Source organism: Microcoleus sp. FACHB-SPT15, assembly GCF_014849525.1.
GTDB classification, from domain to species: Bacteria; Cyanobacteriota; Cyanobacteriia; order Cyanobacteriales; family Coleofasciculaceae; genus Symplocastrum; species Symplocastrum torsivum.
This window is the reverse complement of the sequence record NZ_JACJNU010000062.1, coordinates 230,686-288,356: the sequence shown is the minus strand read 5'-3', so window position 1 is coordinate 288,356 and position 57,671 is coordinate 230,686. Positions and strand designations below refer to the sequence as shown.

Here is a 57,671-nt window from a genome sequence, read left to right as displayed (position 1 = left end):
TCGCAAACGAAATTGAAAGCTATTTCCGTGATGGACAGCGATTTGGTGTCCAGATCGCTTATTCGTTTGAAGGTCGAATCGTTGATGGTCAACTCGTCGGGGAAGCACTCGGATCGGCGGGTGGGATGCGGCGCATCCAAGACTTTTACCCATTTTTTGACGATACTTTTGTCGTCCTTTGCGGTGATGCTCTCATTGACCTCGATTTGTCGGCGGCGGTTAAATGGCATAAAGAAAAGGGATCGATCGCTACGATAGTGACGAAAACCGTGCCGCAAGAGCAGGTTCCTAGCTACGGTGTCGTTGTCACAGACGAGACGGGTCGAATTAAAGCCTTTCAGGAAAAGCCTTCAGTTGAGGAAGCTCTCAGTACTAATATCAACACAGGTATCTACATCTTTGAACCAGAAGTATTGGATTATATCCCATCTGGTCAGGAATATGACATCGGTGGTGAATTATTTCCCAAGCTTGTGGAAATGGGTGCGCCTTTTTATGCTGTACCTATGGAATTCCAGTGGGTGGATATTGGTAAAGTCCCAGACTACTGGCAAGCAATTCGGAGCGTCTTGCTGGGAGAAGTTAAAAATGTATCGGTTCCAGGACATGAAGTGGCTCCAGGTATCTACACGGGGTTAAATGTCGCCGTAAATTGGGACAAGGTTGATATCACAGGGCCTGTTTATATCGGTGGGATGACCCATATTGAAGATGGAGCCAAGATTATTGGGCCGACGATGATTGGGCCTAATTGTTGGGTATGTAGTGGTGCGACTGTTGATAATAGTGTGATTTTTGAATACTCCCGCTTGGGTGCGGGAGTTCGCTTGGTCGATAAGCTAGTGTTTGGACGCTACTGCGTTGATAAAACTGGGGCAACCATTGATGTCCAGGCAGCCGCTTTAGACTGGCTGATTACTGATACCCGCAGGAGTCTACCCTCCCAAGAGCCATTAGAGCGACAAGCGATCGCAGAACTCTTGGCAAGCGAATAGTTAGTTGTTAGTGGTTGTTAGTTGTTAGTGGGTAACCTGGGCTAAGAAATCTACCAGGCTTAAGTTTTGTGACTTAGCACTACCCATCTAACAACTACAACTGCCTTAGCCATTCAAGTATGTGTAACTACCCAAGCTCTGCTCATATTTTTGCAGGAGCAGTCGAGATTCTTCGAGGGTAATGCGTTTTTCTTGCAAGGCTTGCTCAGTGCGACGGCGGACGCTCTCCACTAAGTCCTCAGCATCGTACTGTACATAACCCAAAACTTCTTTCACCGTGTCGCCCTTAACAACATGTTCAATTTCATAGCCTCTAGGCGTTAATTGAATATGAACAGCATTTGTGTCACCAAACAAGTTGTGTAAGTTGCCCATAATCTCCTGATAAGCTCCAGCAAGGAACAAGCCTAAGTAATAGGGTTCGTGAGAGTGGGAATCAGATACTGGCGTAGGGCTAAGTACTTTGTTAATTTCCAGTCCCTGCTTCCCATTTTTGGAGTCAAGAGACTGCTGTGTACTCGTCAACGGGTGAAGTTCTAGTACCGATTTGACATCTCGCAGGTCAATAAATTGGTCGATCTTCCCGTCGCTGTCGCAAGTAAGATCAGCGAGGATAGCTCGGCGTGTGGGTTCTTCATCAAGCCGATGGATGGGCATAATTGGGAACAACTGGTCAATTGCCCAAGAATCAGGTACAGACTGAAAGACAGAGAGGTTGATGTAATAAATCGATGCCATGATTTTCTCTAAGTCTTCCAAGTCATCGGGAACGTAGTCCTGAGTTCTGGCAATTTCGAGAATTTTGTAGCAACACGCCCAGTACAACTGCTCAGCTCTTGCTCGTTGGGTGAGTGTTAGGTACCCGAAGCCAAAGAGGCTTTTGGCTTCGTCGTTGAACTGAATCGCGTCGTGGTAAGCTTCCTGGTAATTCTCCAGGTTGATATTAGAGTACGTCTCCCAAAGGTTGCGGATAATCAGATGTTCTTTTTCCTGAATCGGTGCAGGAGTCTCAGCTAGGACGTCGCTGGTGCTAAGAACATCGAAGATTAGGACAGATTGATGGGAAGCGATCGCACGACCACTCTCACTAATCAGCACTGGCGCTTGTAACTGACGACTATCACAAGCTTCCTTGACCTCGGCAACAATATCGTTGGCATAATTTTGCATATTGTAGTTTTTCGAGGCATGGAAGTTCGTTTTGGAGCCGTCATAGTCGATGCCTAAACCACCACCAACATCGAGATACTGCATATTTGCCCCTAATGCACTTAGCTCGACGTAAATCTGACTAGCTTCTCGAATTGCCTCTTTAATCACACCAATCGCAGAGATTTGGGAGCCGATGTGGAAGTGCAATAGCTGCAAGGAGTTGAGCATTCCAGCACTTCGCAGTTGCTCAACGCAGGTGAGGATTTCCGGAATCGTTAGACCAAATTTAGCGCGATCGCCTGTAGAATCTCCCCAGCGACCTGTGCCTTTGGTACTCAGCTTTGCCCGAACTCCCACAACGGGTTCAATTCCTAGCTGTCGCGTCGCATCAATCACGAGCTGCACTTCTTCTAACTGCTCAATGACGATGATCGGCTTGTGTCCGATGCGCGTCGCCAAGAGAGCCGTTTCGATGTATTCTCTGTCTTTGTAACCATTACAAATCAGCAGGGAGTTGGGAGTATTCAACGTAGCCAGGGCAATCATCAATTCTGGTTTAGAACCCGCTTCTAGACCAAATTGGACAGGTTTCCCAAACCGAACCAAATCCTCCACCAAATGCCGATGCTGGTTGCACTTGACAGGAAAGACCCCTTGGTAAGTACCAGGGTATTTGTAACGAGCGATCGCCTTTGCAAAACAAGCATTTAACCGCTCGATTCGGTCTTCCAAAATATCCGAAAAGCGAATCAATAGCGGTAGTCCTAGGTTGCGCTGCTGTAAAGCTTCTACGAGTTCTAATAAATCTAGAGAACCACCGCGATCGCCTTTGGGCGAAACCGTAACATGACCAGCGGCATTAATCGAAAAGTATGGCTCTCCCCATCCCTGAATTCGATAGAGTTTCTCGCTCTCCTCAATCGTCCAGGATTTGGTCGAGGCTGAAGGCTGCCGATGGGTTGTCAGTTGTACTTCTGGATTTGCTTCTGATTGTGTCTCATTACCGTTGGCGGACTCAGCGCGTGGCGCGTTACCGATTTTGGGTGTCAGCTCTACCCCCATTATTTTGTCTTACCTTCTAATACTGTCTGTCGATTGCCACTCTAGCGCATCTAGAGATTACCGAGAGCATAGTTAAGATCACCTGCATTCAAGTTGTATTTCGCTGTTGAACCGTTAAGGGGAAAGGAAGTCTTCTTCCTTTTGACCTAAAGTAGACAATCAATTTTGCCTTGCTATTAAATAGGTCATTAGCTTATTACAATCAGATTTTTGGAGCTTTTTTTAAAATTGGTGGGATCGGGTAGCTATGCTAAAATTCCGTCATCATGGTGACTGCTATCAAGTTTGGTCATTTTCATAACTTCGTTTATCAGCTTGGACTTAGGGTCAGCGGTAAAGATATGAGGAATTATGTCTGTACCCTTGACAACAGCTAAGGGATAAAAGCGACAACTTACTAAACGAAGTGTAAAACAGGCTTGATATCGTACCCTGTATAAGTGCAATTATTTGCATTCTTACTTTTATCCTGACCGTCAAGGGCATCAATGCTCAACCCATCTAACAATCCTTCCGAACAGCCGCAACCTCGTCTACCACTGATCGAGCGGCTAATCCACAACTATCCGCTTGTATTTTGGGGTCTGCTTTGGGCAGTGCTATTCTCGGCTGGTGGCTTCGCGGCTTTACGTCTTTTAAGCGCCGGGCCAATTGAAGAGGCATCTGCACCTGCACCAACTGCCTCTACCATTCAAGAAACTCCTGTTTTGCCACTGGTATCTACACCAACGTCACCTCTCACCACTGTTCACCAATTCACAGCTGAACCGGATTTGCCACTGTCGTTGATTGGTGCTGTTGCTCTTGGCTGTGCGGGTGGTTCTTTATTGATTACCCAAGCTCTGAGACAAACCAGCAATCGTCGCCAAGCTCCGAAACGTTTAAAATCTACCGCGAATAGGCGCAAGAAACGGCAGAATCCTTCAAAAAAACGCCGTTCTACTTCCACAACTAAGCAACCCGTTGCGTCTAAGCCCAACTTGGTATCTTTAGAAAACCAACTACCAACAATCGACAACCGTCTGGCTCAAGTAACAGTATTACCCCCGGAGGAGAGCCATCCTCTAGATGGAGGTAAGCAAAACCTTGCTGATTTGATGGATTTACGCAAGCGTCAGTCTCTCGCTTCGCTAATGCGAGGGAAGTAGTTATTGGTTATTTGTTGTTGATTATTTGTTGTTCAGCCAGTCATCAGGGTGCATCCGAGCTATGAGCCAGTATTCTTTCTAAAAACCAACAACCAACAACAAACCACTAACTTCTCACGGCTAAAAGCGATCGCCAGTCTTGAATCGCTTTTTCAGACCATAGCCAGTTCTTGCTCAAGGCATCAGATTGAAAGTTAACTGGGTCATCGATCATGACTTTTTGGCGCAGCTTGAGTGATTCATTCAACAAACGCGATCGCTGATCTGCTGGCAGTTGTTGGGCAGATTTCCACATTCCTAGGGCTAATCCGGCATAGGTTGTCAGCATTTCTTGTTTAATTGGCTCTGTTGCAGCAGTTGTTGCCCCTTGCTGGGTTTCGATCTGGTTCAGTGCCTCCCACCATGCATTATTCGCTCGCTCATATTCGCCTTCAGCATAGTAAGCAAATCCTAATGCGTTGAGGTAGGTAGAAGATTTGGGTTGTGCCTTGATTGCTGTTTCCCAATACCGTCGGGCATCACTCACCGCGTAGTCTTGGTTACCTGCTTGAATTGACTGCCAAACCAAACGTCCTCTTAAGAAACTCACGACCGGGTCTTCAAGTTTCTCATTCGGAACAACGGCAAGGGAAGCATCTGCGGCTTGCAATGCCCCTCGATCCAGTAGTGCTTCTACTGCCTTTTGCCCTGCGGCAATGTTCCCTTGACTCAGTTGTTCAATGGCAATGGCTGTAACCTTAGCGGTGTCAGCTTGTTTCAAATCGCCCGTTTGACTAAGGGGAACTGTTGGCACATTGGCTGGTGGTTGAGATAGTCTGCCTAGGCTTTGCTCTCGGTTTTGGAAGAACCAAAATCCCAATAAAGCGATCGCAATCACACCAATAGCTCCAAAAATAACCCACAGTTTTGGGAAACGGCGCCAGTTTTGCCACCAACTTTGAAAACTTGGTCGCTTACTGGAGGCTCCTCCAGGTGGGGAGTTCGGATTCTCAACTCGTTTAGATAACGGTTGTGGTGTCTCAGTCGTTGGGGTAATTGCTCCTGATTCCGTTGGTGTAGGAGACTGATTGTTGACGGGATACCCTGACGGTTCCAAATCATCTGTCTCTGAAGCGACTAGAGGCAGACTCTCAATGCCAGTGCCTGTTTGCCCTAAGTCACTGTTCGTCGGCTTTGGATCAAGCTGACGTAATAAGTCCTGAATAAAGGCACCAGGATCGTCCGCGTCTAGATCATCCTGGTCTAAATCGTCAACAAAGTCCTCATCCTCCGCTAAGTCTTCCGGCGACAGTCCATCTAACTCATCTTCAATCTCTAAGTAACTGGGAGGGATACGTCTGCCTGTTGGTGGTGTGAACAAGGCAGCTTGTGGAGACAATGAAGCATCAGGAGGCTCAGCGATCGCAAAGAGTTCAGCTATCGTTTGAGCCGCGTCATCAACTTTTGTCAAGAAGCCATCAAATTCGGGATGCAGGTAAAGAACTGGTAACGCCCAATACAACTGATTTGAGCCATAAGCAGAAATCAGCCCTTGCCGTGCCCGACTGAGACTGAGGTCAATTGGATAGCCCTGATTGAGATTGCGGTAGAGTAGCCGCGTGAGAGTCAGCGCCACCTCATCAGGAATTCGCTCTGCCATTGCCAGAACGCCAGGAATCCCCCGTGCTACTATAGCTTCGGCTAGATTACGCTCTTTCCCATTTGCCCGTTCTGATGGGGCGGTATAGGCTCCACGGCAGGAGTTAAACACAGCTAGCTGGACACCGTTATTGACCAACAATCCTGCTAAGTCAGCACCATTCAGGGTTTCCGTTAGACCCGTTTTGTTGCTAACCAAGTAGACATCACCGCCAGAGTCTCCTAGGTTGCTATGACCCGCATAGTGGAATACTTGATATTGACCCTGTTCTAACGCTTGGGTCAACTGTTCACGTCCTGGCTGCGCCAAGATGGTTAGTTGAATCGCAGGGAGTTCATTAGGGGAACGGCTACGGAGTTCTGCTTGCAGATGACTAGCTTCTTCTGCCAGCTCTAACGTCTCTTGATCGCTAGGACTAGCAATAACCATCAAAATTTTTAAGGGTTGATTTGACCCAGAAGGAAGCGCCTGTACTGGACTTATCCGCCCCGTACTTAGCTGGTAACGGGAGAAAACCACATCAGTTCCCGTTGCTAGAGGGCGATCGCCTGCATACAGAACTTCCCAAGGGAGGCGTGGTAGACGTTTTCCTTTCAATCCCAAACGTAGCCGCAAAATTGATCGCTGATTTTGGGCGATCGCTTGTGCCATCATCCAGCTATCTCGAAGACTTCCTTGAAATAAAGCATTATAAAGTTGCTGACCCAACGCCACTAGATTGAGAGACGATTGACTGACTGGTTCCTCCCATTCCGGCAAATAAAAAAGATCATTAGTAAAGGCACTATTACCCTGCAACACGCCCAAGAGCGGGTCATTCATCAGTTGCTGTGCCTGAGCTAACCAATCCTCCACAGGCCATTTAACTTGCTCTTCTGCCAACGGGACTCCCGGCGCGACTCGTTCGATCCGCACCAGATATTCGTCTTCTCCTAAGGGAGTCACAGAGATGTGGAATTCCTGTGCCACTGCTACTTGGTCAATCTTGGTTAGTTTCAAGGGCTTACGCTCACGTCTATGAAAAACGTTAAGGATTCAGTACCTCTGTCTATTCGTAGATTGATTGAACTGACTGAAAGTTTCCCATTTTTAAGTTAAATTCTCTCTCCGAGTGATAGTCAATTTCCGGGCTTCATCGGGTGACTTGTCCTGGATTTGTCCGGATAGGTAGGGTCACCTTAGGAAGAGTGGAATGGTAGATGCACCCTGATTGACATTCCCTGGCTCACCGGTTTGGGCTGGGGATTTTTTTTGAATAGAGGCGTAAGAATTAAACCTGAAGTTCTATAAAACCTCTCATTTAACACCTGTTTTAAATATTGTAAGGCGCACATTGATCTTGCGCCCTACCCATTAACACTAAGGAGAACGGGAGAGGGGCAAACTCTAGAAGTCAATGAATCAACTATCGAATGTACTTACCCTCTCCCTGCTTCTTATGTCAATCCAGCACCTTAAAGGACTTCACCTCCAGTACTGGACCAATCATGGCGAAGGTCATGACATCGTCTCGTACCTGCCCTTCGACCTTGACTTTCAGGTCTGATTTCTTTAACTCATCTGGGGCATCCTTGAGTTCATAGGTTTCCCCTGAGTCTGTAACCAGTGCCCAAGTACCGGGTCCCATTCCTTTACGTTCGATAACACCCGTAACGTTAATACTCATGCAGTTTGCTCCTCTCCTTTCGAGGATAGATAGGCAAGTCCAAAGCATAGGAGAGCGTTGGCAACTAGGTACAGGCGAGCAACAACGCCAGTACCCAGCCACATAACGCTGGGTGACACCACTGCACTCACGGCTAAACAACTAGCGACACCGAGAGCAGATCCAATTGCCACCCACTTCCATTGCTTGTGACCGAGTAGTAGCGCCACCAAGATAAACGGAATCAGTACACTGGCAAAAATCGGATTCAACATACTGCTACCTTGAACAGCGCTACCTAGTTCTGGAATGGAACTTCCCATAACTCGGAACGGCCATTGGGGAAGGTCGAAGATATAGAAGCCACGCAGGAAGAACAATCCAGAACTACCACCCACCAACCCAGTGGCAAGTGACCAACTCCAGCTAAAGGGGAAGTAATTCCGCAGGAACCAGGCAAGGAGGTAAGAACCGATAACCATGCCAATTTTTGGCAGCAGCATAATTGTTCCGCCATCAATCCAGAAGCGAGGGTTGAGATAACCGTTGTCTCGCACCCAGCGGAAGAAGTCGCGGATGGTAATTTGACCACGCAGAGCAAGTTTAACGGCTGCTGCTGCATCTAGATGACCGGAACCAAAGTGATTGAGAGGGTCTTCCTGGACAGCTCGTGACGATTGCTTTAAGACACTCAGCACTTCATCCGGTTCTGTGATGCCACTTGCTTTTACAAGAGCGGCAACCCCAGCAACGTGGGGTGCTGCCATACTGGTACCTTGATAGCCAATAAAGACACCTTCTCCAGTTTGCGGGTCGATGGTGTTTTGCAAAATTTTACCCGTTTCGCTACCACCAGGGGCTGAGATATCTACACCAGCGCCGAAGTTGGAGTAGGGAGCTTTGACACCAGCAGAATCTAGAGCTGCAACACCAATTACGTAGCGATAACGAGCGGGGTAAGAGGCGGAATTTTGGTTGGCATTACCAGCGGCAGCTACAATCACGACACCTTTTTGGTAGGCATAGGCGATCGCTTCTTCCATCAGCTTGCTTTCACCAGCACCACCCAGGCTCATGTTAATGACATCAGCCCCATTGTCAGCGGCAAAGCGAATCGCTTCAGCAATGTCCGCCACCGTACCGCCACCACTTGATGCCAGGACTTTCAAAGGCATGAGAGTAGATTCATAAGCGATTCCAGCCACACCATAGGCGTTGTTCGTGGATTGGGCGATCGTACCCGCAACATGGGTACCGTGCCCCGCGTCATCAAATGCCTCGATTCGGTCGTTAACAAAGTCGTAGCCTTTGACAAACTTAGTAGTTTTCAAATCTGGAACGGGGCTGATGCCAGTGTCAATCACGGCGACAGTGACACCACTTCCTTTGGTATCATCCCAGGCTGATTCTATATTGATGCTCCGTAAGTTCCACTGTTGGCTATATTCCGGGTCATTTGGAACATCAAAAGTTCGGTAGATGTAATTGGGTTCAATAAATTCTGTAAGCTTACCGATGCCTAATTTTTTTAGTTCGTCGATTGTGTTGCGATCGCCTTTGGCAATATATACATGGTCAGCCGCTGAAAATTCACTGTTCAGACGTGGCTCAAGGTTGTACTTCCCAGCTAGCAAATTGACCTTCGCTTCAATCTCAGCCTCCGGGACATTTTCCCGAAAGTCCAACACAATTGATTGAAACTCTCCCTGATTTGCCAAGCCTTTGAAGTTAAACAGGGCAAAACCTAGCCCTAACACAAACAAGCAAATAATGAAAAACTTTCTCATGGCAACTCGTCCGCTGTCGCGCCAGTGTAATCACTACGATAACTTATAGGTCTTAGCTTCAGTGAGAGCGAACCACACTAACTTTTAGGTAAAGCTATTTAGCTATTTAGCTATCAGCGGTCAGCCATCCGCTACTAGCACCGTGTGATGAACGGCTTACGGAACCCTTGAAAGATTCTGCTTAACTAAGGAAGCTCTGTGTTGTTACCTTAATTTAAAGAAGCGCAACTCTCTGGTACAGTTTTGACGTTTTTACATAAGTCAGGAAAAAACGCCCAAGATGGAACGTGGTTTACTCTGGTTACCTTTACTAGCTGCATTTTTTTGGCTTGCTTGGTCAGGTTGGAACGAATTCCAAAAAGTTGAAGCCTATGGTCAGTGGGCAGCTCAGTTTGAGCGGGCAAAATATGATATCTATGCGGTACTGGGTCAAAAAAATAGTGACCTAACGTGGGGAAAGCCAACACGCAAGGGTCCGATAAATCTAGATACCTTTTCTCTCAAAGAGGTGCAAGCCATTCGCCTACTAGTGGATACTCAACCCGTTGACTTGGAGAAACCACCTCGCGGAGGTCGTGCGATCGCTTTAGAATTTCTTTTTCCAGAACCCACTGCCTCAATCCAAGTTCCCTTTACAGAAATACCTCTGGCGGCTGAATGGGGAAAATTTTTACAACAGGAGTTACAGCGCTTGCGTCTAGAAGCGGCTGAGTAGGTTTTATTCACGTTGTCGCTGCTCCTGGAACTAAACAAATACGAGAAAATCAATTCTGATTCTCATCCCCTAGAGAGAGGAGTAGGATGACAGGGTTTTCACCTGAACAACGACTGTTTGAACTAAGTAGTACTCAAAAATGCTGCTAATTCAGTAAAAGGGGCAGGAATCAATGCCTGCTTTCTCCTGCTACCTGATAGCGTTGCTAGGGTAAGATAGTGTCCATTTCTCTTTATAGAATCTTTATATACCGAACAAGGAATAAAAAGATTAAGTAAAGAACTGCTGAAGAGGATAACGCAGTGACATTTCCTCAGTAGTATTACGTAGAGCGACAAACAACTCAGAGCAGAACGCTCAAAATGGCGTAGATATTGAGTAAATAGTTTCTTTAAGACTAGAGGGGTTTATCCAAAAGACGGCGCGTAAGTAGTTATACGATAGATACCTCCTCACTCCGAGCTTAGTTTCAGGCAATTCTTAATAATTGACAAAGAATGTACTATAGCTAAACAAAGAAGAGTTTTTTAGAAAAGTTAAGACATTAAAGCTATCCACTTGACTTAAAACACAAAAGGGTTACGGGTGTATGAAAAAAGTATCAGTCATCATTCCGGTCTACAAAGTCGAGAAATATATCGCCGCCACCGTCCAATCAGTCCTCGAACAAACATACAAGAACTTCGAGCTTTTGATTGTTGATGATGGCTCCCCCGATCGCAGCATCGAAATCTGTCAACAATTCACTGACCCTAGAGTTAAAATCCTTCGTCAAGAAAACCGTGGGGTTGCTGCCGCCCGTAATACTGGTATCCGTGCTGCCCAAGGTGAGTACATTGCTTTCCTAGATGCTGATGATCTGTGGGTACCCCACAAACTCGAAGCCCATGTTGAGCATCTTAACTCATCACCCCAAGTTGGTGTTAGCTTCTGTCGCTCGGCTTTTATCGATGAAGTGGGTAACCCCTTAGGTATCTACCAGCTCACTAAGCTGACCGACATTACCCCATTAGACATTCTTTGTCGTACTCCGATTGGCAATGGTTCAGTTGCGGTAATTCGACGCGAAGTCCTAGAGGAGATTAGCTTCCAAGATAATCTTTATGGAACTGTTGAGGACTTTTACTTTGATGATGACCGAGTACTACACCCCTCAGAAGACGTAGAGTGTTGGTTACGGATTGCTGTCAAGACCAATTGGCTGATTGAAGGGGTAGCCGAGGCATTGACACTGTATCGTGTTAATCCCGAAGGACATTCAGCACAATTGCTCAAAAAATTACGTTCTTGGGAACGGATGCTAGAGAAAGCCCGTGCTTATGCTCCCGAACAGGTGAAAGATTGGGAAAAACCAGCAATGGCTTATCAGTTGCGCCATTTAGCCCGCCGTGCGGTGACATTGGAAGACGGAAAGACGGCGGTAGAGCTAGCACATCAAGCAGTAGCGGTACACAGCCGTCTTCTTTTGGAGGAGCCGCATAAAACATTGTTGACGTTATCGGCGGCGTACACATTACGGTTGTTGCCGCGCTCCTTCTACAGCCAGGTGGAGAATTTGGCGTTCCAACTGGCGGGGGCGCTCCAACGTCGTCGGATTCTTCAAGACAAGCTCTGATGGAGTGACGGTTCCGTCATAGAGGAACTGAGCTTGAAGCTGAAGTCCTCTATTTTGACCGTGAGACTTGCGTAAATCTAGGACAAGTAGTAGACCTAGAACCATATAGACAGCGATCGCCATTCCGAGTGTGATGGTAACAGCCCCAGCAGTCCAAAAAACAAGAGATAGCACTAAAGACATATATTTATCCTATGACTGAGGTTTGATCGGTGAGTTGGTTGCGTCTACTTTCAGTATCGAAAGCGGATGTCTATGATGGTGTTTGTCTGGGGTTTTAGTTATGTATACGTTGCGTCGATACTAATCAAGTCAGATTCTGGTACCGCTTATGCGAAGGCAACGATTTAATTTCCTCATGCTTTGTGTAGCAACTGGTGTTAAGCCTTTCTAATAAGTCTTAATTACCAGAACTTCAAGCACAGCCTTGTTTCCAAGACTTGTATTGAGGGTTTTGAATACTTGCTCCCCTGTCATTAGCGCATCTAACAAGCGCTTAGCTTAAAAGTCATTAATCTACCTACTGAGAGTTTGGATGCATCTAAGATTGCTTCATTGTTCTTGTTGCTGGCTCTCAGGGCAATTTCCTTTCCTTTCTTTAATGTAGGGTTTATTTCAGTAAGTGTCCGTAAAGCTTCAATAGAGAAACTGAGTAACAAGTAAAATTTTTGTAAATCCTTGTCTAATAGAACTCTACTGACTAAAATCTTTTTGGTTAGACACACCAGATTGCGGATTTTACCGGGAAAGCCGCGCATGACCCAGGGGCCGAGGTAGCCCCATTCCCAAACTGTTGGAGTGTATTGGCAATATTGGGAAGAGAGTCGCTTAGCTAGCCCAACTCCAGATGAAAACTAATGCTGTTCGCATCCTTGATAAGCTAGAAATCTCCTACCAACTCCTCCACTATGAGGTTGACCCAGACGATTTGGCTGCTGAGAGTGTAGCGCAGAAGATTGGTCTTCCCCCAGAACAAGTTTTTAAAACCTTGGTCACACGGGGAGATCGAACAGGTGTTTGTCTTGCTGTTGTGCCTGGAAATGCTCAACTCGACCTTAAAGCCTTGGCACTGCTGACAGAAAACCGCAAGGTTGAGACGGTTCCCCTCAAGGATGTTCAGCCGCTAACCGGATACATCCGTGGTGGTGTAACGGCATTGGCTTGCAAAAAAGATTATCCAGTCTACGTTGACGAGACGATTGAACTATTCGAGCAGATTGCTGTCTCGGCGGGTGTGCGCGGTACGATGATCTTGATTGCTCCAGATGATTACTTGCGTTCTGTGAAGGGTACGGTAGGAGCGATCGCAAAATAACTAACCGTATGTGCCTGAATCCTTTGCCAGTAAGACGACGATGAACAGGTAATGGCGAGATTCCTGAAGAGAGACAGTCTATATATCCTTGCCTAGAAACGAATCGCGATTTTACCGAAGTGCTTACCGCTTTCCATGTAAGCTAGCGCTTCACGCACGTCTTTAAAGGGAAAAACCGAATCAACTACTGGACGGAGTTGGTGCAGAGCAATTGCACGGTTCATTGCCTCGAACATCGCCCGACTACCAACATAGATGCCTTGAACCCGAATACCCTTATGAAGAATGGAACCAGTGCTGATGTCTCCGCTTAATCCCGTTAACACGCCGATTAAACTGACAGTGCCAGCAAAGCGAACAGCACGCAAAGATTTATTCATGGTGCCAGCACCACCAACCTCGACAACGTGGTCAACACCAACTTCATCGGTTAGTTTCCACACCTGTTCATCCCAGTTTGGGGTTGTTTTGTAGTTGATGCCGCTAGACGAACCTAACTGAAGGACTCTCTCTAGTTTCTCATCACTGCTGGAGATTGCGATCGCACGCGCACCGACCAATTTCGCAAATTGAACCGCAAAGAGGGAAACACCACCTGTCCCTTGCACCAAAATCGTATCACCGGCATTCAAGTTGCCTTGAGTCATCAGCGCCTGCCAAGCGGTTACAGCAGCGCAAGGTAAGGAGGCGGCTTCTTCATCGGATAAATGTTCCGGCACATGAACAACACCGTCTTCGTGCAGTGTCACGTATTCCGCTAAAATGCCGTCAATTGCTCCTCCGAGCGCAGATTTCGACTTTTCTGCGGAAAACTCCCCCTCCAACCACGTTTGCATGAAAATCCCAGCAACGCGATCGCCTATCTTTACCCGTGTCACACCCTCCCCAACGGCGACAACTTCCCCAACACCATCGGACAAAGGGATGAGTGGCAAGCGCTGCTTCGAGTTGTAAGCTCCTTTTACAGTCAGCAAGTCGCGGTAATTTAACGATGCAGCACGCATTCTTAGCAGAACTTGTCTTGGCGTTGGCTGCGGTTCTTGGCGTTCAGTCAACGTCAACGCTTCCAAGCCTTGCTTATTTTGAATTTCCCAGACTCTCATCTGAACCTCCTAACCTTTATTCGATTGTTCGTAAATTTACGAACAATCGAAATATAAACGAGTTTGTGAGATAATGCAAGGCATGAGAAAAATGAGTTTCCCAGTCCGGGATGAAATCTCTTTAACTGGTGTGCTTTACGCTCTGAGTGACCCAATCCGGCTTCAAATCGTTAAAAGCCTAGCGACGAAAGGGGAAATAACTTGCTGCGCCTTTAACATTCCCATTGCAAAATCAACTCTGTCTCATCATTTCAAAGTGCTACGCGAGACAGGCGTTATCCGCACTCGGACGGAAGGGACACAAAGCTTTAACACGCTGCGACATGAGGATTTGGAAATTCGCTTTCCTGGGTTGCTTGATGCTGTGTTGCAAGCATCTGAGCCACTTTAGAGGTGTTAGGTTTAGGTGTTAGGTGGTAGGTTTTAGGGGAAAATCTAGCTCAAGACTTTGGAAGATTAGGACTTCGGGGAAATTCTAACTCCAAGACTCGCCGCTCACCCTACCACCTCACCACCTATTACCTGCCACCTTACCTAAGTTAAGTCTTCCCAATCTCTAGCCTCCAATCGCCGATCCCCACCCCTAACCCATAGTGCTTAATCAAGCTACCAGTAAGATTCAGAGTCCTTTCAATGGTAATCTTGAAGATAGCATTTCTAAATGTTAAGACTGTTTTCCAGTATCTGAAACATAGCTGATCACACTTATAGGCGCAGCATGGTCACCACTACAGAAAAGACAAACACTGGTCGTATCACCAGAATCATTGGTCCCGTTGTCGATATTGAGTTTCCTCGCGGTAAAATGCCGCAGATTTACAACGCCTTGAAAATCGAAGGCACAAATGAAGCAGGACAAGATGTTTCTGTGACCTGCGAAGTGCAGCAATTATTGGGCGACAACCAGGTACGAGCCGTTGCCATGAGTACCACGGACGGTCTAGTACGTGGGATGGAAGTCGTTGATACTGGTGCTGCCATTAGTGTGCCAGTAGGCACTGCTACCTTGGGTCGGATTTTCAACGTGCTGGGTGAACCTGTAGACAACAAAGGCCCCGTTAATGCCGAGGAAACTTCCCCAATTCACCGTTCTGCTCCGAAGCTGGTTGATCTAGAAACCAAGCCTTCTGTCTTTGAAACCGGGATTAAAGTGATCGACTTGCTGACACCCTATCGTCGCGGCGGCAAAATTGGTCTCTTTGGCGGTGCAGGTGTTGGTAAGACCGTAATCATGATGGAGCTGATCAACAACATTGCTACCAATCATGGTGGTGTGTCGGTGTTCGGCGGTGTGGGTGAGCGCACTCGCGAGGGAAATGACCTCTACAACGAAATGATCGAGTCAGGGGTTATCAACAAAGACAATCCCTCCGAATCCAAAATTGCGCTGGTTTATGGTCAGATGAACGAGCCACCTGGAGCCAGAATGCGGGTTGGTCTTTCTGCTCTAACGATGGCCGAGTACTTCCGGGATGTGAACAAACAGGACGTGCTACTGTTCATCGACAATATCTTCCGATTTGTGCAAGCAGGTTCGGAAGTATCGGCGCTACTCGGACGGATGCCTTCAGCGGTGGGATATCAGCCAACGTTGGGAACTGATATGGGGGATTTGCAAGAGCGGATTACCTCAACCAAGGAAGGCTCGATTACCTCGATTCAAGCTGTTTATGTACCTGCTGACGACTTAACCGACCCCGCACCTGCAACCACCTTTGCTCACTTGGATGGAACCACAGTGTTGTCTCGTGGCTTGGCAGCTAAAGGTATTTACCCTGCGGTTGACCCACTAGATTCAGCATCTACAATGTTGCAGCCTGCTATTGTTGGTGAAGAACATTACGGTACTGCTCGTGCTGTCCAGTCAACTCTACAGCGGTATAAAGAACTTCAGGACATCATCGCAATCTTAGGTCTGGATGAATTGTCTGAAGATGACCGTCTGATTGTGGCGCGGGCGCGGAAACTGGAGCGCTTCTTGTCGCAACCGTTCTTTGTAGCGGAAGTGTTTACGGGTTCTCCTGGGAAGTATGTGAAGCTGGAAGATACCCTAAAAGGCTTCGATATGATTCTGTCTGGGGAACTAGACCCTCTGCCGGAGCAAGCGTTCTACATGGTCGGCAGTATTGATGAAGCGGTCGCCAAAGCCGAGAAAATCAAGTCAGGCAGCTAATCAATCTGTCTTTACTTAAATGAGTAGAGTGGGCATTGTCTCACTCTACCAACAACAAACAACAAACAACAAACAACTAACAACAAACAACTAACTGATGACCTTAACTGTTCGTATAGTTGCTCCCGACAAAACAGTCTGGGATTCTGAGGCAGAGGAAGTTATTCTGCCTAGTACTACTGGTCAGTTGGGAATATTGACTGGTCATGCTCCTTTGTTATCGGCTTTGGATATTGGTGTCATGCGAGTTCGCCCTGGCAAAGACTGGGTTGCGATCGCGTTGATGGGTGGATTTGCCGAAGTCGAAAATGATGAAGTAACGATTCTTGTCAATGGTGCTGAACGAGGAGACACGATTGAACGTGAAGCCGCACGGGAAGCTTACACCCAAGCGCAGACTCGCCTCAATCAAGTCCAAAACAGCGACAATCGCCAAGAGAAGATTCAGGCGACTCAAGCCCTGAAAAGAGCACGCGCTCGCTTTCAAGCCTCTGGTGGGATGATTTGAACGTAAAAAACAAAAAGGCAAAAGGAAGAAAAATTTTCTCTCTTTTGCCTTTTGTATTTCACCTTTTACCTTGATTATGCACTGCCAGTAAAGGTAACTTCTGGAAACTTTGATTGAGCTTCAGACATTGGACGACGCCGACCTTCCTCTTGCCAGTAGTTAATCACTTCTGTGGCTTTGTTAAGTAGCTCAACGCGATCCGTTTCATCAATCCAGTGCTTTTTTTCCAGCTCGTCTTTTAGTTGATCCCACGCATCAGCACGAGGCCAGAAAAAGTAGGAAGTCAGCGGGCTAGTGCCTTTGCCTACTACTTGATCAACTGCTAGGGCAACGTTCTCATCCAACCAAAGAACTTTTAAAATAAATTTCGACAATCACACCTCCAAGGACACCCAAGCTTCCTTCGATTACATTACAACTCTTAATCTTAACCTACGGTTCAAGCAACTGAGAAATAATGTAGGGCAGATGTCAAAAGCCTTGGCGACAAGAGAGCAAAAAGCTTTAGCACTTGGCAAAATGTACAAGTTCGTTTGAGAACTATTCTCCTACTGCGTTTTCTAAAATATCAGCCGATTTGAGATTTGCAACGTGACGAATCCAACAGCAACAACACCTACTGCCAACTCAAGCGCGATCGTTGTTTTCGACATTGATGGTGTTGTGCGTGATGTGGGTGGTTCTTACCGACGTGCGCTCGCTGATACAGTAGAGCATTTCACGGGGGGCGCTTATCGACCATCCTCGATAGAAATTGATGACTTAAAAGCAGAGGGGATTTGGAACAACGATTGGGAAGGATCTCAGGAGCTAGTTTACCGCTACTTTGAAGCTCAGGGTCAGGAGCGATCGCAAATTGCTCTCGACTATGACACCCTTGTTGCCTTCTTTCAGTCTCGCTACCGAGGACCAAATCCGGAAAATTGGACAGGATATATCTGCACTGAACCACTGCTCTTACAGCCTCGCTACCTAGAGAACTTAACAGAGGCAGGAATCTTGTGGGGCTTTTTTAGCGGTGCGACACGAGGTTCAGCGACTTATGTATTAGAAAAACGCCTCGGTCTTCAGTCGCCAGTCCTCCTTGCAATGGAAGATGCTCCAGGTAAGCCTGACCCCACGGGTTTAGTCGCAACAATTGAGCAGATCAAACAGCGATATCCAGTTGTCGGTGAGATATCAGTTATCTACGTGGGGGACACCGTAGCAGATATGTACACCATTGAGAAAGCTAAAGCTTTATATCCTGAACGCCGTTGGATTGGTGTTGGTATCCTACCGCCTCACGTTCAGGAAACAGGAGAACGCCGCACTGCCTATGAGGAAATCCTCAAAGAAGCGGGTGCTGTTGTCGTTTTCAGCAATGTTGAACAGTTGAATGCTGACCAGATTCAGCGATTGGTCATTAACTCATCCCACGCCTAAAGGATATTGGATTTCGGGTTGGTTGTTATTAGTTGTTTATAAGCTGTTCAGCATTTAAATCACTTATTTAGATTCGCTGTCAAGATTCAGGCGTAAGGGTTTGGTGTTTTGCTAATACCCAGTTTAAATGCTTAACAGCTTATTTTTTTGTACAAACAACCAATGACTCAAATCAGCAGTTTAAAGGCTCTTTAGCTTAGGATAGTCCCCAAATCGCTTGATCAAGGGAACACTTATTCAAGTGATACTCTTCGTTGGAAATTGTCTGAGTGTCTAACAATCTCTTGTAATGGCTCAGTTCATGCTGATACTGCCACTCCCGATCTAAGTATCGCTTCCCAGCTTCTAGAGCCTCCGCAATACTGGCAAACAGGCCCCCTCCCAGTTGAATTTCTGGGCTATCTTGAGGACGAAGACATCTGTAGGTGTAACCGTTTGAGTGTTCGATTGGGCAAACAAAGAAGCTTCTGTAGCTCACCCCTTTGTTGTAAAGGTATTTCTTTTCAATCATGTCTGAATCTCCTAGTTTTCAGTGGACTTTTAGCCGTAATTTTCCTAAATTAGTTATTCGCTTGATGAATACGATGACCAATCCAGTCGGCGTTTTCTCGGAGGAGATGCAGAATACTCCCACGAATCAAAACATCAATGCGTAACCGCTGTTCCTTGGTGAGGAATAGGGAATTTGGTTTCTTCAGTTGTTTCTGTTCAATCTCCATAACCTTGCAGTCAGCAGGGATATGCTTAAGAACATGATTAACTAACTTTTGGCGTAATTCCTCAATCGAGAAGGCAGCTTGATAAGGGTGTTCTGGATAATCTGCCAAAACTTTGTCAATTTCTTGGATTACAAGATGCTTTTGAGTCAGGAACATGTGACTTTTTTACTTAACAGCAACTTTTCCTGCCTCAGACACCAGAGGTTCAGATTACTACAACCCTTTTCTCAGGCCGAGGCAGGTACAACGAAGCGAACAGATACCAGCCAAGGACACTGAAAGAGTTCACGCATATTAGTAGAAAATGCTGACTCTTCAGTCTCCTCTCAATGCCTACGAAGTTAGCTGACGGGCTAGGACTGAGAGATGTCCCTTTCTTCTTTGTCTCCTACTTTAAGAAGAGATAAGGTCAGAAATAAGCCCCAAGATTTGGTTCCTCCGCTCCAGCGATCGCATTACAGTTTAGTGAATGTTGTAAATGCAAGACTGGATTAGGCTGACTTACTGAATTTGGTTTTGCTATCTTAGCACCTTACCTGAGGGGAGAAAATCTTTCGTGAGATGTAAATTTCTCAAGAGTACAATGTTGCCCAAATTGACATTTAGGTAACAAGAACCTGTGTTTTATCACACTGACCTCGGTTTTAATGAAGTGCCTCTATCGCTGTCCTGATTATTCACTGACTTACTCACCTAGCTACATTTCCCCTAGAAGACACACGCCCTTCCTTAAGAAGCCCAGGACACCCAACGATTACTTAACCAATAGCTGAGTTTTGAACAGCCACAATTCCTTTGTTGCCAGATACCTTTGAGCGAATTGAACGATCAATGCACATTTTGCCGTAGCTTAATGCCTCATCAAGAGTATAAAAGCAGAACGGTTCACTGTAGACTTGTCCTGACGGGTCAACATAGTCAACTGCGATACGGTTCAGCTCTTTTTTGATGAGCAGACTCCATTCTTTATAAGTCATCGTCTTAGCCTTTGTTAATCTGTAGGGGTTTACAAGATGAGACAGGCAGGAGCATAAGACTGTAACTGAAAGTTACAGCCCTACACTTAGGAGACCCTTAAGACAACGGCTTAGATCAAGCTTGTGTCATAGGTACTCCTCCCAATGCCGACGGAGTTAGCTGACGGGCTAAGACTGGAAGGTGTCTCTCTCAAATTATGAGATTAGCCCCACGATTTGGTTCCTCCGCTCTAAGCTGGCTCTTACTCTACAACGATGGGTATGAGTACCAGACAAGATTAGGCTACCTAGTTCAATTAAATCAAACGTTAAAGGTTCCTGAATCTTTTTGTCAAGAGGTCAAGGCGTAAAATTTTTAGGAGCGATTAGAAGCCCCTCTCAGGAACAGACCTAACGCACGACGAACGTAGCCTTCCCACGATTCAGTAGTAGGTTGAAACATTAGTGCATAAAGCATAATCCCACTCATTACATCGAAGACTAGCCCAGGATCTAAATCTGCCTGAATTTCATGTCTCGCTTTTGCCCGTTCCAGCACAATAGCAAAGGCTTGTCGCCGAGGTTGTAGATACTTTGTCCTGTAAATTTCAGCAAACTGAGAGTTGCTTGATGCACTGCTGATAATCATTGCAACAGTCTGTCGCCCCAGAGAACTAAGCGTGGTGTGGGCAGCATTCTCGATTAACGCATCAATATCGCTCCAAAGATTACCAGTATCAGGAATTACAACATCTTGCCTTACACTCTCAATTGCATCAGCAACTAGTTCTTCTTTGCCGTTGTAGCGTCGATAGATGGTTGTCTTGCCCACGCCAGCGCGAGTTGCGATCGCATCAATACTCATCGCCTCAAAACCAACTTCCGCCAGCAATTCTAGGGTTGCTTGCAACATCGCTTGATGGGATTGAGTACTACGGGGTCTTCCCGGCAATTTTTTGGTGATATCACTCATGAGTGCTACCATTATTTACGAAACTGTTTCGTATTGAAATAGATCAGCCGATAAGACAATGTCCCGCCCTCACTACACGGACAAAAATAGCATTCAGACTCTTCGGGATGGGCTAGAGGAATACTATGCTCTAAATCCGAACGTCACCGATCCGAGAAAACTGCCTCCGGAGTTTGCAAAAATTTTGCTGGCGCATGATGTTTCACACGTTGTATACGGTTGTGATACAGGTATGTATGACGAACTCAAGATTCTCCCACTAACTTGGTGGACTAGCAACTACAAGTTTCGTGATCACCTACGCACAATCAAAGATCCAACTATCAGCCCTGCGATTCGTGTGATGTACGACGACTTGATAAAAGAGCATGGGGTGATCTGGTTATATGCCTCTATCTTCTTTGTATTGCCGCAACTGTTGCCAGAATTGATTTCAATGTGGTCAAAGTCACGTAAGCGGGAGTGCTTTGTGCCGTTTCTCGATTTTGAACCATTGCTTGATCGTTCACTTTTAGAGATTCGTCAAGAATTCGACCTTTTGCCTTTCCTAAAATAGGTTACTTTTGCTTGTGCCTTCTGCCGTTTGCCATATCAGCTGTACCAGAGGGATTCAATTTTTTTAGCAACGGCTTGTGCCTCAGTTACCTGTTGAGAGTCCAATCGAACGGTGACATGACCTAATTTGCGTCCGGGACGGGATTCAGTTTTCCCGTACCAATGTACAAAAGCCCCAGGCAGACTCGCTAACTCTTGCCGTTTGTCGAGGTAGTCACTCTGGGAGTGTTCATAACCTAAAAGATTTACCATGACGGCACCAGCACAATTCAGTGCAGGGCTTCCCAAGGGTAAACCTGTAACTGCCCGCAGTTGCTGTTCAAACTGAGACGTTTCACAAGCATCAAGGGTAAAGTGCCCGGAATTATGAGTGCGCGGCGACACTTCATTGACTAATACCTTGCCACTCGTAGTGAGAAAAAGTTCAATCCCAAAGACTCCGACAGCATCAAGACTGTTGAGAAGGGTTTGTGCGATCGCCTTAATCTCTTCTACAACACTTAAGCTAATCTCAGCCGGAACAATAACACGACGACAAACTTGTTCTTCCTGCTGAGTTTCTACCACCGGGTAAACCACCACATCCCCAGTAACAGAACGTGCAGCAATCACCGCTAACTCTCGTTCAAAAGGAATAAACTTCTCTAGGAGTACAGGCGCATATCCTAGCTTTTTCCAAATCTCCTGTAAGTCAGTGCTAGTTTTAGCAATGAACGTGCCTTGCCCATCATAGCCGTGGCGTCGCGCCTTGAGGACGAGCGGAAACTCTAACTCGCTTAGGTTCATTGGTGCAAGAGAGGATGCAGGAGACACTAATTCCTCATTGCCAACGTCTCCCGCAAGTGTCATAAACTCTGGCTGAGGTAAGCCAATATCTTCGAGGTAGCAGCGTTGATCATACTTATCCAAAAGCGGTGCTAAGGCTTCTAGGCGTGGGCGAAAGCAAACACCCTGCTGTGCCAACGGCATCAAAGCTGGCAGATTAATAAATTCGTTTTCAAACGTAATGACATCACAACGAGACGCAACTTCGCCAGTCGCAGCAGCATCATCAATTGGGGCAAAAATTGTGTCTGAAGCAATTGCCACTGCTGGATCTGTAGGATGGGGGGTTTGTATTATTAGTTCAATTCCCAAAGCCTTAGCTGCACCCGCCATCATCCAGGCAAGCTGCCCTCCACCAATCACACCCACACGCTTGATATTGCTAGGTGAACTTTCAGCGAGGCGGGTGGTTTGAATAGACTCTTGGTAAGATGGGGAGGCGTTAATCGGCGTGGATTTTGAAACCATAGTCTGTGTCTACCTTGTGCAAAGCGGCAATCTGCTACGCTCAATCATATTTACAATTATTAAACCTCAAATGAGAATTACATCTCTTTCGCTGTAGCCTGGGTTTTATTCAGCGATTTTGGCACACAGAATAAAAACTCCATGAACAGCATTTTTATAAGGGCTTATAGTCGATTATTACAAATAATTGTCAGGATATTTTGCAGATTAACAGGTAAGGGAGGAGGGAAATTTGCTAAGTTCCTCCCTAAAGACCAAAGATTTTTGATTCCTAATTATTGCGGCAATTTAAATTTTGAGGTGGATACAACCTATCCGATGGAATCCTCCGTTTGGTTAGCAGGAGTCTATGACGTTAAAACAACTAAATTTTTAAAAAAAGTTATCCATTCAGATGATGTAGTTCTTGATATTGGAGCGAATTGTGGTGCCCTCACCTTAGTCGCCGCTAGTTTAATCGATCAAGGAAAAATCTATGCCTTTGAACCAGCACCAGCAGTTCGTTCTAGGCTTCAAGGCAATGTAGAGCTAAATCCTAAACTCAAAGAGATTGTAACGGTTTTGCCCTATGGAGTTGGACGACAGCAATACAAAGGCTTTTATAACGAAGATCCAAATTATAGAGGCAACGGTTCTCTGCATGGACAACAGGGAATTGCTGTAGAAGTAGTTTCTCTAGATGAATGGGTCGCTCTTGAAAAACTAGACAAGATAGATTTGATTAAGATTGATGTTGAAGGAATGGAATATGATGTGCTACTAGGGGGTAAAGCTGTCCTAGAGAAATACCATCCGATTCTCTATTTTGAAACCCTTGAATTATTCTTTGAAACCGGTTCCCATAGCATTAAAACAACCTATGAATTCCTTTCTAGCTTAGGGTATAGGATTATCTATCCTACAACCTCGTACTCAGAAATTCCCTTCGAGGGGCCTTATCCCCCTAATTCAGTTGCAATTCATTCAAGCCAAGCCGCCAGACTAAGAAAATAGAGGGTAGTCTTTAACCGAATTGCTGTTACTGAACTAATAGACGTTAGATTATCTCATCGACATCCCAAAGAATCACGAGTCGTTACGCCTGTCTTAGAATTTACGCCAGATGCCTTAGCACAGAGTTCTTTGACTTGGGCACCATCCAGAATTGCGTCACTAAAGTCGGCACCACTGATGTCAGTACCGTTAAAGATAGAGCGCAGCAAGATGGCTTCACTCAATATGGCATCGCTTAAATCTGCGCCAGTCAAATTTACCTGATCTAACATTCCGTAAGTTAAATCCGCGCCGTGTAGATTTGCCTGAGTCATCACCGAGGCGCTAAAAATCGTTCCCCGCAAATCGGCATCAGCAAAGTTAGTTAACTCCAAATTGGCATTAGAAAACTCAGCTGTTCGTAAGCTTTGCCCTGAAAAGTCTTGGGCTTTTAGTTCTGCATTACTGTAGGACAGTGGAGGAGGATAGTCAGCCGCCTCTGCTGGAAAGGCATAGCATAGCGCAAGGAGCGTCAAGAGGAATGCAGCTAGTCGCCGAACAATCATCATTAATAAAACTTCATAAGTGGTATTTCAATCTTAATCAGAGATTTGCTACCAAATCCAATTGCCTAGTAGGGGCGCAAGGCTTTGCGCCCTTACCATATAGCGCATTTATGCGTAAGTCCGAATTAAATGCAGGGTGGACGCAAAGGACGAAAAGGTCACTCTCTAGGTAGGATACTTGTAGACGTTGTTTAACGAAAGTCATGCCACACTTCTTGTTGACTTGGCTACTTACGGCTTTAGCATTGGTAATTACAGCCAATCTGGTACAAGGATTTGCAATCACAAGTTTTTTTGCTGCCCTGGTGGCAGCAGTTGTTTTAGGCTTGCTCAATGCCATTGTCAAACCAATTTTGGTACTTCTGACCCTGCCTATCACATTTCTAACTTTAGGCTTGTTTTTGTTTGTTTTGAATGCCCTTACGATTTGGCTAGCGGGTTCTATCACGCCTGGTTTTGTGGTCAGTGGCTTCCTACCTGCTTTGTTGGGTTCGATCATTCTTACTATTGTTGCCAGCGTGCTTAATTTCGTGGTAGATCGAGTTTTCTAACTCGGTGGATTCAGTCCAGTTATATCAGCATCAAAGCCTAAATAGCCCCGTGGGGTAATCATCCAATCCTCATAGGTTCTGGTGCTTTGGTTGCCAATGAGAACTGTTGTTAGCATATCGATAGGGGCTTCTAGGAGCTTTGCCAACGTGGTGAGGGTAATCTGTTCGTCTTGTCGATAAGCAGCGCGAACGATCGCAACGGGTGTCATTGGGTCACGATACTTTAAGAAAATATCTCTAGCTGTGGCAATTTGTTGAGTGCGAGTTTGCGATCGCGGATTATACAAAGCTGTAATAAAATCCGCTTGGGCAGCAGCGGTGAGGCGCTTTTCAATCACCTCCCAAGGCGTTAACAAATCACTCAAGCTAATGGCGCAGAAGTCATGCATCAATGGCGCACCGACACGAGAAGCCGCTGATTGCAAGGCTGTGATTCCGGGAAACACCTGCACACCGGGAGTTTTACCATCCCAACCACCAGCGCGAAGTTCTTCTAGCACCAACCCCGCCATGCCATAAATTCCACAATCTCCCGATGAAACAACGGCCACACTTAAGCCCCATTGTGCTAGCTCAATGGCTCGTTCGGCTCGTTGTCGTTCCTGAGTAATGGGTAACGCTTCCACAATTTGTCCTGGACGCAACAGAGGGGTAATTAAGTCAATGTAGAGCGAGTAACCAATCACAACATCAGCTTGGGATACAGCCGTTTGAGCTGCTGGTGTCATCTGGTCGAGTTGTCCTGGGCCTGTGCCAATGAGTAATAATTGACCAGTACGACCTGTATACTCTTGTTCTGATTGTGCGATCGCAACCGTTACTGCCCCTGGTTGTCCTTCTGCTTTAAAAATTTGTTTTTTCACCTGTAAAGGCGCAACACCTTGCACCCCAAAACTATTTGCAGCTAGCTGTGCTGAGGCTTCGGCAACACTGGGGGTTCCTACTTCTTTATCGACAATAGCAGAAGGATTCGGGACATCCACTGAACGGAGAACTTCAGCCGGAAAGGTGCGTAACGGCAAATTGCGATCGCGACACAATTGGACTAATCCCACTTCATCTGCTTTGATATCAATTGTGGCAAATCCTGCGATCGCACCTTCTGCTAAATGATGACTCCGACAAGTCTGCTGAATCGCTGTTTCGATCAATTGTTTTGATGTTCCTCGCTCACAGCCGATGCCTACCCACAACACTCGTGGGTGCCACTGAACTTTGGGTAAGTCTGATTCGGGGGAAAATTGTCGTTGTGTAGCGCTAATCCAAATTCTGGCTTTAGGCGGAATTGATTCTTCCCGATTTGTCGCCGTATATTCAGGAAATCCAAAGTGAAATGGATGTCCCTGAGGAAGATGCTCCTGCCATAAAGTTGAGCCGACTTCTTGAATTACCTGCACAGGTTCGCCTCGTGCAACTGTTGCACTAACAGCCGTCCAATCTCCCTCACCCCGTTGCCAACCAAAGGGAGCGCCCAAGATATCGACACCTGGCAAACCTAACCCAGCGCTTGCCCCTGTTAATACCGGAGTTGCGCCTAATTGAAGTGCGATCGCTTTTGCTAATTGGTCAGCCTTGCCTTGATGTCCACTGCATAAACTGATAACAAACTGACCATTTTCATCAATAACTACAACGGCTGGGTCAAGAGATTTATGTTCCAATAGAGGTGCAATCAACCGCACGACTGCCCCAGTTGCCAGACAGAACACAAAGGCGCGGTGGTGATGCCACAGTTGCGCGACGTGAGCTTTGAGTGAACCCGTATAAACCTGAGCTTGTGCGATCGCGCTTAGGGACTCTGGTACCCAAAGCGTTGCCCCTGTGGTTTGACTTAGCGATTGCAGTCTATGGGCGGCATTGGGAGTTGTTGCGATCGCAGCTATGGGTTGAAATTCACGCCACACTAACGGCATTACCAGTCTTCTTCGTCGTAGTCTTCATCGTCATCATAATAGACTTGGGTTTTTATCCGTTAGGCAAAAGCAACCAATGATTCGGTAATAAAATCCTGCTACCTGCCCAAAGGGCGAACGATTGTTCTGTGTTGCCCAAGTGGCTCTCCCTTCCTGGTTATGCATTGCCCTTAGGCAGTACGTTTGGGCAATTGAGCAAAGCTTTCTGAGTAGATTTCAACTGCCATGTTTTCATCATCACGAGTAGCAAGCGATCGCTTTACCTGACCTAAAAAAAGCGGCTTGGAAACCCCAGGTTCGGGATGGAGAATGGTACGTGCTCGAATCGTGAGTTGGTTATCTACGCCACTCACTCGCCCATAGGAAAACAAATCACTAGCCGCTTGGCGGAGAGTTGCTTCCAGTTCCGTTTCTGTAATTTCTTTCGGAACAACGATGACAGTTTGAGCAGCACCAGTGTCGTAAACTACGTTAAACTTTACTGCTCCAGGAATCACCGTGCGGCTGAAAGGCACAATTGCCAGTGCAAATAAGCCAGTAGTAAGCACCCCTAAGAGTCCGGTAGCGCCCACCAGCCGAAACCGGAGACCCCATTTAAAGATAAAAGCGACTACGGTGATTACACCGCAGGCTAGGGTGAGAATACCTGCCCACTTAGTAAAGGTGAGAAAATCAGAAGTTGTTAGCATAGTTTTGATAACTTACGGCTACTTTAAGAGAAGCCACGGGTATATCTTCTTTAGAGTGTTGACTGTCTTCTATCCTATCAGTATCGCTTCTGTTGTATTGCATCAAATTGCTAACTAAAGAAGATTGCCTTATGTTTGTTTAGAATTGCTGGATCGAAGAGATAATGACTATAAGCTTAAATTATGACTCTTCATTTCTAAATTTCCTATCTCTAAAAATAGCTACATTGATTAGATAATTACTTACTTTTTTTCTAATTCCCAAAGCATATTCGCAAGCTTAGGAGAACTAGTTACTATTTTATAGTCTCCTTGCGCTGCAATTTTTTCTAGCCATTTTCTGTGCCCATCAAGATTAAAGAAGAATATATCGCTAAAATCCCCAGAAAGTTGAGGTATAAAGACTTCAGATTGTGAAGGATAACTCATACCGCAATTGGTGCATAGAGGATTGATGATAAGACTGACATTTGGCTTCAGTAAATAGCTAAGAGTTAGTAGGTCACCCGTTTGGCTATCACTAATTAATAGGGGATTTGGAGATTGATTGATGATTTCAGCTACTACAGGAAGACGATTACTATAGTATTTAGTCCACCAAATCTCGGACTCTAGACTAATTACGCATGAAACAACTCCACCGGATACGACTAAAAATAGGATGGTTTGCCATAACTTTTGCTGCCAATTGTTAATGAGGTTAGCACCTAGTTTAGTGGCAATAGTATAAGTGACAGTAAGCTGGATACCCAGAAAATACGGAAATAAATACCGACCAATAGTTGAGCGTGTTCCTCCTAAAAATACATCGGACAGAGCTAAAGGAACTCCTAGACAACCCGTTAAAATCACGACAAACAGCCAAGTTTGTTTGGATGTAGAGCGACTGAGAAAATAGAAAGAATATCCAACTAATAATAAAAGAGCTAGAGCAGAGAGATAGAATATAGCTTTAGAAACGAAGGGATTGGTTGATTCATAATTCCAATCAATAAAAATACGAGCAAGGTTACGAATCCATTCCCGAATTAAATCCTGTAGAGTCATGTTGTTAGCTGTCCAAGCCGTTGTCGTTTGGATTTTTGATAAACCCTGGACAACAACCAAAAGCCAAGGAAGAAAGAGTAGAAGAGTTGCAAGTGAAGCAAGTAGGTAGGCAATAAATATTTTACTTGCTCTGAATCTTTCAACCGCAGCTACATAGAGTCCATGTCCAACTAACACAAAACCAGAAAATAAAAACGTATAAATACTAGTTAGCGCCGTAAATGCATAAATCGCCCAACTTCCTTTAGTTTTAAGCCGCATGGCTCGCAAAAGAGCTGCACTCGACAGTAAGATTGTTACTGTCCATAAACTATATTGACGTGCTTCCTGTGCATATAGTACCTGTATCGGTGAGATAGCGATTAATCCAATAGCGATCGCGCCTGTCAGGGATGATTGAAATAGCTCTAGGCATAGCCAATAGATAGCAGGGAAGGATAGTAAACTGATGAAAGCAGAAAGGCTTCTTCTTACTGCTACAGAATCACCAAACCACTTCATCCAAAAGCTTGCCATCAAATAATAAAGTGGAGGATGTTGAGCGTCTTCAGTTGCAAAGTTCTGGACTATCTTGCTTACCCCTCGCTCAGGATTAGGACGCTGAAATCTCTGTAGAGTCTCGCTAGTAATAATCTGATTTTTGGAGAGGAATTGTACAGCTTCTGCCTCTGTATAACCTGAGACTCGTAAAGACGTGTGAGTTTCGTCGTACCAATAAATTTTTTTATCTATATTGGCAAATCTAAAAAATACACCGAGGACGAGTAAGGTGATCAAGAGAAAACTCAAGCTAGTTGGAATCACACCTAGGGTATGGGTATATTTTTTATTCACTAGAGTAAATTACCTGGTTTTAATCTGCCTCAAGTGAATTATATTTTTCCCAATTCCAATCGTCGATGATTTTAATACTAGAGACTTAAATTGGGGATTTTGTTCTGCCTTTCTTTGTGAAAAATTCGCTGGCGACTAAATAATTAGGACAAATAATCTACCAGGTGTTCCGGTAGGAATTTTGAGAAAGAGTTATAGCAGTTAGCAGTTAAATTAGATACAGTTAAAGGCTGTCAAACAAGCGCGACTAACCAGGAAAACAAAAAAGCTGATGGCTGATAGCTGACTGCTAACTGCTGTACTGGTTAAGGCGATCGCTCTAGTGTCCTCACCGTCAAAACCTGTGGTGGTGTTGAATCAGGAGGATAGAGAAAGTCTACCTCTACCGATCTGCGATCGCCTGGTAGCATATTCAGCCTTACCAAGGGTTCCCCTTGTTGTCCACGTCGCTGTACCAAATGGACATAGCGAGTTTGAGAAACACCTCGATCATCTTTGTAGGTAACTTGAACCGTTCCTCGGAAGAATACTGGCTGATCGGGGGGTTCCAGAAAACGCAGTCCCTCATCACGATTTTCTTGTTGGAGAGGTGTTTGGATTGCCAACGTCACAGTTTGAGTCCGTCTGGTTTTGTTGACGAGTGGCAAGGTGAGGTTATAGTGAACCCCATAATTCCCGTGAGCGAGATAGGCTGTATCTGGGTAGCGTACTAGCATGGGCGCACTCTGAACCTGGCTAGTACCCAACGTTGCCATATTGACGGTACTAATCGGGTAAGAAAAAGCTTCGCCCCGTTCAGGAATCCGGAGTTCCTTGTCACCGGAACTATCTACCAGTTCGGTACGCCATTCGGAACCTTGAGCAACACCAGCAACGCGACCGTAAATGATATCATCATCGGCTTGCTCCAGGGGTGTCGGTGGGAGATCGCGTGGTGCTGCCAAATTGCCGTTCTCTAGTAGTCTCTGCCATTCCTCTCGTATTGGTGGGCGATAGGGAGAAGAACGAGTAGTGCGATCGCCTTTGGTTTCAGGATTAGGACGACCATACATCGCTAGACTTGCCATGTAAACGGGGCCATTACTCCGCAACCGCATTAAGGTAGAGCGAGCATTCCCAAGTGCGATCGGTAAATTGAATAACATCTCACTTTGCTTGGGGGGAATCACAATCTGAGAGGGAAAATTGGATTGATGAATCCCACGCAAAACATCATTCATCAACCGGGAACCTGGCCCCGCGTAGACTGTACCGGAAGGATTCTCAACATAAGACGGTAAATCAATAAACGGTGCATCTGGATTCGTGACATAACTCACCGCTTGCAAGATATCCACCTTAATCGGCTTTGTGCCTGGATTATACACAATCACCCCCAGATACATCGGTTGCGTATCTCTTGGCGTTCTTGCTCTGGCTATGTGATGAGCAAACAGATCAAATCGCCCATCCAGTGGCAAATTTAAGTGAGCTGCTGGGACAGCTTTATCATTAGGGGGAAAGGTCGAAAGCAAAATTCCTTCTCGTTGTACAACTTCAGGACTATTGCTGTTAAACACAGGCACGCGATCAAGTTGCCCTGGTAAAGCACGTACTTCTTGAGGTTGCACCACTTCCTTCAATTCAATAGGAGTGGGTGGAGGGACAGGAATAGCTTGAGCAAGGGTGAAAATTGGCAATAAAGGTAACATGCACGGATAACTCGTTAACTCACACACACCAAGAAACAAAGTGAAGCGGAAGTCCGCTCACCACATCCCGGAACCAGAGGGTTCTGGGCTTTATTAGGCGGCTAGGCAATCAGCTCTAGACTGATTTCCCCAATTGCCGAAACATAATTTTACAGTCCTAGGGAAGGTGTAGGAAGTGCTAAATCGTTATGTAGTGTTTCTCTGATGTAAGCGATAGCGGCATTCAAATAGATTAAACACCAAACTTAGTACAGCCTCGCAGAAGTTTTTCAGAGGTTCCCAAACAGATGAGAAGATTGGGAGATGGGGAGGCTTTGATAAGGTTTAGGTTTTAAGAATATCGCTTCTTGTGGTCAGTCCAGCGGGTATTTTTGCTTTCATTGGAAGGCACCCGTTGGAGATCATTTAGGAAAAGCTATGCTTACGCTTGCTATCGCAGTACTTATTGTTCTGTTAGGTTCAGGGTTGTGTTCTAGTGTAGAAACAGCACTATTTTCAGTCTCTCCCATAAAAGTCCGACAGCTAGCGCAGTCAAATAAACCTTCAGCGATAGCACTCCTGGCGATTCGGGAAAAAATGAATCGACCGATTGCGACGATTGTGATTCTCAATAATCTGTTTAATATTGTTGGCAGTATTGCGATCGCAAAAATCGCCGATTCAGTATTTGGAGCTACAGGGTTAGGTTTATTTTCAGGATTCCTGACTTTCCTGATTATAATTTTTGGTGAAATTATCCCGAAAACGTTGGGTGAGCGCCATGCCGAGCGATTAGCCCTATTAGCCGCCCTCCCTGTGAAAGGGATTACCTTTCTATTTATCCCCCTCGTGTGGATTTTGGAAAAGGTTACGGCGCCCTTTACCAAAAGCATAAAACGACCGACAACGAACGAGGCGGAAATCAAGTTGTTGGTAAATATCGGGTATCAGGAAGGAATTATTGAGGACAATGAAGCGGAAATGATCCAACGGGTCTTCCGGTTGAACGATATAACAGTAGCTGACTTGATGACCCCTCGGATGGCGCTAACCTATTTACGCGGCACTCTAACTTTAGCTGAATGCCAACAAGACATTATTGCCTCGCAACACACCCGGATTATTGTGACGGAAGACTCGCTCGATCAAGTGATGGGATTCGCCTTAAAAGATGAGTTGCTAACAGCGATGGTTGAAGGGAAAAACGATCAACTTGTCGCTACTCTAACCCGTCAAGTTCGCTTTGTCCCTGAGATGGTTCGGGCAGACCAACTGCTCAAAGTCTTCCTGAGTACCCGCGAACATCTTGTCGTAGTGGTAGATGAATATGGGATTGTCTGTGGTGTCGTAACGCTGGAAGATGTACTTGAGGTGCTAACAGGTGAGATTGTTGATGAGACCGATAGGAGCATTGACCTTCGCGAGATTGCCCGGAAGAAACAAGAAAGAATGTTGCAGGGGAGGAAATTGGAGCTTTAAGGCTATTTAATTGTTCGCGATATTTCTGAGTTAAGGCGAGTCTTCCAGTGTTCTAATCGTCAAAACCTGTGGTGGTGTTGAATCTGGAGGGTAGAGAAAGTCTACCTGCACTAGACGTTGGTCAGATGGCGGCATTTTCAGCGTCACCAAAGGTTCACCCATCTGTCCTCGCCGTTGTACCAAATGCAGATACCGAGTCTGAGGCGAACCCGCATCGTCGTTGTAGCGCACTCGAACAGTACCCCGGAAGAAGACTTGTTTCGCTGGTGGCTCAAAAAAGCGTAACCCTTGCCGCAGTTGGTCTTCTTTAATGGGTGTCTGGAAGGTGAGGGCAACGGTTTGAGTCTTGCGGGTGGGATTAACTAGGGGTAACGTGAGGCTATAGTGTACGCCGTAGTTTCCATGAGCGAAGTAGGCGGTATCTGGATAACGAACTAGCATTCTTGCACTCTGGCTTTGACCCGTGCCCAAGGTACCACGAGGAAGGGTACTTAACCCGTAGGAAAAGGCTTGTCCTGATTCAGGAATTGTCAGGGTTCGGGCGGTTGGACTATCAACTAACTCGGCTTTCCACGCAGAACCTTGAGCGACACCTGCTACACGACCATAAATGATTTGTCCTGTGGTTGTTTCAGGAGGAGTGGGAACGCGATCGCGTGGAGTTGCCAACTCACCTTTCTCTAATACCTCTTGCCATTCTTCCAAGCTTGGTGCCCGTTCATTTCCAGCCGCATCAACTGGTGCATATCGGGCAAGACTAGCCGCATACACCGTACCACTACTTCGCAAACGCATCAATGTCGAACGACCATTGAGTGGTGGTTCTAAACCCCGAACGGGAATCGGTAGATTCAGCAATAGTTGACTTGAACGAGGTGGAATTACTACCTGAGAAGGAAAATCGGATTGCCGACGCGATCGCAAAATATCACTCATCACACGGCTACCTGGCCCGGCATAAACCCTACCAGAAGCATTATTCACTTGAGATGGCAACTCAATAAACGGTGCATCAGGCTGACTTAGGTAACTTGCCGCCTGTAAGACATCTACCGTTACGGGTTCAGTCCCCGGATTGTACAGAATAACCCCTAGATAAAGAGTACGCAAATCCTCCGGTGTCGGTGCTTTCGCAACATGATGAGCAAAAATATCAAAGCGTCCCCGGAACGGAAAATTTAAGTGAGCATTAGGACTGCCCTTGCCATCAGGGGGAAACGTAGACAGTAAAATCCCCTCTGTCTGCACCAGTTCAGGGCTATTGCTATTGAATACCGGGACATTATCTAGTTGGCCTGGAATTGCACGCACTTGTTGTGGCTGCACAATTTCTATTGGTGGTGTTGGAGTGGGAGTTGGTGCTGGGGTAGCTTGAGCAAGGCTAAAAACTGGCAAAAACGGCAGCATAAGGTGATGAGGCGAGATTTAATCACAGAGATACTAAGATACAACGAGTTGGCTCAACCTCAGGCTTACTCTCATCAAAGCATTCTCTGAACTTGTAAAGACGCAATTCAACAGCCCAGGTTTCAAGCTAATCCAACGGGATTCGATTTTCGAGGTAAGTAATTAGAAGAAATAGGGGAGGAGTCAGGAGTTGTAGAAGTAGTGCCTCCGGCACCGTTGCGCTAACAGAATTCCTTGTCTAGACGACGATGCTAATACCAAATTCAAACTGAACTCCTGAACTCCTGACTCCTGACTCCTGAACTCCTACGTTCTTCTATTCAACTCCACCTCAGCTTACAAGTGGTTGAACAAGCTGCCCAAGTGCTATACCTAAACTTGTATATCAATACAATTTTCATCCGTGGTGATGGGTGCTTCACCAATGACGACCATTTGGCTAATCAGGTTCAACACTTCAACTGATACTCCAGAACTAGTCCAACGATAAGGCTTTACAAATAGCTTCTCAGGAGAATTGAATAATGAGGCTGGTATTTAGTCGAACCCGCGCCCGGATTTTAGTGTGTCTAGGTGCCTTCTTACTAGCTTTGTTGAGTAGCCTACTTTTGGGTACAAAACCCAGTCCTGCTCAATCTCAAGCTATCACCAGCTCACCACCAGTAGAAATTACACAAGGCTGGGAATATCGGTGGGGAGACTCCCCTGTTGATGAAGGCGGTATTCCTCTTTGGACGAAAGAGAACCGTTCTAGTTCCGAATGGAAGCCATTAAAGTTTGGTGAAAAACTCGAAAAACCCAATCAAGAGACTAATATTGCTTGGTTGCGCGTTCGCGTACCAGAAGGTCGGTGGCAAGCTCCAACGCTATATCAAAAATCTCCTAATATTTACCAAAAAGCTAGTTCTCTATTAGAGATTTATCTAGAAAGCCAGTTAATTACTAAAATTGCCTTCTTAGACTCATCAGATTACTTAAGTCCACGGGTAAATGCGTTTGACTTTATCCCTCTAATGCCTGATGTTTCAAATAAAAACTTATTCTTTAAAATTTATGCGTCTAATCCAGATTCTGTTATCAAACAAGCAAAGAAATTACTCATAGGTTCCCACAAGGATTTAGTTCAAAGTTTTCTCAGGAAAAATATTAACACCATTGTCAACTTAACTTTAGGGGGGTTTTATACCTTAACTGGAATTGTGATAATCTTATTAAGTTCTAAGAGCTTAAATAAAATAACTTATTTGTCGTTCGGGCTTCTAGCAATTTCTACAGGATTATCCACTTTTGCTAATAGTGGCAATGTTGATTTTGTTGTTGAACAAGTTCAATGGGGTTTTTTAGGAGTAGGAGATAAAACAGGACTCTTATCTTTATTATTAATACCTGGTTTTGTCTGTGCATTTTTTGAGCAAGTTCTGGGTAGTGGCTACAAAGCTATAATCCAACGAATGTCCCAAGTTTATCTAGTCTGTACTCCTATATTTTTTGTGCTGTCTGCACTATGTATTACAGGAAACGGTAACAAGCTCATTTGGGATTTGTTTCGTTTGTCATTCTCAGGACATTTTTTGATGTTGTTGGCAACCATTCTTGTTATCCTAAGTCATAGCTTTTTCTTTATTTTTAAGGGTAACAACGAAGCCAAAGTATTCTCGATAGGATTTATAATTTTAACCTGTTGTTTTTCAGTTGACATTGTCTCGTTTACATTTCAAAAGTACCTTGCAGACCTAAGATTTTTACAGCATAACTTCTTTTATTTAGGAATGCTGATTTTTATTATCTTGCTAGGATGGATTGTGCAACGCCGATTCATTGAAGCAAGTAAGCGTTTGCAATCTTATGCGACAGAACTGGAAGCAAAAAATGCTGCCTTGCAACAAGGAAACAAGCTTAAAGATGAGTTTTTAGCCAATACCTCTCATGAACTCCGTACTCCCCTTAATGGCATCATTGGCATTGCTGAGTCACTGGTAGATGGAGCTACAGGCACTCTTCCGAAAGAAACTGTTTTCAATCTCTCCTTGATTGTCTCTAGTGGTAGAAGATTGACGCAACTAGTTAACGATTTACTAGATTTCTCGAAGCTTAAACACAAAAATATCTCTCTTCAAATCAAACCTATCGGAATGCGAGAGATTACTGATGTCGTTTTGATGCTTTCTCAACCTCTGATTGGTCAAAAATCTTTGCAGTTGGTTAATTCAATTAGCTCAGATGTTCCCTTAGTTGACGCTGATGAAAATAGAGTTCAACAAATTCTGCACAATCTTATCTGTAATGCAATTAAGTTCAGCGAGGTAGGCGTTGTTGAAGTATCAGCTTCTGTGGTAAAGGATTACCTAGAAATTACTATCTCAGATGCTGGTATCGGTATTCAAGCTGATAAACTAGACAGAATTTTTGAAGCCTTTGAACAAGCAGACGGTTCAATTGGGAGAGAATATGGTGGCACGGGTTTAGGCTTAGCCGTTACTAAGCAGCTAGTGCAATTACATGGAGGAGAAATTCGGGTTGTGTCTCAACCAGGGAAGGGTTCACAATTTACCTTCACTCTGCCACTATCCAAAGCAACGTTATCAGCAACGTCTTTTGAGGCTCCTTCAACTGTCTCAAAGCTTTTAGAGATGAACAGAGAGAAATTGATTGAGGCAGATGTCTCTCTAATGATTGATGATGAACCTTTGGTCAATTCTGAAGCTTTAACCCCAAAAGCAGCAGGATTCCACATCTTAATTGTGGATGATGAACCAATTAACCTTCAGGTGCTAGCGAATCATCTTTCTCTACAAAATTATCAGCTTACTCAAGCATCTGATGGTAGGGAAGCATTAGCGTTAATTCAACAAGGTTTCAAGCCTGATCTGGTTTTACTGGATGTGATGATGCCAAGGATGACAGGTTACGAAGTCTGTCAAAAAATCCGTGAACACTTTCCGGCTACAGAACTACCTATTGTGCTATTGACGGCACAAAATCAAGTGTCAGACTTAGTAGAAGGCTTTAGTTCTGGTGCGAATGACTATCTGACAAAACCGATATCGAAAAATGAACTGCTAGCGCGAATTAAAACTCACATTCAGCTCTCGAAAATTAACATTGCCTATAGTCGCTTTGTGCCACGCGAGTTTCTGGAGTTTCTAAAACGGGAAAGTATTGTTGATGTCCAGTTAGGCGACCAAGTACAGCAAGAAATGACGATTTTATTTTCCGATATTCGCTCGTTTACGACGCTTTCGGAAAATATGTCTCCCAAGGAAAATTTCGATTTCCTCAATGACTACTTGAAGAGAGTGGGGCCTGTTATCCGCAACAACAAGGGTTTTATTGATAAGTACATTGGGGATGCGGTGATGGCGTTATTTCCTCAAACACCGGATGATGCCCTACAAGCTGCGATCGCAATGCAACAGCAAGTCTTACTGTTTAATTTAGAACGACAAGCCGAAGACTATCCATCACTTGCGATCGGTGTTGGCTTACATACAGGCAGTTTGATGCTGGGTACGATTGGCGAAGAACAGCGAATGGAAAGCACAGTGATTGCTGATGCTGTGAATCTTGCCTCGCGTTTGGAAGGCTTGACGAAGATTTATGGTGTAGGCATCCTGATTAGCGAACAAACGTTGTCTCAACTGAATAACCCAGAACAGTATAGCCATCGCTATCTTGGACAAGTACTCGTGAAAGGGAAGAAGGCACCTGTTGCCGTCTTTGAAGTCTATGAGGGAGAGTCGGATGCGGTAAAGACACTCAAAACGCAAACCCGTAGTGAGTTTGAACGAGGTGTTGAACTCTATGAACTAGAAAAATTTGAGCAAGCCCAGGCTGTCTTTGAGTCTATCTTGGAGAAGAATGAGCAAGATAAACCAGCAAGGCTTTATATTGAGCGATCGCAAAATGCTCAAAGCGCTAGAAAAGATGGTAGTTGGGAGGAAGCTGAAACCCATCAGGAGAATCGATAGTTGCAGTATTTAGAGGGTGGATTTGCGTAAGTCCTGTACTGTGTTGAAAAGAGCGATAACTCCAAAATGAGGACTAGCTATGACTTGGAAGCGCTATTTTTTACTATTCATGGCGCTCTTACTAATTGCACTTTCCTGGTGGCGTGTAGCAGCAGCAGAGACAGGGTTGATTGTGCGATCGCTAAAACGAGATGAAGTCCCACTGTTGTACGTTGCACCACAAACCACACAAAAAGTACCGGGTGTCCTCGTAGCACATGGGTTTGCTGGTTCTAAACAGTTGATGCTCGGTTACGCGCAGGTACTAGCACACGCGGGTTATGCCGTGATGCTTTGGGATTTCGCAGGACATGGAGCGAATGCTACCCCCTTAGGGCAGCTTTCACTTGAGCAAGACCTAAATGTCGCATATGCCGCCCTCATCGAGCAATCCGAGGTTGATACTGCACGTTTAGCGCTTTTGGGTCATTCAATGGGTAGTGGTGCAGTGATGTCAGCAGGCATAAGCAATGTTGAGCGCTTTGCCGCTACCGTAGCCATCTCGCCAACAGGCGCATCCGTTACGCCTGTCGCTCCCCGCAACCTCTTACTACAAGCAGGGAGTTGGGAGGGAGGCTTTGTTGAGAATGCCCAGAGGCTATTGCTAGCAGCAGGTGGAGAGAATGAGAACTTGGCTAAAGGACGAGGGCGATCGCTCATCATTATTCCCAAGGCTGAACACATCACCATTCTCTTCCGTGATGCCAGTCACCAAGCTGCCTTGAGATGGCTTGATGCTACGTTCGGAGTATCACGCACTAGCTACTATACTGATCGTCGGATGATTTGGTATGCCTTACACCTGCTAGCTTGGCTGCTTGTGCTGGCTGCTGTTGCCCCTATCTTCGCTGAAAACGTGCTAGAAAGTCTGGTAAAAGTACACCCATTTAGACGTTGGTTTGGTCTAATTCTTTCCCCATTGCTGGCAAGCGGTGTCCTTACCTTGATTAGTCGGGTTGTGGCGATTGAGAATCTAGGTGGTGTACAAGTCGGTGGTGCCGTAGGCATCTGGTTCTTTCTCACAGGCTTGAGTTGGTTAGGTGTTCTCTGGTACCTCCCTCCTCCCACACCACGAGCAATTGGTTTAGGTGTAGTACTCTTTATCTTGCTTTGGACTGCTTTTGGAGCAATGGCACAGGTGCTTTGGTTGCAGTGGTTGTTAATTCCCCTACGCTTGAGGCTTTTCCCGTTGCTAGCACTTGCCTGTTTCCCGTGGTTTCTCGCCTCTGGCATGGCACAACAGGGTATCGGTATGGGCAAACGAGTCGTGTGGTGGCTTGGGCAAAGTTTGGCGTTGGTAGGAGGCTTTAGTTTGGTGCTTTACCTGCTGCCCCAACTGGGCTTTATCTTCCTCTTGCTACCGCTATTTCCTCTGCTAATGGCGATTTTCTCCTTCGCAGCTACTTTCTTGAACCAAGTGTGGAGCTATGCCTTGGGGTGTGCGCTCTTGTTCGGCTGGATGATTGCGGCAGCTTTCCCCCTAGGGGCTTAGGTTCAATGTCACTGACTTAAGCGACAAAGTAATCGCTCATAGAAAAACCCTGATTGGGGGGCTTCCCCCAAACCCCCTGCACAAGGTTTGATCGAGAGATGGCGAGGTTGAATTCATTCATTAAGTCAGTGCCATTCGGCTTAGGTTGTCACATCTTCAAGACTACAAAGAACCTTTGTAGAGACGTTCATGGAGCCTCTTGCAGAAGTATCTCTATTAACATTTATAGAAAGGGTGTTTTAAAGCCCGTAACTTGTCAAACTTCCTGTATTTCGCACTTGGGCAAGAGGTCTAGCCAATGGTTGAAACAATTATTGTCTTTCTCATCATTGCGCTGATTATTACTGGGATTTTGCTCAATCCTGTTTTTGTAAAACGACGACAAAGCCGCCTCAAACATCGTCCTTTTTCACCACTTTGGAGCGCTATTGTTGAAAATAATCTTCCGATTTACTCTTGTTTTACGCCTGCTGAACGTAGACGACTTCAGGGACATATTCAAGTCTTTTTAGCAGAAAAACAATTTATTGGTTGCGGAGGATTACAGGTAACAGAAGAAATGAAGCTGATTATTGCGGCTGTCGCCTGCTTGCTTCTGCTGAACGAGCGAGGGAAATACTTCCCTAAACTTCGTTCAATTCTAATTTATCCAAGCACGTATCTGGTTAATGAAACAACTTCTACAGGAAGTTATGTTGTTGAGGAAAGGCGTGTAGCAAGATTGGGAGAATCGTGGATAAATGACCAGTTGGTGTTGTCTTGGGAACAGGTAAAACAAGATACTTGCAACTGGAAGGATGGACATAATGTTGTACTTCATGAGTTTGCCCATCAGTTGGATCAAGAGGATGGTAAAGCTGAGGGCGTTCCGGTTTTGCTGAAAACCTCAGACTATCCTATTTGGGCTGATGTGATGACAGAAGAATATCAACGCCTTTGCGATGATGTTCAACGAGGTACAAAGACTGTTATGTATAGTTATGGCGCAACGAATCCCGCAGAATTTTTTGCTGTAGCGACTGAGACATTCTTTGAAAAACCGCAGCAATTGTTGAAGCAGCATCCAGCACTTTATGAGCAATTGCAACGCTACTATCAACTCGATCCTGTCCAATGGGTTTGAGGCAAGACAACCTCTCATGCAGGCGTGCCAGGTTGAATTTGATAGCGCTTACGGGTTGCGATCGCTAAAACCAATACTCCAAACGTAAGGATTCCTGCTAAATAAAGCGGATAAGTATAGGTTGCCGGATTCGATTGGCGAATCAGCATCCCAGCAATCACGGGGCCAAAGGCATTGGAAACGCTAAGATAAGATGCATTCAGCCCCAAAGCCGTTCCCTGATCTTCGGGTCGTGCATTCAATGAGATCAGCGCATTGATCATCGGTTGAACGAGTGAATTAAACAAGGAAAACAAAATACTCACACCCACGAAATAAAACACATTAGCCCAGATGGGCATTAATAAAAACGAAGTACTACGGACAAATAAGCCGAGAAACAGGATATGAACCAGATTAATTTTTTTAGTAAGAATAGAGACTCCCAAAGTCTGCATAAGAACACTGAGTACGCCAAAGGTCAAAAACATCAGGGTTAGCGATTCGTTTGTTTGATGTAATACCTGAATGAAGTAGGGTTGAAAGGCGTAGGTGAAGATAGTGAAGGTTGTACCAATCAAGAAGTTGATAATCAACAGAATTCCTACCTTCGGAAAGGCAAGACCTTTGATTAAGTTTTTTAGTCCTAAGTCAAACAAGTTGCCTGTTACAACATTTTTTGTTTGCAGACTTTCAGGTAGAAAGAAGATTGTAACCACCAGGGCAATTAGAGCGATCGCACCGGAAACCAAAAAAGCAGCACCTAAGGAGAACTGCTGGGCGAGCAAACTGAGTACAGGGCCCAGTACGAACCCTAACCCGAAGGCAGCCCCATTAATGCCAAAGCCTCTAGCTCGGTTCTCAGGCGTTGTGACATCTGAAATCACCGCTTGAGCAACCGAGGCATTGCCCCCGGTAATGCCATCCAGAAAACGAGCAAAGAACAGAACCCCTGCTGTCGAGGCAGTTCCGGCAATTAAATTCGCAACCACCGTTCCCAGGAGGCTAATCACCAGTAAGGGTTTGCGCCCAAAGCGATCGGAGAGTTTCCCAATCACCGGAGTGGCAAAGAATTGAGCAACTGAGTAAGCCGAGAACAACAAGCTCGTCTGGAAATCGTTTAGACCGAACTGCCTGCCGTATAGGTAGATAACGGGAATGAGAATGGTCAGACTGAGGGAATTAATCAGCGAAATTAGGGCAATAATCCAAAAGGTACGACTCATGCGGGCAGCGACAGACAGACTGTTCAAGAAGGCGCGTCATTCATCGTAGCCTTTTTAACTAGGTCTGGACTTACACCAAGCTTTCATCTGTAAGGCGTGTTAGCGAAGCGTAACGCCCCATTTCCCTATATCTTAGTAGCTGTCTCCATCAGCCGTTGCTTGCATTCCCAGATAGGTATTGGCACGGTGTAGGCGCTCAGCGATCACCTGCTTCCTTCGTAGGCTAATTCCTGGGTTTGCCAGTAAATCTTGAGCAAGCTCACGGGTTAGCGCACTGGTTGCGATGTCAGTTTGGTCAAGTTTTCTGAGATGGGAATAGACTTGGCGGGGAGAAATAGGCATAGTCTTATACTCCTGTTCTTTTTCTCATTGATAGTGCCTTGTTATCTCCATACTGGCTCAAATTTTGTAAAGGGGAAATAAAGCCGACTTGAAGAATCTGTGCTGGTTACTAAGTACTTGGTGAATGTTCGGTTTGGGATAAGGAGGGCTTCATGAAATTGCGCTGGCTTATTAGGGCGCTGCTGATATCATCACAGAAGATGGGAGGGAAGCGCACTTTTCCTTAAAGCTAGCTAATTACCCGGAGCGTATAGCTGTATGCTTGTACAAACTATCAGCTTAACAGTTCCCCCCAGGTGGTTCGCTCCTCTGGGGTTTTTTGCCAGCAATACAGTCAAGGATGCTCTTAGGTGCGCCCCTACAAGAACTTGAAAAACGCTTGTAAGTAGCATCTAGTCAGTTGTTTCTGCGGTTGAGCTTGAATGAGTATAGAAGGCGATGAGTTGAACTGCCCGTTGTAGGACGCGATCGCGCAACTCTAATGGCTCCACTACTTCCATCTGCACTCCAAACCCCAACACATACTCACAAGCTTGCTCTTCCACATCAAACCGGATGGAGATAGTAACCCATCCATCAGTGTCTGGTGGGTTAACCTGCTCAAGACGAGCGAATCGTCCAGCATAGCGCAACCGAGGCAGCAATTCTGGAGCAACACGTACTGTCACAACATAGCGAGGAATATTGGCTTTGAAGTCAGCCGACGATTGTTGCCAATAGTTGGCTAAGTTGAAATCGATAGGACGAGTACAGGGTTGATCCATAATCATGGCACTACGCACTCGTGAAATGCGATACGAGCGCACGTCACCCTCCACTGCCGCGACCAAGTACCATACACTTCCCTTGGCAACCAGTCCTAGTGGATCGACCAGGCGTTCAACGATTATGCGATCGGTGCGCTCATAGCTTAGGTGTAGCTGACGTTCTTGCCAAATTGCCTCGTGAAGAGTTGGGAACGCCGACATCTCTTCCTCCCATAGATGCCAGCCTGTTGGATCGAGATGAATGCGTTGGCGAACTGCTTCTGCCTGCTGGCGATACATCGCAGGCAGGGCTGCCATAAGTTTGATCAAGGCTCCTTCAAAGGCTTGGTGCCACCCTAAATCGGCTAACAGGTGGCTCGGTTTGGGTAAAAACAGCGCCTGAATCTCCGCTAAATTCAGTCCGGTCAGCGTCGTCTGGTAAGCTTCCAATAAACTCCAACCACCCCCTTTCCCGCGTTCTGCCACAACAGGAACTCCGGCACTGCTGAGTGCTTCCATATCCCGGTGAATCGTGCGCTCAGATACCTCCAATCGCTCTGCCAATTCCCGTGCCGTCAGACGACGATGAACCTGCAACAGCAACAGGATAGAGAGAAGGCGATCGGCACGCATGGCTTTAGAGCATTCTGGTAGATTGAGGAGTGGTTGGGGCTGACAACATCAGGTAAATCTGTACCCTTAAGTGTTGAGATCGTCTAAAGGTGTCAGTCGATAGAATTTAGCATCACACAAGTAGTTGTTCCTGGTTCGCCACGTTTTCAGCAAAATACTTTCCCCAGTTCGGCTGTCGTCCATCAATATCAGTGAAGCCGTATTCCGGGGCGAGATTCCATGTACTCAATACGCCTCCTGACTTCTTAAATACATTCGGGTCAGAGGCTAGCGCTGCCACCGCCCGACCAATGTAGAATGGCGTTTCAGAGGCAATGAAATGTGGATCTTGCTTCGCGGCATCCTGCCAATTTTCTTCAGCAACCCCAAAGTGATCTAGCATGGCTTCGGAGCGGAGAAATCCGGGGGTTAGCGCCAATGCCGTAATGTTATATGAACGAAGTTCTTGCGCCATCGCGTAAGCAATACGGATGACGGAAATCTTAGCGAGATCGTAGAAGAGATTGCCACGATACGAAAAATTATCTCCATCAGTGACTTCGATGACGAGTCCCTGCTTCTGCTCAATCATGAGTGGAACTGCATAATGGCTGGTAATCAGGTGCGAGTAAATCGCTCGTTGTTGCATCAGTAAACCCTTCTGCAACGAGTGTTCCCAGAAAGGTTTACTCTCCGTTAGCTCGTCACCACCCCAGACATCATTAACCAAGACATTGAGCCGTCCTTGCTCTAGCTTGACTCGTTCAATCAGGGTTTTGACTTGCTCTACCACCGTATGATCGACTTGTACAGGAATTCCTACTCCTCCATGAGCGTTGACCATTTCCGCTGTCTCTTCAATTGTTTCAGGACGGTTGCCCGTTGCTGGATTTCCTCGAACGCTCCGTCCTGTGCAATAGACTGTTGCGCCTAACTCGCCCAACATACAAGCAATGCCACGCCCTGCTCCACGAGTGGCTCCTGTGACGATCGCAATCTTACCTTTCAATTGCATAACTGACCTCCTACACTTTGCCAAGACATTCGGTAAGCCCTTTGTGTGGTTCACTACCGTCTTTGTGCAGCATAAGAGCCTTTTCTTGACACCTCCTGTCATATTTCAGTAGCAGGGCTACGGGTTTTGAATGTTGTAAATTATTTAGTCCTCGTTTTTTAGATCCACGAGCCTAAGCCGTTGCTTGATCACGAAGTTGAAGCTTTTTGTCCTTTTTTCGGTGCGTCTTGAGCCGTATCCGTTGCTGAGGAAGCGGCTTCAGACTCAGGCGCTAAAGAATTGCCATTTGTCGCAGCAGGAAGTGCTGGCGCGAGAATATCCCAAGCCTCTTGAGCAGCAGGAAGAAACTTGTCGTGAGCTGCTTTGGCTTCGGCAAACTTGATTAAAGTCTTAGCAAAACTTTTATCAGTCGCTTGCTGCATCTGTTCTGGCGTTAGCGGTTGAGGAGAAAACAGCGCTTCAATCAAGGGGCGTAACTCCACAGCACCTTTGTAGGCTTCTTCTGAGGTTACCCTTAAACTCGCTAAAGTAGCGATCGCTTTTACTGCCTGGATAATCTCTGGTTCTTCACCGTCCTCTTCCAAAGCCTCTGGTGGCTCAACGACAACCAAATCTTCAGCACTTAACCCATTCGCAAAACTGTCTTCACTCAGTGTCGTATCTTCTGGGTCTTCCATCCGGCGCTGAATCTCTTCTAGTGCCTTTTTACGGGTTTTGTCATTATCTGTACGCCCTGGAACTTCTACAAAAAAACCGAGTTCTCTTAAATCCCTAGTTGTGTAACTTATTGTGGCTTTTGACATAGTTGTTGGTCTATTTTCTACATGGGTGTATTGAATTAGCGGATTTAACGACACAGAGACTTCGCTCCTCACGCCTCCACACTTGAGCCAAATCTAAATATCTTTGTAGGCTACGAGTCTCTAAATGAACAATTGAGGAAATGAAGGAAAGCCTCTGGCTCACACCGCCTAGACACCAACCTCTGACAACAACTGTTGCATGGTTTCCCAAGTCAGCCCTTGCTGGAGATAACGAGGCGCATCAGGGTTGTAGGGACTGGCGACTCGATCTATTGTGACAATCTTTGCGTCGGTTGGGAGTACCGGAATGTCTGGGTCAAAGGGGGTTGAACGCACCAAAGAGCTAGAAAAGCCTTTAAATACAGTAATCTGGTCTTCTTCCCCCGCAATCTCAGCCGTGACAATCAAAACTTCCTGCGGACGCTTGATTGTGTATTCCTCTAAACGCCGTCCAATCGAATTTGTCATTACAACCCACTACTGAATTGGTGCAACACTTACTGCTCCATTGCTGAGCGCCCTTGCTTACCAAGCCGAATCAAGACGAAATAGCTCAGGTAAAGCACATAAATTAATAACAAGCTCACGCCGATGAATGCCAAAAATCCAGGTCTGGAATTGGGATGGAAATACTGTTTGAACAGTAAAGGGGGTTCTAGCCCGACTTGACAAAACGATGTCCTGATTGCCCCTGGAGAAAAAGCACAAGACAAGAACGGCAGACTGGCTAAGGCACCTAATGTGCAATAAACACTCACAGCCCAGCGCCATGCTGTGAAAGCAAGTTTGAGAGGACGCTGTCGCTGATCATCAATATCTTCGTTGATATCAACCCAAAACCAGAGGCTAATCGGAATCAGAACACGGGCCAAAAAACCAGAGACAAACCCAATCGGCCAAGCGGCAATCAAGATGTAAATCGTGATCGCCAGTAAGCTGGAAACGCGCCAGTAGATGATCAAGAGGCGTACCATTGCGTCTGCTTTCTTGACAAATGCCCAAATCAGCAGAATTAAGGGCACGATAACCGCAAATAATACGGCTAAACGGTAATCTGTCCAGACTAATGATCGAAGGATTTCCTCTTGCATTGCTTATCGCTGAAATGACCTTTATCTATGTTATTGCAGTGATGGCGGTACACGCCCTAACCTCCTCAAAAGCAAGCAGCTAAAAACCCTCATTAAGGATTTTTAGCTGCTATGCCACTGAAGTAATGTGCCTAAACTTGGTGAATCTGACGTTGGGGCGAGTGAAGTTTATTCCTCGTATACACGGCACTCATCGGCATCAGGGTTAGCATCGCAATACAGTTCAAGAGAATTTTTCTTCTTGCCTTTTTGCCGTTGATGTGATGCTTCTGCTTGTAGTTCTTCCACTACATCCCAGGCTGCCGCACAATCACCGGATTCTGAGCCTTGTATATCACAAACAGCCCGCGCAGCTTCACGCTCTTGTTCGATTTTTTCTTGGATGTCGCTCATTGCTTTCCTTTTCCTGATTGCTGTACTTGTGTACAGAAAACTTTTAGTGAGTATTAACCGCTTCGGAAATCTCCAATTAGGTACTAGTGGGTAGTGACTCTGATTAGGAGAGTGCTACTGATTTTAGTTAACATTTCAGTGATACCGCACAACGGTATCCCTTTAACCGGATTGATCTTTATTTTTAAGATTTGTCAATCTCGGCTTACTGCTAGTTAGTCTACAAGCGACTAAACCAGTTACTAAGTATATTAACTTATATGAAGGCACTTGTGGAACCTCTCGTTAGAGCTATATCGTTGGTCACGCGATCGCGCTACTAAATTAATCACTTGTAATCGTTAGTGGGGCTTACCTCTTGAGGCGTTCCGCTTAGCGCTATGATAAAGGTTTAACTGCCAGCCAACTGCCTTAACCTGCACCGATTTCGGGAGTGAATTTGGCAAAACGAATGACTAACTCAATTCAGTGGGCAAATGCCTTATCAACCCGTCCCTCGTTGGAAGCAGCCGTGGCGGAAGTGGTAGACCGCGTGCAGCAGTCCTTGACAGCTAGCCCAGATTTGGGGCTGGTGTTCATTTCCTCTGCTTATGCCAGTGAATATTCTCGCGTGATGCCCTTGCTAAAGGAGCAACTGTCAGTGCCAGTCCTGATTGGTTGTGGTGGTGCTGGCATTGTTGGAATGAATACTCAGGGTGAAGCGCAAGAACTGGAAGGAGAACCGGCTTTGAGTCTCAGTGTGGCTCATTTACCAGGGGTTAATGTCCACGCTTTTTACATTCCTGCCAATAACTTGCCTGACATGGATAGCCCTCCCGCTGCCTGGGTGGAATTGGTTGGGGTTCCGCCGGAGGAACAACCTCAGTTTATTTTATTAGCCGACCCCTTCTCCTCTGGAGTCAATGATCTCCTCCAAGGACTAGATTTTGCTTACCCAGGCTCGAATAAGGTAGGAGGACTAGCAAGTGCTAGTGCTATGGGTGCCCAGAGTGGTTTGTTTTGTAACTATAAGCTTTACCGCGAGGGAACAGTTGGCGTTGCCCTGAGTGGCAACATCGTTCTAGAGACGATTGTGGCGCAAGGCTGTCGCCCGATTGGTCAAACGTATCAGGTGACTTCTTGTGAGCGGAACATTATCTTGGAGTTGGCAACGCAGGATGGCACTGAAATAACAGCCAGCGATCCTAATTCACGTCCCCCATTAGAAGTTCTGCGAGATGTCATTCAAGGATTGAGTGAGTCAGACCGCGAGTTGGCACAACATTCGCTGTTTGTTGGTGTTGCCAGGGATGAATTTAAGCAGCAGTTGGGCCACGGAGACTTTCTCGTCCGCAATTTGTTGGGAGTAGACCCCAGGGTTGGAGCGATCGCAATTGGCGATCGCGTCCGTCCAGGTCAGCGCATCCAGTTTCACCTCCGCGATGCCCGTACCTCAGAAGAAGATTTAGAACTGCTTCTCCAGCACTATCAAAAAGAAGACCGTCACACACCAGGTGAGGCAGGGGCTTTAATGTTCTCCTGTTTAGGACGAGGCGAACGACTCTACGGAAAGCCTGATTTTGACTCCCAACTCTTCCGCCGCTACCTAAACGACATTCAACTTGCTGGATTCTTCTGCAACGGTGAGATTGGGCCAGTAGGGGGCAGTACGTTTCTACATGGCTACACTTCAGTGTTTGGGATTTGCCGCTCAAAGGATTAAGGACAAAGTTAATTTAATCATCCTTGTTAGAGCATAATTCTTCATAGACTTCATTGATTTTCGTTAGGACTTCCTGAGCCTTCTGTCGAAGTTGAGGATTGTGAAAAAATAAATCTGGATGACATCGTTTCACTAAAGCTCTGTATGCCTGTTTTACTTCCTGCGTAGAAGCATCAGGTTTCAGCCCAAGAATCGCATAGAAACGTGTTATTTTCTTCTGCTTTATCGGTGATGTATGTCTATTACTTGGAGAGGTAGTAGGTGTTTTTCCAGTTTGGCTGTTTTGTTTTCGTAGTTCTTGCTTTAGCTTCTGTAATTCATCATCAATTTCGAGAGCGCGAAACTTATCCTCCATGTTTTCCATTAGTTTCGGTTTCCCGTGTTTTTAGTTATCAGAAGTACAGACCTACAAAAACTCTCTCCAAACGATACTCATTTCGGTTATCTAGTTTAGGTAGTTAAGTTAGCATTCACTAACTCTAACTCTTGGTTCAGATTATCTAATAAAACCTGTAATAACTGTAGATGATGACGCTGTGTTGTCATCTTTAAAGGTGCTTCAGTTACTTGAATATTAATAATTTTTTCTGCTATTTCTTCGTAGTTATGAAGTATCGAGAAGGCTTGAGTACTGAAGCGATTCAGATAGTCAGAAGCCGCTTGAGTATAAGCTTGTGAAACTTGCTCCAAATAAGTAGATGATGTATCTGTTTGCTCTGGAGTTGTTGAAGTTTGGTTAAAAAGATAGGTAGCGCCTCCCACTACAGCCGCTCCCATTGGTCCTCCTAAAATCCAACCTAACCCCGTTGCTAAAGCTACCGGAGCATTATCTCTCGGCTGTTTTGAATTACTAGGTTGCTGGGGTGGCTCTGGTAGGATGACTTCTGGTTTGTCAGGAAATAGAATCAACAGATTAGGAGGCGGAGTATGTTCAAAAAACTCACAGGCTTGATGTACCCATTTCACCACAGCCTGTTGATAGTCTTGTATGGCTTGTTTGAATGCTCCACATTCCCAGGTGTTAAATGTACCTTGTTGTAGCGCATCAGCCACTTCAGATTGATAGCGATTTAGAAGTTTGGGCAGGTACAGCCAACTTTGGAAATCTGAAACACTTGCAGAGAAACCTTTTTGAATCAGTTTCTGTGCTTTTTGTTTGATCTCAATTTTCGCATTACGTTTAGTTTCAGCTACTTCTAATTCAGAAGCGATCGCGTCCAATTTCGCTTGCATAGCAGTCTTTATCTGAGATGCGATCGCCTCTACACGAGGAAACCGGATAGCCAGCTTTTCTTGTTGAACCGCCACAATCGTTTGCAAAGCAGATTCAAACATCGCTAATCCTGTACTTTGGGCTGCTGACACATCTCCTTTGAGTCTTGCTCGTAGAGCAGGTAGCGCATCAACACGGTACAGATTACTAACATTATTCGGTAACTCTGCCCGAAAACTTTCTGCTACGAAAAGTAAGCGATTATAGACTTGTTTTTGGTCTTCAGGTTCTAGCAAATTCAGAAAGTTGACCACAAAGACTACTGTTTTGATACCTCTATCCAGCAGCCAATCTCTCAGATTTTCCCGCTCACCTAACGTCATTAACTTCCGTGCATCTAGCACCTGAACAACTAAATCTGCTGTTAGCAGTTGGTCACGTACTAACGCATCCTGCGCTTCTGCATCATTTGTTCCTGGCAAATCCAAAAATTCAACACCCGTTTGCAGGAAAGGATGAGGACAGTAAACATGAACTGAAGCAACATCATCTCGCATCCGCCGTTGGTCATCTAGGATGGCAAACTGCTTCAGAACATTAGTGCCACTTTCAGTAATTTTTCTGCCATCTGACAGGGTAATTTGGGTATATGGCTCACTCCCATATCGAACATGAATCGCCGCGCCTGTGGTTGGAATTAAATCAATCGGTAATGTACGATTGCCAAGTACTGCATTGAGCAGCGTTGACTTACCGTAATTAAAGGGAGCAAAGACAGCAATCCGAAAAATCGGGTCTTCGAGATAGTCACAGATGGCGATCGCATCTCGATAAAGCTGTGAGTTTTTATCGAGTTCAAGGATACCGATTGCCGACCTAAGATTACTGACAAGGTTCTGATAAACGTCCTGATGTTGCATAGTGTTCTATCTCTTTAAATCCGCTTGATTCAAGCAGCCGATGCGAGGAAATTTTGATACACCGTCTCAATACTTCGTGATTCAGAAGAGATATCCGCCTCCAGTTTCTTCAGACGCTCTAATTCTGCCCCCTGATTAATTTCATAAGATTGCTTTTGCTGGAGCAGATTATCTAACTCAGATTTTCGAGCTTGGATATCATCATCTACCCGCTTAGTTACTTCACGTTCATAAGTATCAAAACATTCTTTTACAGCGTCATAAACGAGGTACGATTGCTCATTCGCCACCTGTGGTAGATGTTTGACCAACTCTTTCTTTGCTGCTTTCACGACTTCTTTGCGGGCTTGATCAGCTTGAAAAGCACCAACACCTAAACCTAGCAACGCTAAACCAACTGGACCGAGGAAAACAGCCGCCGGAAAAACAGCAACAACAATCCCACTAATTCCAATGACTGTGAAATAGTTAAGTAAAATACTTTTCCAGTCGAAGCCTGCTCCCGCCATTGCAACGCCAGCAATGTTACCTGTCGATAAGGAAAACAATCCCATCGCCCAGTTCGCCCATCCAGGAGATTGTTCCTCAGCCGTTGTATTTCCCCCAGTTTGTACCTTTTTCCCAGTCAACTTCTCATTAATCAGATCAGTTACCTGACTATAAGAAGCCCCATAGTTTGCCGCACTCTTGGATAGTTGTGAAAAGGCAGCATTCATCTCTTGCTCAGCACCGCGACTCCAATCGGCAAGCTTGTCATTGACATACTGCTCGAATGCCTTTTGGAGGGATTCATTGAAAGCTTCCCGTTTTCCCTGGTTCAGGAAATCCATCAACTTTAATTCAGGCTGGTAGCGTAAGAAATCGGCTTCAAATGTATTATCCAGATTCAACACATAAGAACGGAAGGAATCAGCAACAGCTTTCGCCTTATTATCACGAGTGTTTCTAATTTCCTCTTGAAATTGATTGCGGATTTCACTCAGTTTTTTGAATTCGGGTTCAACTGAGTTAATCCTTTCTTTCAATTGGCTAGCATCCTGCTCAAGTAAAGGGATACGACGTGCGATCGCTTCATGAACATGAGTCGATGCTTGCCGTGCTAGAATTCTTGCTTGCCGTAGTTCAGAAATTCCCCGTTCTTGCGTCAAAAACGTGTTCAGTGCGCCCATAAATTCTGGAAAGCCAGTGTCTTCAAGAGATGCAGAAGCATCTTTTATCCGCCGACGCAGTGCCTTAATTGCAGAAATCTCAAACACTCGTTCATCATAAATATCATGACCCTCCACCTGACAATATTCAGCCAAATTAGTTTTAAAAACTCGCCGTAGTTTTCCCTCAGCTTCTTCGAGTTCTTCAGTATCATCAGGGTCAATTAGACTTTCTCGAACCTGATCCCAAGCATTGATCAGAAAGAAAACACTCAATCCGCGACCTTTGATGTAATTTTCTAAATAGCGACGCTCTCCAAGCGTACAAGGTTGTGAGGCTCTAAGAACAAACAGGATTGCATGGCAGTTATTGATATAACCCAGAGATAACTCGTTTCGTGCTTCTGTATCATTAAGCCCTGGACTATCAACAATTTCAATTCCCTTTTCCAGCAAAGGTAAGGGATACTCCACCACAGCATAATCAACGTCAGGAAAGGCTTGCTTTTTCTCTTGCTCTAGCCTCTTTGCTTCGGCAGGGTCAATTGTGTAATTCTGCTTAAAGCTCTTAAAATTAAGTTGTTTAGGGGGTTTGCCATCATTAAAGTGAACCGTTACTTTCTTTTCTAATCCATAACGTAAAACCGTTAGTAAGGCAGTGCAGGGATTCACATCACTGGGTAATAAGTTTTCCCCAATTAAGGCATTAAGAAACGTACTTTTTCCTCGTTTCATATCACCTAAAACCAGAAGCCGAAACACCCCAGAACGCAAGCTTTCACCAACTTTGGTTAAATCTTCTCGCTCTGCATCTAAACCTAATCGTCCAGATTGCTTGTCTGCTTCTAATTCTGCTTTCTCTAAGGTTTCAGCCATCTTACCAAGATGATTTGCCACCTCAGAGCGCACTTGAGCAATCCGATCTAAATCATTAAGAAAACTTTTCGTTTCAATTCTGTAGCTCATGTTAATTATGCTTTCGCTAAGGACTGGTGTGATTGGAGCAAAGTTGATATAAGATTCAACTCATTTCAGTTCTGGTATTCGGTGCCCATTTCACTATCTAGTGCAGCGCGGCAGAAATAATTCGCCAGCTTATAAATGGGCAAACACTTTATACTAAAGGTTTTTAGCTCTTGACTTTTTACTTTTGACTTCCGTGAAGCGGCACTAGGTAGGAGATGCCAGTAAATGTTCATACGCTGTCTCGATACTTTGGCATTCAGATAAAACATCTGTTTCCAATTTCCTTAATCGGTTGAATTCTGCTTCAAAATTAATCTCGTAAGATTCCTTTTGCTTGAGCAGGTTATCTAACTCAGATTTGCGAGAATTGATATCATCGTTGATTCGCTTAGCGACTTCCCGCTCATAAGCATCAAAACCCTCTTTGACAGCTTGATTAATTAGTGCCCCTTGCTCCTGTGCTATCTGAGGAAGATGTTTTACAAACTCTTTCTTAGTCGCCTGAATTAATTCTTTTCGAGCTTGTTCCGCTTGCATAGCCCCAATTCCTAAACCGAGTAGGAGAATGCCTACGGGTGCTGCAACCAAGGACATTGAAAAAATGGACAAAAAGCTCCAGATTCCAATTACAGCAAGAGAGTTAAGCAGGATGTTTTTCCAATCGAAGCCTGCCCCCGCAAGTGCTACACCTGCAACGTTACCTAATGCTAATGAGAAAAATCCCATCGCCCAACTTGCCCATCCCGGAGAATTGTCTTCAAACTCAAGGGTTTGTCCCGTGTAGACTTTTTTTCCGATCAACTTCTCTGTCATTGACTCGGCTACCTGGCTATAAACCGCACCATAGTTGGCAGCACTTTTGGATAGTTGTAAGAAGGCTTCCTGCATCTGTTGTTCAGCCGTGAGTTCCCAAGCGAGAATCTTGTCATTGAGGTATTGCTCAAATGCTTGCTTGAATGCAGCATTAAATTCTTCTCGTTTGCCCTTCTGGAGAAAATCCAGAAAGCCGATATCGGGCTGGTAGCGTAAGAAATCGGATTCAAACGTGTTGCCTAGATTCAAAATATAAGTGCGGAAAGAATCTGCGATCGCACTTGTCTTACTATCCCGAACTGTTCTAATTTCATCTTGGAAGCGATCGCGAATCTCATTGAGCTTGTCAAATTCCGGTTCAACTGAGCTAATTCGTTGCTTCAACTCATCAACATCGTGTTCCAGCAACGGGATGCGACGTGCGATCGCTTCATGGACATGGTTATAAGTCTGACGTGCAAGACTTCTCGCTTGCCGTAATTGAACGACTGCACGTTCCTGAGTCAAAAATGTATTAAGCGCTGCCATCAACTGTGGGAAGCCAGTTCCTTCAAGCGAAGCTTCTGGATTCTTTATCCGCTGACGCAAAGCCTCTAGAGAAGAAATCTCAAAAACTCGTTCATCATAACTATCATGATCCTCTACCTGACAATATTCAGCCAGATTAGTTCGGAAAACTTGACGCAGTTTTCCCTCAGCTTCTGCTAGTTCTTCTGAATCATCAGGGTTAATCAGCCCTTTGCAGATTTCATCCCAGGCATTAATGATAAAAAAGACACTTAAACCCCGACCTTTTATATAATTTTCCAAATAACGCCGTTCTTCAAGGGTACAAGGCTGCACCGCTCTAAACACAAAAAAGATAGCATTGCAGTTGTTGATATAACTTAGAGAAAGTTCGTTCCGTGCTTCCGTATCATTTAGCCCTGGACTATCAACAATCTCAATTCCCTTTTCCAACAAAGGTAAGGGATACTCCACCACCGCATAATCAATATTAGGAAAGGCGAGCTTGTTCTCTTGTTCTAGTCTCTTTGCCTCACTAGGGTCTATTGTGTATTGCTGCTTAAAACTTTTAAAATCTAGTTGTTCGGGTTCAGTTCCATCCTTAAAATAAACAGTGACTTGCTTTGATACTCCATAGCGTAAAACCGTTAGCAAGGCAGTACAGGGATTTACATCACTAGGTAATAAATTCTCCCCAATTAAGGCATTAAGAAACGTACTCTTTCCCCGTTTTAAATCTCCTAATACTAACAGCCGAAACACCCCTTGCTGCAAATTTTGACTAGCAATGATGATGTCTTCGCCGTCTTTTTCTAGACCTAGTTTTCCTGATGCCTTGTCTCCCTCGAACTCTGATTTGGTAATGGTTTCAACTATTCTATTAAAATGATTAGCTATCTCCTGGCGCGTTTTGGCTACTCGGTCTAGGTCGTTAAGGAAGCTTCCTGTTTCAAGAGTGTAGTTCATATTTTCAGCCGATAACCCAACTAAGTTTTGCTTAAAACTTGCAGTAATACGTGCGAAGATACTGTCTGTTTTCGTCTAAAAGGTTTTACCCCTGTGCCAGTTTTTGGATTAGCTATTAGGTGAGCTTTCTATTCAACGTGGTTAAGGCACAATATTAGGTTTCTTGGCTGAATTGAAGCGTGACAGTTTGAGAAGTGTCACAATTCTTGAATTGTTTATCTAACAGTTAATTTTTGCTGATTAAGGACTTCTTGAACTAGCAGCCAGTAGTAAAAACTCCCTGATTCCTACTACTTGATACAGTTACTACTGATTGAACTAAAGGCAGAACCTACAGTCAGGAGAATTGAACTCAGCCAGGAATTAACTTGCTCTCATTAATGACCCTACATCCTGTATTAACGTTTGGCGCGATCGCGTTCAATAAATATTTTGTAAGCAACCCAAGCAACTGCCCCAACTATCACTACATAGGCAAGTGATACTGCCACTTTAAAGGCAACCACAACAGCAACAACAACAGCTAAAAACTTCCCAACGCCCAGAAGTTTTCCGTACCACCGTTTTACTGAACTCTCAGGCGGCTGATGCTTCTGGGTTTTATGTAGTGGTGGTTGATTAATTTCTGCCTCTATCTCTCGAAGTCGAATTTGGTGCTCTCGTTCCTTAAGCTCTCGTTCCCGCCGCCGAAGCTCGTTGTCTTGATTATCTTGAGAATTCATAGCTGTTCACCCTTTCTACGAGTAGAAACTATGGGAGTTTGGGCGTACCAAATCTAATAGCATTTTGTAAAGTCGAGTTTTGCTACCTATCTGTAGTGACTTATCACCCTTTTCTGCTCCTTTTATGCAAGAAGTTGAGTTTTACTCACTAGCTGTAGGCGTTCGAGTGTTACAGTAGAGCAGCTTTTTGTTAGAAATGCCTATTCTCGAACCTTAAATTTCTCATAACTCTAACCTCAGGGCTTGACTACGGCTAGGTCAAAGTTATGAAAATTTATGTTTAGTATCTTATTTGCAGAAGGATGCCCACCCTTGTAGCTGCTAGATAGTCTATTTTTAGATTGTCTGGAAAATCAGTAAGGTAATTTTTGTAGGCTTCTACCCTTTGCCTAATAGCAGTGTTGTATGGTTGTCGATTAGGGCAGGTTTACCATCTTGGGTAGTAGCGCTAAATGCCTCGAAGTAGCGGCGTTCGGCTGGGGAAAATTCTGGGAAGTCGAAGAGAGCATCCCCATCCGCAATGTTTGCCCAAAAGTAGCGTAGGTGGGAAATGAGTTTTTTGGCGTCGGCTACAGGTAAATTTAAAGGGTCAGCAGTTAGGAGTTTTAGCACAAACGGGCCTGAGCGATCGCCCATCCATTCGCGTGAGTGATGGGACAAGTTTTCCCAACCTGGAACTGACTCAACCCGATGAGACTCAATTTGTAGCGATCGCTTTCCTTGCTCATCCGTTCGTAACTGCAATATCCGGTAGGGGTGAGGATAGCTGACTAATGAACCTGTTGTAATGTCGTAGATGCCCTCAGTATAGGCAACATCCTGAACGTGTAAGTGACCTGTAAACACTAAATTTACCCCAGCCTCAGCCAGGATTTTCCGCAGCACCGGAGCATTGTCTAACATATAGCGTCGTCCCAGTGGATGGGCACTTTGGTTGGGTAGATGTTCCACAACATTGTGATGCACCATCACCAGCACCAACTGATCTTTAAACTGCGGTAACACCTGCTCAAGCCATGCTAATTGCTGCTCATCCAGATAACCTAGCTGTTTACCTGACTCATCAAAGTTATTAGAATTTAGACCAATCAACTGTACCCCAGGCAGTACTTCACAGGTATAGTAAAGCTGCTCTGGATTGTCATAGCCATATTTTTGGTAGTAGTAGGGAAAGTCGTTCAACCCAATTAAGTGTTCATTTGCTAGCAGATTGGGGACATCATGATTTCCTGGTATGACGTAAACCGGAAACGGCAATTGGCTCAACCGTTTTTGTAACCAGGCATGATTTTCCTTTTCACCATGCTGGGTTAAGTCTCCTGGTAACAGCAGAAAGTCAATGTTCTGCTGCTCCAAATGCTCCAGAATAAGTTCTAAGGCAGGAATACTGACTTCCACCAGATGAAAACGTGTTGGATGATCCCAGATAGTATGGGGCAACCCGATGTGCAGGTCGCTTACTACCGCAAAGCGAAAGTTTAGACTCATAGCCTAAGTTTTATCAAAACCTTCTAAAAATTATCACTTAGAGTTTATCTGCAATGAATTATTCCCTTTTTAAAGAATAGTGATGAACAAGTCAGAGGAGGTAGGGGAAGCAGGGGGAGTAGGGGAAGGGAGTTAAATTTACTCTGATGCCTTAAGTCTTGGTGACTGGAAGTTTTTCTTGCGTGTTGCAATCCAAGCTCAGGACTTACAGAAATTTAGCTTTGAACCACCATTTGTAGGGGCGCAAGCCTTGCGCCCCTGTCATGTATCTTCCTCTAGTCCTCCTTAATCTTCTTGTGCAAGGATTGCGTAAATTTCACGTTTGACGCGGTTCAGGATGTCGCGCACTTGACTCACTCGATTCAAGTTGCCACGACGAGCTACTAGCATCACAACTTCACCCAACTCAGTGAGAGCGTCTTTCAATTCGATTAAAGGTAGTTGAGAGTCGGCTCTATCTGTTAGATCAACCGGATTGTCACGCTCAGCGA

The 57,671-nt window shown here is 45.4% G+C and carries 50 protein-coding genes and 2 riboswitches (2 of these 52 only partly in view); of the genes, 17 read left to right on the top strand and 33 right to left on the bottom strand.

Features of this window, described 5'->3' with window-relative positions; all coding sequences use genetic code 11:
• Positions 1-995 carry the 3' portion of a sugar phosphate nucleotidyltransferase gene (locus H6F98_RS25665; RefSeq protein WP_192221547.1) on the top strand. 166 nt of this gene lie to the left of the window's left edge, so the window shows 995 of its 1,161 coding nt (coding positions 167-1,161); the start codon falls outside the window, past its left edge; its stop codon occupies positions 993-995.
• Positions 996-1,100: 105 nt separating this feature from the next.
• Here H6F98_RS25665 and speA read toward each other — a convergent pair whose 3' ends face one another.
• Positions 1,101-3,209, bottom strand: a complete 2,109-nt coding sequence (gene speA / locus H6F98_RS25660) for a biosynthetic arginine decarboxylase (protein ID WP_192221546.1) — start codon at positions 3,207-3,209, stop codon at positions 1,101-1,103.
• A 488-nt stretch (positions 3,210-3,697) separates the two neighbouring features.
• On the opposite strand from speA, the gene H6F98_RS25655 reads away from it, so the two are divergent.
• A complete protein-coding gene (locus tag H6F98_RS25655; RefSeq protein ID WP_192221545.1) occupies positions 3,698-4,357 on the top strand; it encodes a hypothetical protein in 660 nt (219 codons plus the stop codon).
• Positions 4,358-4,463: 106 nt separating this feature from the next.
• Here H6F98_RS25655 and H6F98_RS25650 read toward each other — a convergent pair whose 3' ends face one another.
• The 3 genes from H6F98_RS25650 to H6F98_RS25640 all read right to left on the bottom strand — a co-directional run bounded on the left by H6F98_RS25650 (position 4,464) and on the right by H6F98_RS25640 (position 9,428).
• The gene (locus tag H6F98_RS25650; protein WP_199348900.1) at positions 4,464-6,995 is read right to left on the bottom strand and encodes a CHAT domain-containing protein; all 2,532 of its coding nucleotides are present in this window, start codon (positions 6,993-6,995) and stop codon (positions 4,464-4,466) included.
• Positions 6,996-7,437: 442 nt separating this feature from the next.
• Positions 7,438-7,662: a DUF5818 domain-containing protein gene (locus tag H6F98_RS25645; protein ID WP_192221544.1), complete on the bottom strand. Its 225-nt coding sequence runs from the start codon at positions 7,660-7,662 to the stop codon at positions 7,438-7,440.
• Complete coding sequence (locus H6F98_RS25640) at positions 7,659-9,428, bottom strand: S8 family peptidase (protein ID WP_192221543.1); 1,770 nt, start codon at positions 9,426-9,428, stop codon at positions 7,659-7,661. The genes H6F98_RS25645 and H6F98_RS25640 overlap by 4 nt, the downstream gene beginning before the upstream one ends.
• Before the next feature lie 280 nt (positions 9,429-9,708).
• Between H6F98_RS25640 and H6F98_RS25635 the strand changes: the two genes are divergently transcribed.
• The gene (locus H6F98_RS25635; protein ID WP_192221542.1) at positions 9,709-10,143 is read left to right on the top strand and encodes a hypothetical protein; all 435 of its coding nucleotides are present in this window, start codon (positions 9,709-9,711) and stop codon (positions 10,141-10,143) included.
• 589 nt (positions 10,144-10,732) lie between these two features.
• Entirely contained in the window at positions 10,733-11,758 is a 1,026-nt protein-coding gene (locus tag H6F98_RS25630; RefSeq protein ID WP_192221541.1) for a glycosyltransferase family 2 protein, read from the top strand.
• Here H6F98_RS25630 and H6F98_RS25625 read toward each other — a convergent pair.
• A complete protein-coding gene (locus tag H6F98_RS25625; RefSeq protein WP_192221540.1) occupies positions 11,657-11,941 on the bottom strand; it encodes a hypothetical protein in 285 nt (94 codons plus the stop codon). The two genes, H6F98_RS25630 and H6F98_RS25625, sit on opposite strands and share 102 nt — an antisense overlap.
• Before the next feature lie 664 nt (positions 11,942-12,605).
• On the opposite strand from H6F98_RS25625, the gene ybaK reads away from it, so the two are divergent.
• Positions 12,606-13,073: a Cys-tRNA(Pro) deacylase gene (gene ybaK, locus H6F98_RS25620; RefSeq protein WP_192221539.1), complete on the top strand. Its 468-nt coding sequence runs from the start codon at positions 12,606-12,608 to the stop codon at positions 13,071-13,073.
• Between the two features lie 92 nt (positions 13,074-13,165).
• Here ybaK and H6F98_RS25615 read toward each other — a convergent pair whose 3' ends face one another.
• Positions 13,166-14,176 (bottom strand): NAD(P)-dependent alcohol dehydrogenase, encoded by a 1,011-nt coding sequence (locus H6F98_RS25615; protein ID WP_192221538.1) that lies wholly within the window; start codon positions 14,174-14,176, stop codon positions 13,166-13,168.
• A 91-nt stretch (positions 14,177-14,267) separates the two neighbouring features.
• Here H6F98_RS25615 and H6F98_RS25610 point away from each other — a divergent pair, with 91 nt between their 5' ends.
• The 3 genes from H6F98_RS25610 (at position 14,268) to atpC (ending at position 16,857) form a co-directional block, all read left to right on the top strand.
• Positions 14,268-14,567 carry a helix-turn-helix transcriptional regulator gene (locus H6F98_RS25610; RefSeq protein WP_242058693.1) on the top strand — a complete coding sequence of 100 codons (300 nt, stop codon included), beginning with the start codon at positions 14,268-14,270 and terminating at the stop codon, positions 14,565-14,567.
• 327 nt (positions 14,568-14,894) lie between these two features.
• On the top strand, positions 14,895-16,349 hold the full coding sequence (gene atpD / locus H6F98_RS25605) for a F0F1 ATP synthase subunit beta (RefSeq protein WP_192221536.1): 1,455 nt from the start codon (positions 14,895-14,897) through the stop codon (positions 16,347-16,349).
• 97 nt (positions 16,350-16,446) lie between these two features.
• Positions 16,447-16,857: an ATP synthase F1 subunit epsilon gene (atpC, locus tag H6F98_RS25600; RefSeq protein WP_192221535.1), complete on the top strand. Its 411-nt coding sequence runs from the start codon at positions 16,447-16,449 to the stop codon at positions 16,855-16,857.
• Positions 16,858-16,931: 74 nt separating this feature from the next.
• Here the strand turns inward: atpC and H6F98_RS25595 are convergent, their stop codons facing one another.
• Positions 16,932-17,231 carry a 30S ribosomal protein PSRP-3 gene (locus tag H6F98_RS25595; RefSeq protein ID WP_192221534.1) on the bottom strand — a complete coding sequence of 100 codons (300 nt, stop codon included), beginning with the start codon at positions 17,229-17,231 and terminating at the stop codon, positions 16,932-16,934.
• A gap of 217 nt (positions 17,232-17,448) precedes the next feature.
• Between H6F98_RS25595 and H6F98_RS25590 the strand changes: the two genes are divergently transcribed.
• Complete coding sequence (locus H6F98_RS25590) at positions 17,449-18,282, top strand: TIGR01548 family HAD-type hydrolase (protein ID WP_192221533.1); 834 nt, start codon at positions 17,449-17,451, stop codon at positions 18,280-18,282.
• Between the two features lie 196 nt (positions 18,283-18,478).
• On the opposite strand, the gene H6F98_RS25585 is transcribed toward H6F98_RS25590, so the two are convergent.
• The 4 genes from H6F98_RS25585 to H6F98_RS25570 form a co-directional block, all read right to left on the bottom strand.
• Positions 18,479-18,793 carry a hypothetical protein gene (locus H6F98_RS25585; protein ID WP_192221532.1) on the bottom strand — a complete coding sequence of 105 codons (315 nt, stop codon included), beginning with the start codon at positions 18,791-18,793 and terminating at the stop codon, positions 18,479-18,481.
• 49 nt (positions 18,794-18,842) lie between these two features.
• Positions 18,843-19,157 carry a hypothetical protein gene (locus tag H6F98_RS25580; RefSeq protein ID WP_192221531.1) on the bottom strand — a complete coding sequence of 105 codons (315 nt, stop codon included), beginning with the start codon at positions 19,155-19,157 and terminating at the stop codon, positions 18,843-18,845.
• 159 nt (positions 19,158-19,316) lie between these two features.
• Positions 19,317-19,474, bottom strand: a riboswitch (cyclic di-AMP (ydaO/yuaA leader).
• A 285-nt stretch (positions 19,475-19,759) separates the two neighbouring features.
• Positions 19,760-19,978, bottom strand: coding sequence for a hypothetical protein (locus H6F98_RS25575; RefSeq protein WP_192221530.1), 219 nt, complete (start codon positions 19,976-19,978; stop codon positions 19,760-19,762).
• Between the two features lie 130 nt (positions 19,979-20,108).
• Positions 20,109-20,229: riboswitch (cyclic di-AMP (ydaO/yuaA leader) on the bottom strand.
• A 104-nt stretch (positions 20,230-20,333) separates the two neighbouring features.
• Entirely contained in the window at positions 20,334-20,930 is a 597-nt protein-coding gene (locus H6F98_RS25570) for a TetR/AcrR family transcriptional regulator (RefSeq protein ID WP_192221529.1), read from the bottom strand.
• Between the two features lie 58 nt (positions 20,931-20,988).
• Between H6F98_RS25570 and H6F98_RS25565 the strand changes: the two genes are divergently transcribed.
• Positions 20,989-21,486, top strand: a complete 498-nt coding sequence (locus H6F98_RS25565; protein ID WP_192221528.1) for a hypothetical protein — start codon at positions 20,989-20,991, stop codon at positions 21,484-21,486.
• 35 nt (positions 21,487-21,521) lie between these two features.
• Here the strand turns inward: H6F98_RS25565 and H6F98_RS25560 are convergent, their stop codons facing one another.
• Positions 21,522-22,778: a 5-(carboxyamino)imidazole ribonucleotide synthase gene (locus H6F98_RS25560; RefSeq protein WP_192221527.1), complete on the bottom strand. Its 1,257-nt coding sequence runs from the start codon at positions 22,776-22,778 to the stop codon at positions 21,522-21,524.
• 300 nt (positions 22,779-23,078) lie between these two features.
• On the opposite strand from H6F98_RS25560, the gene H6F98_RS25555 reads away from it, so the two are divergent.
• Entirely contained in the window at positions 23,079-23,771 is a 693-nt protein-coding gene (locus H6F98_RS25555) for an FkbM family methyltransferase (RefSeq protein WP_192221526.1), read from the top strand.
• A 53-nt stretch (positions 23,772-23,824) separates the two neighbouring features.
• Here the strand turns inward: H6F98_RS25555 and H6F98_RS25550 are convergent, their stop codons facing one another.
• The gene (locus H6F98_RS25550; RefSeq protein ID WP_396813387.1) at positions 23,825-24,319 is read right to left on the bottom strand and encodes a pentapeptide repeat-containing protein; all 495 of its coding nucleotides are present in this window, start codon (positions 24,317-24,319) and stop codon (positions 23,825-23,827) included.
• A 200-nt stretch (positions 24,320-24,519) separates the two neighbouring features.
• Here H6F98_RS25550 and H6F98_RS25545 point away from each other — a divergent pair, with 200 nt between their 5' ends.
• On the top strand, positions 24,520-24,867 hold the full coding sequence (locus tag H6F98_RS25545) for a phage holin family protein (RefSeq protein WP_192221525.1): 348 nt from the start codon (positions 24,520-24,522) through the stop codon (positions 24,865-24,867).
• Here H6F98_RS25545 and cobJ read toward each other — a convergent pair.
• The 4 genes from cobJ to H6F98_RS25525 all read right to left on the bottom strand — a co-directional run bounded on the left by cobJ (position 24,864) and on the right by H6F98_RS25525 (position 31,041).
• Entirely contained in the window at positions 24,864-26,780 is a 1,917-nt protein-coding gene (gene cobJ, locus H6F98_RS25540) for a precorrin-3B C(17)-methyltransferase (RefSeq protein WP_192221524.1), read from the bottom strand. The two genes, H6F98_RS25545 and cobJ, sit on opposite strands and share 4 nt — an antisense overlap.
• A 170-nt stretch (positions 26,781-26,950) precedes the next feature.
• Positions 26,951-27,469, bottom strand: coding sequence for a Ycf51 family protein (locus H6F98_RS25535; RefSeq protein ID WP_192221523.1), 519 nt, complete (start codon positions 27,467-27,469; stop codon positions 26,951-26,953).
• A gap of 243 nt (positions 27,470-27,712) precedes the next feature.
• Positions 27,713-29,350: a glycosyltransferase family 39 protein gene (locus H6F98_RS25530; RefSeq protein ID WP_192221522.1), complete on the bottom strand. Its 1,638-nt coding sequence runs from the start codon at positions 29,348-29,350 to the stop codon at positions 27,713-27,715.
• A gap of 305 nt (positions 29,351-29,655) precedes the next feature.
• Complete coding sequence (locus tag H6F98_RS25525) at positions 29,656-31,041, bottom strand: DUF3370 domain-containing protein (protein WP_192221521.1); 1,386 nt, start codon at positions 31,039-31,041, stop codon at positions 29,656-29,658.
• 417 nt (positions 31,042-31,458) lie between these two features.
• Between H6F98_RS25525 and H6F98_RS25520 the strand changes: the two genes are divergently transcribed.
• Entirely contained in the window at positions 31,459-32,499 is a 1,041-nt protein-coding gene (locus H6F98_RS25520) for a hemolysin family protein (RefSeq protein ID WP_192221520.1), read from the top strand.
• Between the two features lie 30 nt (positions 32,500-32,529).
• Here the strand turns inward: H6F98_RS25520 and H6F98_RS25515 are convergent, their stop codons facing one another.
• Positions 32,530-33,906, bottom strand: coding sequence for a DUF3370 domain-containing protein (locus H6F98_RS25515; protein ID WP_192221519.1), 1,377 nt, complete (start codon positions 33,904-33,906; stop codon positions 32,530-32,532).
• A 524-nt stretch (positions 33,907-34,430) separates the two neighbouring features.
• Here H6F98_RS25515 and H6F98_RS25510 point away from each other — a divergent pair.
• From H6F98_RS25510 to H6F98_RS25500, 3 genes are all read left to right on the top strand, one after another.
• Entirely contained in the window at positions 34,431-37,874 is a 3,444-nt protein-coding gene (locus H6F98_RS25510; RefSeq protein ID WP_192221518.1) for a response regulator, read from the top strand.
• A 79-nt stretch (positions 37,875-37,953) separates the two neighbouring features.
• Entirely contained in the window at positions 37,954-39,405 is a 1,452-nt protein-coding gene (locus tag H6F98_RS25505; RefSeq protein WP_192221517.1) for an alpha/beta fold hydrolase, read from the top strand.
• Positions 39,406-39,703: 298 nt separating this feature from the next.
• Positions 39,704-40,528 carry a zinc-dependent peptidase gene (locus H6F98_RS25500; protein ID WP_192221516.1) on the top strand — a complete coding sequence of 275 codons (825 nt, stop codon included), beginning with the start codon at positions 39,704-39,706 and terminating at the stop codon, positions 40,526-40,528.
• A gap of 14 nt (positions 40,529-40,542) precedes the next feature.
• Here H6F98_RS25500 and H6F98_RS25495 read toward each other — a convergent pair whose 3' ends face one another.
• From H6F98_RS25495 to H6F98_RS25460, 8 genes are all read right to left on the bottom strand, one after another.
• The gene (locus H6F98_RS25495; protein ID WP_242058692.1) at positions 40,543-41,760 is read right to left on the bottom strand and encodes an MFS transporter; all 1,218 of its coding nucleotides are present in this window, start codon (positions 41,758-41,760) and stop codon (positions 40,543-40,545) included.
• 105 nt (positions 41,761-41,865) lie between these two features.
• The gene (locus H6F98_RS25490) at positions 41,866-42,075 is read right to left on the bottom strand and encodes a hypothetical protein (RefSeq protein ID WP_192221515.1); all 210 of its coding nucleotides are present in this window, start codon (positions 42,073-42,075) and stop codon (positions 41,866-41,868) included.
• A gap of 392 nt (positions 42,076-42,467) precedes the next feature.
• Positions 42,468-43,454, bottom strand: a complete 987-nt coding sequence (locus tag H6F98_RS25485) for a YafY family protein (RefSeq protein WP_192221514.1) — start codon at positions 43,452-43,454, stop codon at positions 42,468-42,470.
• 112 nt (positions 43,455-43,566) lie between these two features.
• A complete protein-coding gene (locus H6F98_RS25480) occupies positions 43,567-44,448 on the bottom strand; it encodes an SDR family oxidoreductase (protein ID WP_192221513.1) in 882 nt (293 codons plus the stop codon).
• A gap of 188 nt (positions 44,449-44,636) precedes the next feature.
• Positions 44,637-45,251 (bottom strand): hypothetical protein, encoded by a 615-nt coding sequence (locus tag H6F98_RS25475; RefSeq protein WP_192221512.1) that lies wholly within the window; start codon positions 45,249-45,251, stop codon positions 44,637-44,639.
• Positions 45,252-45,419: 168 nt separating this feature from the next.
• Positions 45,420-45,719 carry a hypothetical protein gene (locus H6F98_RS25470; protein WP_192221511.1) on the bottom strand — a complete coding sequence of 100 codons (300 nt, stop codon included), beginning with the start codon at positions 45,717-45,719 and terminating at the stop codon, positions 45,420-45,422.
• A gap of 29 nt (positions 45,720-45,748) precedes the next feature.
• Complete coding sequence (locus H6F98_RS25465; protein WP_192221510.1) at positions 45,749-46,342, bottom strand: DUF3177 family protein; 594 nt, start codon at positions 46,340-46,342, stop codon at positions 45,749-45,751.
• 168 nt (positions 46,343-46,510) lie between these two features.
• Positions 46,511-46,735: a Calvin cycle protein CP12 gene (locus H6F98_RS25460; RefSeq protein ID WP_192221509.1), complete on the bottom strand. Its 225-nt coding sequence runs from the start codon at positions 46,733-46,735 to the stop codon at positions 46,511-46,513.
• 451 nt (positions 46,736-47,186) lie between these two features.
• Between H6F98_RS25460 and H6F98_RS25455 the strand changes: the two genes are divergently transcribed.
• A complete protein-coding gene (locus H6F98_RS25455; protein ID WP_192221508.1) occupies positions 47,187-48,437 on the top strand; it encodes an FIST N-terminal domain-containing protein in 1,251 nt (416 codons plus the stop codon).
• A 13-nt stretch (positions 48,438-48,450) separates the two neighbouring features.
• Here the strand turns inward: H6F98_RS25455 and H6F98_RS25450 are convergent, their stop codons facing one another.
• The 7 genes from H6F98_RS25450 to H6F98_RS25420 form a co-directional block, all read right to left on the bottom strand.
• Positions 48,451-48,801 (bottom strand): J domain-containing protein, encoded by a 351-nt coding sequence (locus H6F98_RS25450; RefSeq protein WP_192221507.1) that lies wholly within the window; start codon positions 48,799-48,801, stop codon positions 48,451-48,453.
• Between the two features lie 86 nt (positions 48,802-48,887).
• Positions 48,888-50,570, bottom strand: a complete 1,683-nt coding sequence (locus H6F98_RS25445) for a dynamin family protein (protein ID WP_192221506.1) — start codon at positions 50,568-50,570, stop codon at positions 48,888-48,890.
• 29 nt (positions 50,571-50,599) lie between these two features.
• Positions 50,600-52,684, bottom strand: coding sequence for a dynamin family protein (locus H6F98_RS25440; protein WP_192221505.1), 2,085 nt, complete (start codon positions 52,682-52,684; stop codon positions 50,600-50,602).
• Positions 52,685-52,888: 204 nt separating this feature from the next.
• Positions 52,889-54,970, bottom strand: coding sequence for a dynamin family protein (locus H6F98_RS25435; protein WP_192221504.1), 2,082 nt, complete (start codon positions 54,968-54,970; stop codon positions 52,889-52,891).
• Positions 54,971-55,368: 398 nt separating this feature from the next.
• Positions 55,369-55,692, bottom strand: coding sequence for a hypothetical protein (locus H6F98_RS25430; protein WP_192221503.1), 324 nt, complete (start codon positions 55,690-55,692; stop codon positions 55,369-55,371).
• Between the two features lie 378 nt (positions 55,693-56,070).
• A complete protein-coding gene (locus tag H6F98_RS25425; protein ID WP_192221502.1) occupies positions 56,071-57,180 on the bottom strand; it encodes a metallophosphoesterase in 1,110 nt (369 codons plus the stop codon).
• A gap of 285 nt (positions 57,181-57,465) precedes the next feature.
• Positions 57,466-57,671 carry the end of a PadR family transcriptional regulator gene (locus tag H6F98_RS25420; protein WP_192221501.1) on the bottom strand. Its footprint extends 409 nt past the window's final position, so the window shows 206 of its 615 coding nt (coding positions 410-615); its start codon lies off the right edge, out of view; its stop codon occupies positions 57,466-57,468.

Excerpts from the sequence above, each read along its gene's own strand:
- H6F98_RS25545 (WP_192221525.1), top strand. The coding sequence starts at position 24,520 with ATGCCACACTTCTTGTTGACTTGGCTACTTACGGCTTTAGCATTGGTA.
- H6F98_RS25630 (WP_192221541.1), top strand. The coding sequence starts at position 10,733 with ATGAAAAAAGTATCAGTCATCATTCCGGTCTACAAAGTCGAGAAATAT.
- H6F98_RS25435 (WP_192221504.1), bottom strand. The coding sequence starts at position 54,970 with ATGAACTACACTCTTGAAACAGGAAGCTTCCTTAACGACCTAGACCGA.
- ybaK (WP_192221539.1), top strand. The coding sequence starts at position 12,606 with ATGAAAACTAATGCTGTTCGCATCCTTGATAAGCTAGAAATCTCCTAC.
- H6F98_RS25455 (WP_192221508.1), top strand. The coding sequence starts at position 47,187 with ATGACTAACTCAATTCAGTGGGCAAATGCCTTATCAACCCGTCCCTCG.
- H6F98_RS25570 (WP_192221529.1), bottom strand. The coding sequence starts at position 20,930 with ATGAGTGATATCACCAAAAAATTGCCGGGAAGACCCCGTAGTACTCAA.
- H6F98_RS25610 (WP_242058693.1), top strand. The coding sequence starts at position 14,268 with ATGAGTTTCCCAGTCCGGGATGAAATCTCTTTAACTGGTGTGCTTTAC.
- H6F98_RS25470 (WP_192221511.1), bottom strand. The coding sequence starts at position 45,719 with ATGACAAATTCGATTGGACGGCGTTTAGAGGAATACACAATCAAGCGT.
- H6F98_RS25430 (WP_192221503.1), bottom strand. The coding sequence starts at position 55,692 with ATGAATTCTCAAGATAATCAAGACAACGAGCTTCGGCGGCGGGAACGA.
- H6F98_RS25460 (WP_192221509.1), bottom strand. The coding sequence starts at position 46,735 with ATGAGCGACATCCAAGAAAAAATCGAACAAGAGCGTGAAGCTGCGCGG.
- H6F98_RS25485 (WP_192221514.1), bottom strand. The coding sequence starts at position 43,454 with ATGCGTGCCGATCGCCTTCTCTCTATCCTGTTGCTGTTGCAGGTTCAT.
- H6F98_RS25490 (WP_192221515.1), bottom strand. The coding sequence starts at position 42,075 with ATGCCTATTTCTCCCCGCCAAGTCTATTCCCATCTCAGAAAACTTGAC.
- H6F98_RS25645 (WP_192221544.1), bottom strand. The coding sequence starts at position 7,662 with ATGAGTATTAACGTTACGGGTGTTATCGAACGTAAAGGAATGGGACCC.
- H6F98_RS25585 (WP_192221532.1), bottom strand. The coding sequence starts at position 18,793 with ATGATTGAAAAGAAATACCTTTACAACAAAGGGGTGAGCTACAGAAGC.
- speA (WP_192221546.1), bottom strand. The coding sequence starts at position 3,209 with ATGGGGGTAGAGCTGACACCCAAAATCGGTAACGCGCCACGCGCTGAG.
- H6F98_RS25510 (WP_192221518.1), top strand. The coding sequence starts at position 34,431 with ATGAGGCTGGTATTTAGTCGAACCCGCGCCCGGATTTTAGTGTGTCTA.
- atpD (WP_192221536.1), top strand. The coding sequence starts at position 14,895 with ATGGTCACCACTACAGAAAAGACAAACACTGGTCGTATCACCAGAATC.
- H6F98_RS25425 (WP_192221502.1), bottom strand. The coding sequence starts at position 57,180 with ATGAGTCTAAACTTTCGCTTTGCGGTAGTAAGCGACCTGCACATCGGG.
- H6F98_RS25440 (WP_192221505.1), bottom strand. The coding sequence starts at position 52,684 with ATGAGCTACAGAATTGAAACGAAAAGTTTTCTTAATGATTTAGATCGG.
- H6F98_RS25655 (WP_192221545.1), top strand. The coding sequence starts at position 3,698 with ATGCTCAACCCATCTAACAATCCTTCCGAACAGCCGCAACCTCGTCTA.
- H6F98_RS25560 (WP_192221527.1), bottom strand. The coding sequence starts at position 22,778 with ATGGTTTCAAAATCCACGCCGATTAACGCCTCCCCATCTTACCAAGAG.
- H6F98_RS25525 (WP_192221521.1), bottom strand. The coding sequence starts at position 31,041 with ATGTTACCTTTATTGCCAATTTTCACCCTTGCTCAAGCTATTCCTGTC.
- cobJ (WP_192221524.1), bottom strand. The coding sequence starts at position 26,780 with ATGCCGTTAGTGTGGCGTGAATTTCAACCCATAGCTGCGATCGCAACA.
- H6F98_RS25465 (WP_192221510.1), bottom strand. The coding sequence starts at position 46,342 with ATGCAAGAGGAAATCCTTCGATCATTAGTCTGGACAGATTACCGTTTA.
- H6F98_RS25500 (WP_192221516.1), top strand. The coding sequence starts at position 39,704 with ATGGTTGAAACAATTATTGTCTTTCTCATCATTGCGCTGATTATTACT.
- H6F98_RS25505 (WP_192221517.1), top strand. The coding sequence starts at position 37,954 with ATGACTTGGAAGCGCTATTTTTTACTATTCATGGCGCTCTTACTAATT.
- H6F98_RS25550 (WP_396813387.1), bottom strand. The coding sequence starts at position 24,319 with ATGATGATTGTTCGGCGACTAGCTGCATTCCTCTTGACGCTCCTTGCG.
- H6F98_RS25535 (WP_192221523.1), bottom strand. The coding sequence starts at position 27,469 with ATGCTAACAACTTCTGATTTTCTCACCTTTACTAAGTGGGCAGGTATT.
- H6F98_RS25580 (WP_192221531.1), bottom strand. The coding sequence starts at position 19,157 with ATGTTCCTGACTCAAAAGCATCTTGTAATCCAAGAAATTGACAAAGTT.
- H6F98_RS25640 (WP_192221543.1), bottom strand. The coding sequence starts at position 9,428 with ATGAGAAAGTTTTTCATTATTTGCTTGTTTGTGTTAGGGCTAGGTTTT.
- H6F98_RS25450 (WP_192221507.1), bottom strand. The coding sequence starts at position 48,801 with ATGGAAAACATGGAGGATAAGTTTCGCGCTCTCGAAATTGATGATGAA.
- H6F98_RS25515 (WP_192221519.1), bottom strand. The coding sequence starts at position 33,906 with ATGCTGCCGTTTTTGCCAGTTTTTAGCCTTGCTCAAGCTACCCCAGCA.
- H6F98_RS25625 (WP_192221540.1), bottom strand. The coding sequence starts at position 11,941 with ATGTCTTTAGTGCTATCTCTTGTTTTTTGGACTGCTGGGGCTGTTACC.
- H6F98_RS25565 (WP_192221528.1), top strand. The coding sequence starts at position 20,989 with ATGTCCCGCCCTCACTACACGGACAAAAATAGCATTCAGACTCTTCGG.
- H6F98_RS25615 (WP_192221538.1), bottom strand. The coding sequence starts at position 14,176 with ATGAGAGTCTGGGAAATTCAAAATAAGCAAGGCTTGGAAGCGTTGACG.
- H6F98_RS25635 (WP_192221542.1), top strand. The coding sequence starts at position 9,709 with ATGGAACGTGGTTTACTCTGGTTACCTTTACTAGCTGCATTTTTTTGG.
- H6F98_RS25445 (WP_192221506.1), bottom strand. The coding sequence starts at position 50,570 with ATGCAACATCAGGACGTTTATCAGAACCTTGTCAGTAATCTTAGGTCG.
- H6F98_RS25480 (WP_192221513.1), bottom strand. The coding sequence starts at position 44,448 with ATGCAATTGAAAGGTAAGATTGCGATCGTCACAGGAGCCACTCGTGGA.
- H6F98_RS25520 (WP_192221520.1), top strand. The coding sequence starts at position 31,459 with ATGCTTACGCTTGCTATCGCAGTACTTATTGTTCTGTTAGGTTCAGGG.
- atpC (WP_192221535.1), top strand. The coding sequence starts at position 16,447 with ATGACCTTAACTGTTCGTATAGTTGCTCCCGACAAAACAGTCTGGGAT.
- H6F98_RS25475 (WP_192221512.1), bottom strand. The coding sequence starts at position 45,251 with ATGTCAAAAGCCACAATAAGTTACACAACTAGGGATTTAAGAGAACTC.
- H6F98_RS25575 (WP_192221530.1), bottom strand. The coding sequence starts at position 19,978 with ATGACTTATAAAGAATGGAGTCTGCTCATCAAAAAAGAGCTGAACCGT.